Annotated in this window: 61 protein-coding genes and 1 riboswitch (2 of these 62 running past the window's edge); of the genes, 28 read left to right on the top strand and 33 right to left on the bottom strand. The window is 76.2% G+C overall.

Annotated elements, in window-relative coordinates; translation table 11 throughout:
* The 6 genes from LY71_RS20565 to LY71_RS20540 form a co-directional block, all read left to right on the top strand.
* A protein-coding gene (locus tag LY71_RS20565) for a sigma-54-dependent transcriptional regulator family protein (RefSeq protein WP_106281229.1) crosses the window boundary here: on the top strand, positions 1-11 show its 3' end. It extends 1,306 nt beyond the left edge of the window; the window shows 11 of its 1,317 coding nt (coding positions 1,307-1,317); its start codon lies off the left edge, out of view; it ends in the stop codon at positions 9-11.
* 54 nt (positions 12-65) lie between these two features.
* The gene (locus LY71_RS20560; protein WP_211297457.1) at positions 66-1,286 is read left to right on the top strand and encodes an MFS transporter; all 1,221 of its coding nucleotides are present in this window, start codon (positions 66-68) and stop codon (positions 1,284-1,286) included.
* Between the two features lie 236 nt (positions 1,287-1,522).
* Positions 1,523-2,029 carry a (2Fe-2S)-binding protein gene (locus LY71_RS20555; RefSeq protein WP_106281227.1) on the top strand — a complete coding sequence of 169 codons (507 nt, stop codon included), beginning with the start codon at positions 1,523-1,525 and terminating at the stop codon, positions 2,027-2,029.
* Entirely contained in the window at positions 2,026-4,527 is a 2,502-nt protein-coding gene (locus LY71_RS20550; RefSeq protein ID WP_106281225.1) for a xanthine dehydrogenase family protein molybdopterin-binding subunit, read from the top strand. Before LY71_RS20555 ends, LY71_RS20550 begins: the two co-directional genes overlap by 4 nt.
* Positions 4,524-5,381 carry an FAD binding domain-containing protein gene (locus LY71_RS20545; protein ID WP_106281223.1) on the top strand — a complete coding sequence of 286 codons (858 nt, stop codon included), beginning with the start codon at positions 4,524-4,526 and terminating at the stop codon, positions 5,379-5,381. The genes LY71_RS20550 and LY71_RS20545 overlap by 4 nt, the downstream gene beginning before the upstream one ends.
* 96 nt (positions 5,382-5,477) lie before the next feature.
* Positions 5,478-6,482 (top strand): SRPBCC family protein, encoded by a 1,005-nt coding sequence (locus tag LY71_RS20540; RefSeq protein WP_106281221.1) that lies wholly within the window; start codon positions 5,478-5,480, stop codon positions 6,480-6,482.
* 45 nt (positions 6,483-6,527) lie between these two features.
* Here LY71_RS20540 and LY71_RS20535 read toward each other — a convergent pair whose 3' ends face one another.
* Genes LY71_RS20535 through LY71_RS20525 form a run of 3 tightly spaced genes read right to left on the bottom strand, consistent with a single transcriptional unit; the run spans position 6,528 to position 8,496 of the window.
* Positions 6,528-7,163, bottom strand: coding sequence for an alpha/beta hydrolase family protein (locus LY71_RS20535; RefSeq protein ID WP_106281219.1), 636 nt, complete (start codon positions 7,161-7,163; stop codon positions 6,528-6,530).
* Positions 7,160-7,828: an HAD-IA family hydrolase gene (locus LY71_RS20530; protein WP_106281217.1), complete on the bottom strand. Its 669-nt coding sequence runs from the start codon at positions 7,826-7,828 to the stop codon at positions 7,160-7,162. The genes LY71_RS20535 and LY71_RS20530 overlap by 4 nt, the downstream gene beginning before the upstream one ends.
* On the bottom strand, positions 7,825-8,496 hold the full coding sequence (locus LY71_RS20525; RefSeq protein ID WP_106281215.1) for a DedA family protein: 672 nt from the start codon (positions 8,494-8,496) through the stop codon (positions 7,825-7,827). Before LY71_RS20525 ends, LY71_RS20530 begins: the two co-directional genes overlap by 4 nt.
* Before the next feature lie 90 nt (positions 8,497-8,586).
* On the opposite strand from LY71_RS20525, the gene LY71_RS20520 reads away from it, so the two are divergent.
* From LY71_RS20520 to LY71_RS20510, 3 genes are all read left to right on the top strand, one after another.
* Complete coding sequence (locus LY71_RS20520) at positions 8,587-9,882, top strand: amidohydrolase family protein (RefSeq protein ID WP_106281213.1); 1,296 nt, start codon at positions 8,587-8,589, stop codon at positions 9,880-9,882.
* 185 nt (positions 9,883-10,067) lie between these two features.
* Positions 10,068-10,442 (top strand): ArsR/SmtB family transcription factor, encoded by a 375-nt coding sequence (locus LY71_RS20515; protein ID WP_106281211.1) that lies wholly within the window; start codon positions 10,068-10,070, stop codon positions 10,440-10,442.
* Positions 10,439-10,918, top strand: a complete 480-nt coding sequence (locus LY71_RS20510; RefSeq protein WP_106281209.1) for an SRPBCC family protein — start codon at positions 10,439-10,441, stop codon at positions 10,916-10,918. The genes LY71_RS20515 and LY71_RS20510 overlap by 4 nt, the downstream gene beginning before the upstream one ends.
* A 1-nt stretch (position 10,919) precedes the next feature.
* On the opposite strand, the gene LY71_RS20505 is transcribed toward LY71_RS20510, so the two are convergent.
* Positions 10,920-11,720, bottom strand: coding sequence for an MBL fold metallo-hydrolase (locus LY71_RS20505; RefSeq protein WP_106281207.1), 801 nt, complete (start codon positions 11,718-11,720; stop codon positions 10,920-10,922).
* 184 nt (positions 11,721-11,904) lie between these two features.
* On the opposite strand from LY71_RS20505, the gene LY71_RS20500 reads away from it, so the two are divergent.
* Positions 11,905-13,416, top strand: coding sequence for a TldD/PmbA family protein (locus LY71_RS20500; RefSeq protein WP_106281205.1), 1,512 nt, complete (start codon positions 11,905-11,907; stop codon positions 13,414-13,416).
* Positions 13,413-14,801 carry a metallopeptidase TldD-related protein gene (locus LY71_RS20495; protein WP_106281203.1) on the top strand — a complete coding sequence of 463 codons (1,389 nt, stop codon included), beginning with the start codon at positions 13,413-13,415 and terminating at the stop codon, positions 14,799-14,801. Before LY71_RS20500 ends, LY71_RS20495 begins: the two co-directional genes overlap by 4 nt.
* A 12-nt stretch (positions 14,802-14,813) precedes the next feature.
* On the opposite strand, the gene LY71_RS20490 is transcribed toward LY71_RS20495, so the two are convergent.
* Positions 14,814-16,169 carry a phosphotransferase family protein gene (locus LY71_RS20490; RefSeq protein ID WP_106281201.1) on the bottom strand — a complete coding sequence of 452 codons (1,356 nt, stop codon included), beginning with the start codon at positions 16,167-16,169 and terminating at the stop codon, positions 14,814-14,816.
* Positions 16,166-17,467, bottom strand: a complete 1,302-nt coding sequence (locus tag LY71_RS20485) for an acyl-CoA dehydrogenase family protein (RefSeq protein ID WP_106281199.1) — start codon at positions 17,465-17,467, stop codon at positions 16,166-16,168. The genes LY71_RS20490 and LY71_RS20485 overlap by 4 nt, the downstream gene beginning before the upstream one ends.
* Positions 17,468-17,707: 240 nt before the next feature.
* Between LY71_RS20485 and npdG the strand changes: the two genes are divergently transcribed.
* From npdG to LY71_RS20465, 4 genes are all read left to right on the top strand, one after another.
* Entirely contained in the window at positions 17,708-18,391 is a 684-nt protein-coding gene (gene npdG, locus LY71_RS20480) for an NADPH-dependent F420 reductase (RefSeq protein WP_106281197.1), read from the top strand.
* 147 nt (positions 18,392-18,538) lie between these two features.
* Positions 18,539-18,841 (top strand): hypothetical protein, encoded by a 303-nt coding sequence (locus LY71_RS20475; protein WP_106281195.1) that lies wholly within the window; start codon positions 18,539-18,541, stop codon positions 18,839-18,841.
* 74 nt (positions 18,842-18,915) lie between these two features.
* The gene (locus tag LY71_RS20470) at positions 18,916-19,389 is read left to right on the top strand and encodes a hypothetical protein (protein WP_106281279.1); all 474 of its coding nucleotides are present in this window, start codon (positions 18,916-18,918) and stop codon (positions 19,387-19,389) included.
* Between the two features lie 169 nt (positions 19,390-19,558).
* A complete protein-coding gene (locus LY71_RS20465) occupies positions 19,559-20,575 on the top strand; it encodes a C40 family peptidase (RefSeq protein ID WP_106281193.1) in 1,017 nt (338 codons plus the stop codon).
* A gap of 31 nt (positions 20,576-20,606) precedes the next feature.
* Here LY71_RS20465 and LY71_RS20460 read toward each other — a convergent pair whose 3' ends face one another.
* Positions 20,607-21,185: a YdeI/OmpD-associated family protein gene (locus tag LY71_RS20460; RefSeq protein WP_211297456.1), complete on the bottom strand. Its 579-nt coding sequence runs from the start codon at positions 21,183-21,185 to the stop codon at positions 20,607-20,609.
* A 28-nt stretch (positions 21,186-21,213) separates the two neighbouring features.
* Positions 21,214-22,254 carry a uroporphyrinogen decarboxylase family protein gene (locus tag LY71_RS20455; protein WP_106281191.1) on the bottom strand — a complete coding sequence of 347 codons (1,041 nt, stop codon included), beginning with the start codon at positions 22,252-22,254 and terminating at the stop codon, positions 21,214-21,216.
* A gap of 51 nt (positions 22,255-22,305) precedes the next feature.
* On the opposite strand from LY71_RS20455, the gene LY71_RS20450 reads away from it, so the two are divergent.
* The gene (locus LY71_RS20450; protein WP_245888139.1) at positions 22,306-22,845 is read left to right on the top strand and encodes a gamma carbonic anhydrase family protein; all 540 of its coding nucleotides are present in this window, start codon (positions 22,306-22,308) and stop codon (positions 22,843-22,845) included.
* A 70-nt stretch (positions 22,846-22,915) separates the two neighbouring features.
* On the opposite strand, the gene LY71_RS20445 is transcribed toward LY71_RS20450, so the two are convergent.
* From LY71_RS20445 to LY71_RS20415, 7 genes are all read right to left on the bottom strand, one after another.
* Entirely contained in the window at positions 22,916-23,983 is a 1,068-nt protein-coding gene (locus tag LY71_RS20445; RefSeq protein ID WP_106281189.1) for a threonine aldolase family protein, read from the bottom strand.
* Positions 23,980-25,062, bottom strand: a complete 1,083-nt coding sequence (gene metX / locus LY71_RS20440) for a homoserine O-acetyltransferase MetX (RefSeq protein ID WP_106281273.1) — start codon at positions 25,060-25,062, stop codon at positions 23,980-23,982. Before metX ends, LY71_RS20445 begins: the two co-directional genes overlap by 4 nt.
* Positions 25,062-26,354, bottom strand: a complete 1,293-nt coding sequence (locus LY71_RS20435) for a bifunctional o-acetylhomoserine/o-acetylserine sulfhydrylase (protein ID WP_106281187.1) — start codon at positions 26,352-26,354, stop codon at positions 25,062-25,064. Before LY71_RS20435 ends, metX begins: the two co-directional genes overlap by 1 nt.
* A gap of 43 nt (positions 26,355-26,397) precedes the next feature.
* A riboswitch (SAM riboswitch) is annotated at positions 26,398-26,515 on the bottom strand.
* 43 nt (positions 26,516-26,558) lie between these two features.
* Positions 26,559-27,077, bottom strand: coding sequence for an Rv3103c transmembrane domain-containing protein (locus tag LY71_RS20430; RefSeq protein WP_106281185.1), 519 nt, complete (start codon positions 27,075-27,077; stop codon positions 26,559-26,561).
* Entirely contained in the window at positions 27,074-27,964 is an 891-nt protein-coding gene (locus LY71_RS20425; protein ID WP_106281183.1) for a mechanosensitive ion channel family protein, read from the bottom strand. Before LY71_RS20425 ends, LY71_RS20430 begins: the two co-directional genes overlap by 4 nt.
* A gap of 64 nt (positions 27,965-28,028) precedes the next feature.
* A complete protein-coding gene (locus LY71_RS20420; RefSeq protein ID WP_106281180.1) occupies positions 28,029-28,811 on the bottom strand; it encodes a thioesterase family protein in 783 nt (260 codons plus the stop codon).
* 45 nt (positions 28,812-28,856) lie between these two features.
* Positions 28,857-29,225 carry a hypothetical protein gene (locus tag LY71_RS20415; protein WP_106281178.1) on the bottom strand — a complete coding sequence of 123 codons (369 nt, stop codon included), beginning with the start codon at positions 29,223-29,225 and terminating at the stop codon, positions 28,857-28,859.
* Between the two features lie 144 nt (positions 29,226-29,369).
* Here LY71_RS20415 and LY71_RS20410 point away from each other — a divergent pair, with 144 nt between their 5' ends.
* Positions 29,370-29,768, top strand: coding sequence for a VOC family protein (locus LY71_RS20410; protein WP_106281271.1), 399 nt, complete (start codon positions 29,370-29,372; stop codon positions 29,766-29,768).
* Between the two features lie 47 nt (positions 29,769-29,815).
* The gene (locus tag LY71_RS20405; RefSeq protein WP_106281176.1) at positions 29,816-30,793 is read left to right on the top strand and encodes an EamA family transporter; all 978 of its coding nucleotides are present in this window, start codon (positions 29,816-29,818) and stop codon (positions 30,791-30,793) included.
* Here the strand turns inward: LY71_RS20405 and LY71_RS20400 are convergent.
* Complete coding sequence (locus tag LY71_RS20400; protein ID WP_106281174.1) at positions 30,790-31,791, bottom strand: ABC transporter substrate-binding protein; 1,002 nt, start codon at positions 31,789-31,791, stop codon at positions 30,790-30,792. The genes LY71_RS20405 and LY71_RS20400 overlap by 4 nt on opposite strands.
* A gap of 109 nt (positions 31,792-31,900) precedes the next feature.
* Between LY71_RS20400 and LY71_RS20395 the strand changes: the two genes are divergently transcribed.
* Positions 31,901-32,842, top strand: a complete 942-nt coding sequence (locus tag LY71_RS20395) for a siderophore-interacting protein (RefSeq protein ID WP_211297454.1) — start codon at positions 31,901-31,903, stop codon at positions 32,840-32,842.
* A gap of 53 nt (positions 32,843-32,895) precedes the next feature.
* On the opposite strand, the gene LY71_RS20390 is transcribed toward LY71_RS20395, so the two are convergent.
* The 8 genes from LY71_RS20390 to LY71_RS20355 all read right to left on the bottom strand — a co-directional run bounded on the left by LY71_RS20390 (position 32,896) and on the right by LY71_RS20355 (position 39,803).
* On the bottom strand, positions 32,896-33,753 hold the full coding sequence (locus LY71_RS20390) for an ABC transporter ATP-binding protein (RefSeq protein ID WP_106281172.1): 858 nt from the start codon (positions 33,751-33,753) through the stop codon (positions 32,896-32,898).
* Positions 33,750-34,859, bottom strand: coding sequence for a FecCD family ABC transporter permease (locus LY71_RS20385; protein WP_106281170.1), 1,110 nt, complete (start codon positions 34,857-34,859; stop codon positions 33,750-33,752). Before LY71_RS20385 ends, LY71_RS20390 begins: the two co-directional genes overlap by 4 nt.
* Positions 34,856-35,947, bottom strand: a complete 1,092-nt coding sequence (locus LY71_RS20380; protein ID WP_106281267.1) for a FecCD family ABC transporter permease — start codon at positions 35,945-35,947, stop codon at positions 34,856-34,858. Before LY71_RS20380 ends, LY71_RS20385 begins: the two co-directional genes overlap by 4 nt.
* A 127-nt stretch (positions 35,948-36,074) precedes the next feature.
* Positions 36,075-36,788, bottom strand: a complete 714-nt coding sequence (locus LY71_RS20375; protein WP_106281168.1) for a mycothiol-dependent nitroreductase Rv2466c family protein — start codon at positions 36,786-36,788, stop codon at positions 36,075-36,077.
* 106 nt (positions 36,789-36,894) lie between these two features.
* A complete protein-coding gene (locus LY71_RS20370) occupies positions 36,895-37,389 on the bottom strand; it encodes a glutathione peroxidase (RefSeq protein ID WP_106281166.1) in 495 nt (164 codons plus the stop codon).
* 13 nt (positions 37,390-37,402) lie between these two features.
* The gene (locus LY71_RS20365) at positions 37,403-37,798 is read right to left on the bottom strand and encodes a DUF2237 family protein (RefSeq protein WP_106281164.1); all 396 of its coding nucleotides are present in this window, start codon (positions 37,796-37,798) and stop codon (positions 37,403-37,405) included.
* Positions 37,799-37,867: 69 nt separating this feature from the next.
* Positions 37,868-38,827: a hypothetical protein gene (locus LY71_RS20360; protein WP_106281162.1), complete on the bottom strand. Its 960-nt coding sequence runs from the start codon at positions 38,825-38,827 to the stop codon at positions 37,868-37,870.
* A 94-nt stretch (positions 38,828-38,921) separates the two neighbouring features.
* Positions 38,922-39,803 (bottom strand): hypothetical protein, encoded by an 882-nt coding sequence (locus LY71_RS20355; RefSeq protein WP_106281160.1) that lies wholly within the window; start codon positions 39,801-39,803, stop codon positions 38,922-38,924.
* 162 nt (positions 39,804-39,965) lie between these two features.
* Here LY71_RS20355 and LY71_RS20350 point away from each other — a divergent pair, with 162 nt between their 5' ends.
* Complete coding sequence (locus LY71_RS20350; protein ID WP_211297453.1) at positions 39,966-41,945, top strand: acetoacetate--CoA ligase; 1,980 nt, start codon at positions 39,966-39,968, stop codon at positions 41,943-41,945.
* Here the strand turns inward: LY71_RS20350 and LY71_RS20345 are convergent.
* From LY71_RS20345 to LY71_RS20330, 4 genes are all read right to left on the bottom strand, one after another.
* Positions 41,895-42,614, bottom strand: coding sequence for an NUDIX domain-containing protein (locus tag LY71_RS20345; protein ID WP_106281156.1), 720 nt, complete (start codon positions 42,612-42,614; stop codon positions 41,895-41,897). The two genes, LY71_RS20350 and LY71_RS20345, sit on opposite strands and share 51 nt — an antisense overlap.
* On the bottom strand, positions 42,611-42,985 hold the full coding sequence (locus LY71_RS20340) for a DUF4406 domain-containing protein (RefSeq protein ID WP_106281154.1): 375 nt from the start codon (positions 42,983-42,985) through the stop codon (positions 42,611-42,613). Before LY71_RS20340 ends, LY71_RS20345 begins: the two co-directional genes overlap by 4 nt.
* On the bottom strand, positions 42,982-43,782 hold the full coding sequence (locus LY71_RS20335) for a DeoR/GlpR family DNA-binding transcription regulator (RefSeq protein WP_106281152.1): 801 nt from the start codon (positions 43,780-43,782) through the stop codon (positions 42,982-42,984). Before LY71_RS20335 ends, LY71_RS20340 begins: the two co-directional genes overlap by 4 nt.
* A gap of 143 nt (positions 43,783-43,925) precedes the next feature.
* Entirely contained in the window at positions 43,926-45,167 is a 1,242-nt protein-coding gene (locus LY71_RS20330; RefSeq protein WP_211297452.1) for an MFS transporter, read from the bottom strand.
* 126 nt (positions 45,168-45,293) lie between these two features.
* On the opposite strand from LY71_RS20330, the gene LY71_RS20325 reads away from it, so the two are divergent.
* Entirely contained in the window at positions 45,294-46,574 is a 1,281-nt protein-coding gene (locus LY71_RS20325) for an MFS transporter (protein WP_106281149.1), read from the top strand.
* On the opposite strand, the gene LY71_RS20320 is transcribed toward LY71_RS20325, so the two are convergent.
* Positions 46,558-48,267 (bottom strand): glycoside hydrolase family 13 protein, encoded by a 1,710-nt coding sequence (locus LY71_RS20320; RefSeq protein ID WP_106281147.1) that lies wholly within the window; start codon positions 48,265-48,267, stop codon positions 46,558-46,560. The genes LY71_RS20325 and LY71_RS20320 overlap by 17 nt on opposite strands.
* Positions 48,268-48,336: 69 nt before the next feature.
* On the opposite strand from LY71_RS20320, the gene LY71_RS20315 reads away from it, so the two are divergent.
* The 4 genes from LY71_RS20315 (at position 48,337) to LY71_RS20300 (ending at position 51,359) form a co-directional block, all read left to right on the top strand.
* A complete protein-coding gene (locus tag LY71_RS20315) occupies positions 48,337-49,071 on the top strand; it encodes an SDR family oxidoreductase (protein WP_106281145.1) in 735 nt (244 codons plus the stop codon).
* A 74-nt stretch (positions 49,072-49,145) separates the two neighbouring features.
* Entirely contained in the window at positions 49,146-49,523 is a 378-nt protein-coding gene (locus LY71_RS20310; RefSeq protein WP_106281142.1) for an FKBP-type peptidyl-prolyl cis-trans isomerase, read from the top strand.
* A gap of 148 nt (positions 49,524-49,671) precedes the next feature.
* Positions 49,672-50,697, top strand: coding sequence for a cation diffusion facilitator family transporter (locus LY71_RS20305; protein WP_106281139.1), 1,026 nt, complete (start codon positions 49,672-49,674; stop codon positions 50,695-50,697).
* An 8-nt stretch (positions 50,698-50,705) separates the two neighbouring features.
* Positions 50,706-51,359 carry a DsbA family oxidoreductase gene (locus LY71_RS20300; protein ID WP_106281137.1) on the top strand — a complete coding sequence of 218 codons (654 nt, stop codon included), beginning with the start codon at positions 50,706-50,708 and terminating at the stop codon, positions 51,357-51,359.
* A 160-nt stretch (positions 51,360-51,519) separates the two neighbouring features.
* Here the strand turns inward: LY71_RS20300 and LY71_RS20295 are convergent, their stop codons facing one another.
* Together LY71_RS20295 and LY71_RS20290 are read right to left on the bottom strand one after the other, a co-directional pair.
* Complete coding sequence (locus tag LY71_RS20295; protein WP_106281135.1) at positions 51,520-51,762, bottom strand: acyl carrier protein; 243 nt, start codon at positions 51,760-51,762, stop codon at positions 51,520-51,522.
* 75 nt (positions 51,763-51,837) lie between these two features.
* Positions 51,838-52,080, bottom strand: a complete 243-nt coding sequence (locus tag LY71_RS20290) for a hypothetical protein (protein WP_106281133.1) — start codon at positions 52,078-52,080, stop codon at positions 51,838-51,840.
* A 73-nt stretch (positions 52,081-52,153) separates the two neighbouring features.
* Between LY71_RS20290 and LY71_RS20285 the strand changes: the two genes are divergently transcribed.
* Both LY71_RS20285 and LY71_RS20280 read left to right on the top strand, forming a co-directional pair.
* Complete coding sequence (locus LY71_RS20285; protein WP_106281131.1) at positions 52,154-52,495, top strand: ArsR/SmtB family transcription factor; 342 nt, start codon at positions 52,154-52,156, stop codon at positions 52,493-52,495.
* Positions 52,492-53,025, top strand: a complete 534-nt coding sequence (locus LY71_RS20280; RefSeq protein WP_106281129.1) for an SRPBCC domain-containing protein — start codon at positions 52,492-52,494, stop codon at positions 53,023-53,025. The genes LY71_RS20285 and LY71_RS20280 overlap by 4 nt, the downstream gene beginning before the upstream one ends.
* On the opposite strand, the gene LY71_RS20275 is transcribed toward LY71_RS20280, so the two are convergent.
* Both LY71_RS20275 and LY71_RS20270 read right to left on the bottom strand, forming a co-directional pair.
* A complete protein-coding gene (locus LY71_RS20275; RefSeq protein WP_106281127.1) occupies positions 53,001-53,423 on the bottom strand; it encodes a hypothetical protein in 423 nt (140 codons plus the stop codon). The genes LY71_RS20280 and LY71_RS20275 overlap by 25 nt on opposite strands.
* A complete protein-coding gene (locus LY71_RS20270; protein WP_106281124.1) occupies positions 53,420-54,595 on the bottom strand; it encodes an NADH:flavin oxidoreductase/NADH oxidase in 1,176 nt (391 codons plus the stop codon). The genes LY71_RS20275 and LY71_RS20270 overlap by 4 nt, the downstream gene beginning before the upstream one ends.
* 218 nt (positions 54,596-54,813) lie before the next feature.
* On the opposite strand from LY71_RS20270, the gene LY71_RS20265 reads away from it, so the two are divergent.
* A protein-coding gene (locus LY71_RS20265; protein WP_106281122.1) for a phosphoenolpyruvate carboxykinase (GTP) crosses the window boundary here: on the top strand, positions 54,814-55,657 show its start. Its footprint extends 971 nt past the window's final position; only the first 844 of its 1,815 coding nucleotides appear in the window; its start codon is at positions 54,814-54,816; its stop codon lies beyond the right edge, outside the window.

Below are 55,657 nucleotides of genomic sequence, written 5' to 3'. Positions count from 1 at the left end.
CGCGCGGCTGACCCGACACGCCGGTCGGGGAATGCGCCCCGCGCCGGCGTCCTTGGGACGGCTACGTGACTGCCCGCACCGCCGCCCCGCCCGCCCCCGCGCCGACCTCGCTGGGCACCCCGCGCGTGGCGGTGGCCCTCGCCGCGCTGGCGCTGGGCGGGTTCGCGATCGGCACCACCGAGTTCGTGACGATGGGGCTGCTGCCCGACATCGCCACCGGGGTCGGCGTCGACATCCCCACCGCGGGCCACGTCATCTCCTCCTACGCCCTCGGCGTGGTCGTGGGCGCCCCGGTCATCGCCGCGCTGGGGTCGCGGCTGCCGCGCCGCGGCCTGCTGGTCGGGCTCATGGCGGCGTTCCTGGCCGGCAACGTGCTCAGCGCGCTCGCCTCCGGGTCGACGACGCTGCTGCTGGCGCGGTTCGTCAGCGGCCTGCCGCACGGCGCCTACTTCGGCGTCGCCTCGCTGGTCGCCGCCGCGCTCGTGCCGCCGGCGCTGCGCGGGCGGGCGGTCAGCACGGTCATGCTCGGCCTGGCCGCCGCGACCCTCGCCGGGGTCCCCGCGGCCACCTGGCTGGGCCAGACGCTGGGCTGGCGCGCGGCGTACTGGGCCGTGGTCGTGCTGGCCGCGCTGACCGTCGCCGCGGTGCTCGCCGTCGTCCCGCCGACGCGGCAGGACGGCGGCACCGGCATCCGCACCGAGCTGGGCGCCCTGCGCCGGCCGCAGGTGCTGCTCACGCTGGTCGTGGCCACGGTCGGGTTCGGCGGCATGTTCGCCGTCTACAGCTACATCGCCCCGATCACCACCGACGTCGCCGGGCTCCCCCGGGGCGCCGTCCCGTGGGTGCTGCTGGCCTTCGGCGTCGGCGGCTTCCTCGGCACCGCGCTGGGCGGGCGGCTGGCCGACCTCGCGCTGTTCCGCTCGCTGGTGGGCGCGATGGTCACCGTCCTGGCGCTGCTGCTGGTCGTGGGCCCCGCGGCGGCCACCGGCCCCACCCTGTTCGCCGTCGTCTTCCTGCTCGCGCTGAGCGCCTCGACGCTGGTCGTCTGCCTGCAGCTGCGGCTCATGGAGGTCGCCGGCGAGGCGCAGATGCTCGGCGCCGCGCTCAACCACTCCGCGCTCAACGCCGCCAACGCGCTGGGCGCCTGGCTGGGCGGCGTGGTCATCGCGGCCGGCCACGGCTACACCGCGCCGAGCCTGGTCGGCGCCGCGCTCGCGGCGGCCGGCCTGGTCGCGCTGGCCGCCTCGGCGCAGCTGCGCCGCCGGGAGCTGCGCGCGGCCGCCTGAGCGCGGCCGTCACCGTGCTGCTGCAACACCGCTGCAACCTCCGCTGTGCGCCCGACACGCCACGGTGGCGTCCGCACCTGCGGACGCGCGGCGGGCCTCCGTTCCGCTGACGCGGACCGAGGGCACCTGGTCGCCCAGGTAAGCGTGGCCTAAGTCACTCCCCCGTTGACACACTCCGCCGCAGAGCGCCCGCGGAGTCGGGCGCGTTCGCCCCCTGCAACGACAGCGGAGGATCCATGACACGGGTGAGCATGCGGGTCGACGGCGTGACCTACACCGACGAGGTCGAACCCCGGACGCTGCTGGTCCACCACCTGCGCGAGGCGCTGGGCAAGGTCGGCACGGTCGTCGGCTGCGACACCAGCAACTGCGGTGCGTGCACCGTGCACCTCGACGGGCAGGCCGTGAAGTCCTGCACCGTCCTGGCCGTGCAGGCCGACGGTGCCGAGGTCACCACCATCGAGGGCGTCGCCGCGCCCGACGGCAGCCTGCACCCGGTGCAGAAGGCCTTCCACGAGATGCACGGTCTCCAGTGCGGCTACTGCACGCCCGGGATGATCATGGCCTCGATCGACCTGCTCAAGGAGAACCCGAACCCCAGCGACACCGAGGTGCGCGAGGGCATCGAGGGCAACCTCTGCCGGTGCACCGGCTACCAGAACATCGTCCGCGCGGTGCAGCAGGCAGCCGGTGAGCTGTCCGGCTCGGCCGCCACCCCGGAGACGACGGGAGCGCAGGCATGACGGTCACCGAGGACGCCGCCACCACCCAGGTGCCGGGCCCCGAGAAGGAGGTCGGCAAGGCCCGCAAGCGCAAGGAGGACGCGCGCCTGATCACCGGGCGCACCACCTGGACCGACAACATGGTGCTGCCCGGCATGCTGCACCTGTCGGTCGTGCGCAGCCCGGTCGCCCACGCCCGCATCACCGGCATCGACGTGTCCGCGGCGAAGGAGTCCCCGGGCGTCGTCACCGTCCTCACCGGCCGCGATCTCGCCGACGAGCAGGGCTCGATCCCCTGCGCCTGGCCGGTCACGCCGGACATGAAGAACCCCGGCCACCCGTCGATCGCCGTCGACCGGGTCAACCACGTGGGCGAGGCGGTGGCGGTCATCGTCGCCCGCTCGCGGACCGCGGCCGCCGACGCCGTCGAGCTCGTCGACGTCGACTACGACCTGCTCCCGCCGGTGCTCGACATGGAGGAGGCCGTCCGGGAGGGCGCCGACCTCGTCCACGACGACCTCGGCACCAACACCAGCTACCACTTCGTCTTCGACGCGGGCGAGGCCGGCACCGGCGGCGACACCGAGCAGGCGTTCGCCGACGCCGACGTCGTCGTCAGCCGGCGGTTCGTCAACCAGCGGCTGATCCCGGCGTTCATGGAGCCGCGCTCGGTCGTCGTCCAGCCGCAGGGCGACAACTTCACGATGTGGTCGGCCACCCAGATCCCGCACGTGCTGCGCGTGATGCTGGCGATGGTGACCGGCATCCCCGAGCACAAGCTGCGCGTGGTCGCCCCCGACGTCGGCGGCGGCTTCGGCGGCAAGCTGCAGGTCAACCCCGAGGAGGTCCTCGCGCTGCTGATCGCGCGCCGCCTCGGCAAGCCGGTCAAGTGGACCGAGACCCGCAGCGAGTCGCTGATGACCGCCCACCACGGCCGCGACCAGGTCCAGTTCATCGACGTCGCCGCCGACCGCGAGGGCAACGTCAAGGGCCTGCGCGTGCGGCTGCTCGCCGACATGGGCGCCTACCTGCGGCTGATCACCCCCGGCGTCCCGGCGCTGGGCGCGTTCATGTTCCCGGGCATCTACAAGTTCCCGGCCTACCGCTTCGAGTGCGACGGCGTGTTCACCAACAAGGTGCCCACCGACGCCTACCGCGGCGCCGGCCGGCCCGAGGCGACCTTCGCCGTCGAGCGGATCATGGACGAGCTCGCCGTCGAGCTCGGCATGGACCCGCTCGAGCTGCGCCGCAAGAACTGGATCCAGTCGCAGGAGTTCCCGTTCACCACGGTGGCCGGCCTGGAGTACGACAGCGGCGACTACGACGCGGCCACCCAGCAGGCGCTCGACCTGCTCGGCTACTCCGAGCTGCGCGAGGAGCAGCGCCGCCGCCGCGAGTCGAACGACCCGGTGCAGCTGGGCATCGGCTTCTCCACCTTCACCGAGATGTGCGGCCTGGCCCCGTCGCGGGTGCTCGGCTCGCTGTCCTACGGCGCGGGCGGCTGGGAGTCGGCGTCCATCCGGATGCTGCCCACCGGCAAGGTCGAGGTGGTCACCGGCTCGACGCCGCACGGCCAGGGCCACGAGACGGCGTGGAGCCAGCTGGTCGCCGACCAGCTCGGCGTCCCCTTCGAGGACGTCGAGGTGCTGCACGGTGACACCGCCGTCGCGCCCCGGGGCATGGACACCTACGGCTCGCGCTCGCTGGTCGTGGGCGGCACCGCCGTCGTCAAGGCCGCCGACAAGGTGATCGCGAAGGCCCGCAAGGTCGCCGCGCACCTGCTCGAGGCCAGCGAGGACGACCTGGAGTTCTCCGGCGGGAAGTTCTCCGTCCGCGGGACGCCGGGGTCGGGCCTGTCCATCCAGGAGATCGCGCTCGCCGTCTTCGCCGCGCACGACTACCCCGACGACGTCGAGCCCACGATCGACGCGGACGCTACCTTCGACCCGGTGAACTTCTCCTTCCCCCACGGCACGCACGTCTGCGCCATGGAGGTCGACACCGACACCGGGTTCGTCAAGATCCGCAAGTACGCCTGCGTCGACGACGTCGGCACGATCGTCAACCCGCTCATCGTCGAGGGGCAGGTGCACGGCGGCCTGGCGCAGGGCATCGCCCAGGCGCTGTACGAGGAGGCCGTGTACGACGCCGACGGCAACCTCACCACCGGTACCTTCGTCGACTACCTGGTCCCCTCGGCCGCCGACCTGCCGCACTTCGACACGGGCAACACCGTGCACGTGGCCCCCGGCAACCCGATCGGCGCCAAGGGCGTGGGCGAGGCCGGCTGCATCGCCAGCACGCCGGCGGTGGTCAACGCCGCGCTCGACGCCGTCCGGCACCTGGGCGTGTCCGACATCCGCATGCCGCTGACCCCCGAGCGGGTCTGGCGGGCGATCCACCAGGGCGGCGACGGCGGGGACCGGGCCACGGCCGGGTCCAACGCCTACGGCGGCGCCCAGACCGAGACCACCGCCGGTGTCTCGACCCCGCGGTCCGCTCTCGGAGGTGACCGGTGATCCCCGCCCCGTTCGAGTACGTCCGGCCGACGACGGTCGAGGAGGCCGTCCAGGCGGTCGCCGAGGGCGGCGAGGACGTCAAGATCATGGCCGGCGGGCAGTCGCTGATCCCGGTCATGCGGCTGCGCCTGGCCGCGCCGGAGACGATCGTCGACCTCGGCCGGGTCGCCGAGATGCGCGGCGTCCGCGACGAGGGCGACGTGCTGGTCATCGGCGCGATGACGACGCACGCCGAGGTGATCACCGACCCGCTGATCGCCCAGCACGCGCGGCTCATCGCGGAGGCGACCGAGACGGTGGCCGACCGGCAGACCCGCCGTCGGGGCACCTTCGGCGGGGCGCTCGCCCACGCCGACCCGGCCGGCGACCTGGCGGCCGTGGCCCTGGCGCTCGACGCGGAGATGGTGATCGCCGGACCCGGCGGGCGGCGCACGGTGCCGGCGTCGGAGTTCTTCGTCGACTACCTCACGACCTCCCTCGACGAGGGCGAGATCCTGGTCGAGATCCGGGTGCCGAAGCTGTCCGGCGACTGGGGGGTGCGCTACGAGAAGTTCAACCGCGTGGCGCAGGCCTGGTCGATCGTCGCGGTCGCGGCCGCCGTGCGGCGGGAGGACGGGCACATCGCCGAGGCGCGGATCGGGCTGACCAACATGGGCCCGACGCCGCTGCGCGCATCGGCCACGGAGGCGGCCCTCGCCGGGGCTCCGGCGACGGCCGACGCGGTCGCCGCGGCAGCGCGGTCGGCCGCCGAGGGCACCAGCCCGAGCAGCGACCTCAACGCCCAGGCCGACTACCGCGAGCACCTCGTGCAGGTGTTGACCCGCCGGGCGGTCACCGCCGCCGCCGGGCTGTAACGTCCGGCACAACCCCGGCTCCCGCCCGTCCCCTCGGCCGGCCCGCCCTCCCGGGCGGACCGGCCGAGGTCCGTTCCCCACCCCGGAGGTCGCACCGTGCAGCTGGAGAACTCGTTCACCGTCCCCGTGCCCGTCGACGAGGCCTGGCGGGTCCTGCTCGACATCGAGCGCATCGCCCCGTGCATGCCCGGTGCCGCGCTGGACTCCGTCGAGGGCGACTCGTTCACCGGCCGGGTCAAGGTCAAGCTCGGCCCGATCAACCTGACCTACCAGGGCAAGGCGTCCTTCATCGAGAAGGACGAGGCCGCGCACAAGGCGGTCATCGACGGCCGCGGCAAGGACCAGCGCGGCAACGGCACCGCGGCCGCCCTCATCACCGCCCAGCTGAAGGACGAGGGCAGCAGCACGCGGGTCGACGTCCTCACCGACCTCAACATCACCGGCCGGCCCGCCCAGTTCGGCCGCGGCGTGATGACCGACGTCGGCAACAAGCTGCTCGGCCAGTTCGCCGACAAGCTCGCCGCCCAGCTGGGCGAGGGCGACGCGCAGGGTGACGCGGCGCGCGCCGAGGCGGCGCGGGTCGACGCCCCCGGCCCGGTCACCGCCACCGCCACCGGCGTCGTCGAGGAGGTCGCCGCCTCCGTGGAGCAGACGCCGGGCGACAACGCCGTGGCGCAGAAGGTGCGCGACGCCGGGACGGCGACCCGGGAGGCCGCGGCCGCCGCCACCGACAGCAGCGCCGGCCGGCACGCCGCCGAGGCCAACCCGCCCACCGCGCCGATCACCGCGGTCGGCTCCACCGACACCGCGCCGGTGAGCGCGGTGGCCGCCGGCGGGGACAGCGTGCCCGCGGGCACCGGCGCGGTCCCCAGCGGCCCGTCGTCCGGCACGACGGCGCCGCCGACGCGCCCGGCCACCGGCGCCCCGCCGCGCAGCACCCCCGCGGCCGCCCCGCGGCAGCCGGCGGCGGAGCCGGAGCCGATCGACCTGCTCGAGGTCGCCGGTGGCGCGGCGGCGGCCCGGTTCGCCCTCCCGGCCGCGGGGGTGGCCGCGGTGCTGCTGCTCGTCACGCTGGCCGTCCGGCGGCGCCGCCGCCGCTGAGCCCACGGGCCGTCCGACCACCGCCCGCGCACCCGCGGGCGGTGGTCAGGTCCGGACGGCGGCCAGGTGCGCCAGCCAGGCCAGCGCCGCCGTGGCCACGGCCCCGGGGTCGCGGCCGAGCGAGTGGTCGCCCGGGACGGCGGTGACCGACGCGCCGGGCACCCCGGCCAGCGCCGCCTCGACCTCCGCCGGGCCGCCGAACGCGTCGGTGGCCCCCTGCACCACTCCCAGCGGCACCCCGGCGGCGGCCAGCTCGGCGGCGCGGCTGCGCTCCGGCCGGCCCGGCGGGTGCAGCGGGAACGCCAGCGCCAGGACGCCGTCGGCACGGAGGGCCGTCGCCGTCCGGCAGGCCACCCGGGCGCCGGCGCTGCGGCCGCCGAGCACCAGCGGCCCGGCCAGCTCGGGGCGCAGGGCGTCGAGGACCGCGGTCCAGGCGGTGTCCAGGCGCGGCGGGGCCGGGGCGATCCGCCGGCCGGCCACCTGCCAGGGCTGGGCCACCCGCAGCACCCGCCAGCCCGCGCCGGCCGCCGCCGCGGTGACGGCGGTCAGGTCGGCCGAGCCCACCCCGCCGCCGGCGCCGTGACCGAGCACGAGCGTGCCGCGCGGGCGCCCGTCCGGCCCGTCGTCCGGCCCGTCGCGGTGCACGCCGGCCGGGCCGAGCGGGGTCTCGACGAGCCTCACCCCGGGAGGGCGAGCAGCGCCTCGACCGCGCCGGCGAGGTCCGGCGCGAGGACGGCCGGGGCCGGGTAGGCCGCCGGGTAGACCCGCTCGCCGCGCGGGAACCAGGCCCCGGTCAGCCCGGCCTGCTCCGCGCCGAGGACGTCCCAGCCGTGCGCGGCCACCAGCGCCATCCGCCCGGGCTCCACCCGGCACGTGCCCGCGGCCCACAGGTAGGCCGCGCGGGAGGGCTTCCAGGCGCGCACCGTCTCGCTGCTGATCGACCGCTCGACCAGCGGCGCGATGCCGCCGCGCTCGAGGCCGGCCTCGGCCACGCCGGGGGAGCCGTGGGTGAACGTCACCGCCCGCACGCCGGCCTCGGTCAGCCGGCGCAGCGCGGGCTCGACGTCGGGGTGCGGGGACAGCTCGAGGAAGGCGTCGGCCACCTGCGAGCGGTCGTCGTCGGCGAGGTCGGTGAGCTGGGCCAGCGCGGCGTCGAACGCGGCGCGGAAGGGCAGCCAGGTGCCGGCCACGGTGGCGGCGAACCCGGTCTGCAGCGTGCGGCCGAAGACGGTGGCCAGCAGGTGCCCGGGCAGGCCGAGCTCGACGAGCGCGGCCTGCACCGGCGCCAGGTCGAGCAGCGTCTCGTTGACGTCGAAGGCGACGACGTGCGGGCGCCGGGCGCTCACGCGTTCTCCTCGCCCCGCCCGGCGGTGGTGCGCCGGCGCCGGTGGTGGCGCACGTCCTTGGCCCGCTTCCAGACCAGGTAGCCGATGCCGAGGGCGAACGCCGCGACCACCGCGTAGTCGAGGTAGTGCAGGTTCTCCTGCAGGAAGTCGCCGGCCAGGACACCGAGGGTGACCAGCACGGTGTTCCAGATCAGGCTGCCGGCCGCGGAGTAGAGGACGAACTGCAGGATCGGCATCCGCACCACCCCGGCGGGCACGGAGATGAAGCTGCGCACGATCGGCACCATGCGGCCGAAGAACACCGCCGAGCGGCCGTGCCGCTCGAACCAGGCGAAGGTCCTGTCGACGTCGGCGGTCTCCACCAGCGGCAGCCGGTCGAGGAAGGCGTGCGACCGCCGGGGGCCCAGCGCCCGGCCCACGTAGTAGAAGAACAGCGCGCCGAGGATCGAGCCGAGCGTGGCGAAGGCGATGACCGCGACCATGTTCATCTGGCCGGCGTTGATCAGGATGCCGGCGAGACCGAGCACCGCCTCGCTGGGGATCGGCGGGATGACCGTCTCGAGCAGGATGCTGAACCCCACGCCGACGGGCCCCAGCCTCTCGACGAGGTCGAGCAGGAAGCCGGTGATCCCGCCCTGGTCTGAGGCGGCGGCGGCGAGGAGGGACATGGGTCCACGGTAGAGGCGCCCCCTGGGGACCGCCTGGACGCCGCCGGGACACGGGGGGCCGCCGGAGGCCGCTGGGGCTAGCGTGCCGCCATGCGCCAGCGCCTGACCGCCCGGGCCGTGGTCGTGGGGGACCGGGCGGGCACCGTCGTCCCCGACGCCGTCGTCGACGTCGACGACGGCCGGATCGCCTGGGTGGGGCCGGCCGCCGACGCCCCGCCCGCGGGCGACGCGGAGGTCGTGGCGCTGCCGGGCCTGCTCGTGCCGGGGCTGGTGAACACCCACTCGCACGCGCCGATGGTGCTCTTCCGCGGCCAGGGCGAGGGGCTGCCGCTGGAGCGCTGGCTGCGCGAGGTGATGTGGCCGCGGGAGGCGCGGCTGACCCCCGACGACGTCGAGGTCGCGATGACCGCGGCGTCGGCGGAGATGCTGCGCGGCGGGGTGACCACCAGCGTGGAGATGTACTTCTCGCCCGAGCGGATCGCCGCCGCGGTCACCGCGACCGGCGCCCGCGCGGTGATCCCCGCGCCCATGGTGCCGCTGCGGGGGATGCCGCCGCTGGAGGAGCAGATGGCCGCCGCCGTCGACCTGGCCTCCCGCGTGCCCGACGACGGCAGCGTCGAGTACGGCCTGGGCCCGCACGCGGCCTACACCGTGCCGCTGCCCCTGCTGCGCCGGGCCGCGGAGCTGTGCCGGGAGCACGGGATGCTGCTGCACCTGCACGTGGCCGAGACCGCCGGCGAGGGCGCCGACCTGCTGGCCGCCCACGGGCTGTCGGTGCCGGCGCTGCTGGCCGCGCACGACGTCCTGGGCGGGCGGGTGCTGGCCGCGCACTGCGTGCACATGGACGACGGCGACCTGGAGCTGTGGGCGGAGTACGACGTCGCTGTCGCGCACTGCCCGGCGAGCAACGCCAAGCTCGCCAGCGGCCTGGCGCGGGTGCGCGACATGCTCGACCGCGGCATCCGGGTGGGCCTGGGCACCGACGGTCCGGCGTCCAACGACGGGCTGGACCTGCTCGCCGACGTCCGGCTGGCCGCCCAGCTGGCCCGGCTGCGCGAGGCGTCGGCCACCGCGCTGACCGCCGCCGAGGCGTTCTGGCTGGCCACCGGCGGGGCCGCCGACGCGATCGGCCGACCCGACCTGGGCCAGCTGGCGGCCGGGCGGCGGGCCGACCTGGTGCACGTCGACACCCGCGACCTCGGCTTCGAGCCGGTGGGCGACGACGCCGACTGGCTCACCCACCTGGTCTGGTCCGGGGTGTCCCGGCTGGTGCGCGACGTGTGGGTGGGCGGCCGGCCGGTGGTCGCCGACGGCGCGGTCACCGGTGTGGACGCCGAGGCGCTGCGGGCCGAGGTGGCGCAGCGCGCTGCCCGCCTCGCCGGCTGACGACGGGCCCCGCCGGGATCAGGTGACCTGGTCGTCGCGTGTCCTCCCTGGCGGCGCACGGTCGGGGAGGACGCGCTGCGGTGCGGTGGGACGACCGCCGGCATTCCTCAACCAGACGGTTGACAACGGTGTGGCCGCGGCCCTAACCTCCTACTCAACCAACTGGTTGATGAAGGAGGTCGCAGGTGGCGGCGGACGCGCTCTCCCGGGTGTTCGCGGCACTGGCCGACCCGACCCGGCGCGACATCGTCGCCCGGCTCGCGGTCGGTGACGCGACGGTCGGCGAGCTGGCCGCCCCCTACGACGTGACCGTGCAGGCGGTCTCCAAGCACCTGCGGGTGCTCGAGGACGCCGGCCTGGTCAGCCGCAGCCGGGAGGCCCAGCGCCGCCCGGTGCACCTCGAGGCGGAGGTGTTCGACCTGATGACGAAGTGGATCGAGCGCTACCGGCGCCAGGCCGAGGAGCGCTACCGCCGCCTCGACGACGTCCTCCGGTCCCTGCCGGACGACGTCCCCCCCACCCGCCCCGCCGACCCACCCCAGGAGAGGAACCCGTCATGACCACCAGCACGCGCGAGACCCGGATCGTCGCCGACCCCGACGTCCCGCTGGTCCGCATCACCCGCGAGTTCGACGCCCCGCCGAGCAAGGTGTTCCGCGCGCACACCGACCCGGAGCTGCTCGTGCAGTGGCTGGGCCCGCGCGGCCTGCAGATGCGGATCGACTCCTTCGACTGCCGGCCGGGCGGCTCCTACCGCTACGTGCACAGCGACGCGAACGGCGAGTACGCCTTCCGCGGCTGCTTCCACGACGTCCGGCCCGACGAGCTGATCGTGCAGACGTTCACCTTCGAGGGCTGGCCCGAGGGGGTCGCGCTGGAGAAGCTCGTCCTCGAGGACCTCGGCAACGGCCGCACCCGGCTCACCGCCACCTCGCTGGTCGACTCCTTCGAGGGCCGCGACGCCTTCCTGGCCAGCGGCATGGAGACCGGCGTCGTCGAGGGCTACGAGCGCCTCGACGAGGTGCTGGCCCGCTGACTCACGGGCGCAGCGAGATCGTCTCCCCGCGCGCGACGGTCCGCAGCTCACCCGGTACCCGCCGCTCGGCGACCTCCCGCACGAAGTCGCCGAGCGGCGAGGCGAACCGGTCGTAGTCGTCGAAGTGCACCGGCACGGTCACCGGCGGCTTGAGCAGCTCCACCAGGTCGGCGCCCTGCCGGCCGTCCATGGTCACCGTGATGCCGAGCGCCTTCGTCCCGCCCAGGTGCGGGACGACGACGTCGAGCGGGCCGCAGCGCTCGAGCACCTCGCCCAGCCACGGGCGGAACAGCGTGTCGCCGGTGACGTACCCGCGCCAGGACACCTCGCCGCCGCGCAGCAGCTCCAGCACGCTGCCCATCACCGGCGGCAGCACCCGCGCCAGCGGCCCGGGGCCGTGCACGCCGGGCACCGAGGTGATCCGCAGCGTCTCCCCGTCCCCGCCGATCTCGTGCACCTGCCAGGGCCGCAGGTCGGCCGTGGCCGAGAAGCCGCGGGAGGACAGCGCGCGGGCCGCCGCCTGGGTGGTGACGACCGGCGTGGCCTTGTCGATGGTGGCGTAGGCGATCCGGTCCCAGTGGTCGCCGTGCAGGTGGGAGAGCAGGACGGCGTCGAGGTCGGGCAGGTCGTCCGGCAGCAGCGCCGGGTCGGTCAGCCGCTTGGCGAACAGCCCCTTGCCCAGGTACACCCGCTCCCCGCGGCGGACGAAGTTCGGATCGGTGAGCAGGGTGAACCCGCCCAGCCGGAGCAGCGTCGTCGCGTTGCCGCCGAAGGTGAGGGTGACGTCGTCCGGGCCGCTCATGCGCGCCCCCTACCCCGCGCGGCGGGTGGTCAGCCGCGCCGGCGCCCGCACGGCGACCGGCGGGCCAGGCACCGGTCGCCGTGCGACCCCGCGGACGTGCACGGGGCGACTCCGCGCAAGTGCACGGGGCGACTCCGCGGACGTGCACGGAGGGGCGGCGCGCGGCGGCTGGTAGACAGAGGCGATGGTGCAGCCCCGGGACGTCGACGAGTCCTTCCTCGCCCTGCCCCTGTCCGCGCTCACCGAGGCGGCGCTCACCCGCGCGGTCGACCTCGGCTGCGAGCACGCCGACCTGCGGGTGGAGCGGATCCGCACCCAGTCGATCAACCTGCGCGACGCGCGCCTGGAGGCGCTGGCCGACGGCGAGGACCTCGGCCTGGCCGTCCGGGTGGTGCACGAGGGCACGTGGGGCTTCGCCGCCGGCGTCGTCCTCACCGCCGCGGAGGCCGTCCGGCTGGCCGAGCAGGCGGTCGCCGTCGCGAAGGTGTCGGCCGCGGTCGCCAGCGACCGGGTGGAGCTGGCGCCCGAGCCGCCGCACGAGGGCAGCTGGGTGTCGGCCTACGACGTCGACCCCTTCGAGGTCCCCGACGCGGAGAAGACGGCGTTGCTCACCGAGTGGTCGGAGCGGCTGCTGGCCGCCGACGGCGTGGAGCACGTGCAGTCGGGCTGCACCCACGTCAAGGAGCAGAAGTACTACGCCGACACCGCCGGCACCCGCACCCGCCAGCAGCGCGTGCGCATCCACCCGGTGTTCGACGCGCTGACCGTCGACCGCACCACCGGCGCGTTCGAGAGCATGCGCACCCTCGCCCCGCCGGTCGGCCGGGGCTGGGAGTTCGTCACCGGCGGGCACTGGGACTGGGACGGCGAGCTGGCCGAGCTCCCCGAGCTGCTGCGCGAGAAGACCAAGGCGCCGTCGGTCGACCCGGGCCGCTACGACCTCGTCGTCGACCCGTCCAACCTGTGGCTGACCATCCACGAGTCGGTCGGCCACGCCACCGAGCTCGACCGCGCGCTGGGCTACGAGGCGGCCTACGCCGGGACGTCGTTCGCCACCGTCGACAAGCTCGGCAGCCTGCAGTACGGCTCGCCGCTGATGCACGTGACCGGCGACCGCACCGTCGAGCACGGCCTGTCGACCATCGGCTGGGACGACGAGGGCGTCGAGGCGCAGCGGTGGGACATCGTCCGCGACGGCGTGCTGGTCGGCTACCAGGTCGACCGCAACACCGCGCGACTCGGCGGGATGGCGCGCTCCAACGGCTGCGCCTTCGCCGACTCGCCGCGGCACGTGCCGGTGCAGCGGATGGCCAACGTCTCGCTGCAGCCGGCCGCTGACGGTCCCGACCTCGCCGGCCTGATCGGCGGGGTGGAGCGCGGCATCTACGTGGTCGGCGACAAGAGCTGGTCGATCGACATGCAGCGCTACAACTTCCAGTTCACCGGCCAGCGCTTCTACCGGATCGAGGGCGGCCGGCTGGCCGGCCAGCTGCGCGACGTGGCCTACCAGGCGACGACGACGGACTTCTGGGGCTCGATGCGCGCCGTCGGGGGGCCGTCCACCTACCGCCTGGGCGGGGCGTTCAACTGCGGCAAGGCCCAGCCCGGCCAGGTCGCCCCGGTCAGCCACGGCTGCCCGGCCGCGCTGTTCGAGGGCGTGACCATCCTCAACACGGTCCAGGAGGGCGGGCGATGAGCCGGCTGACCGCGCAGCAGCTGGTCGAGCAGGTCCTGGCCGCCTCGACGGCGGACGGCTGCGTCGCCTACGTCGTGGAGAGCACCGAGGCCAACCTGCGGTGGGCCTCGAACAGCCTGACCACCAACGGCGCGATGCGCTCGCGGCAGGTCGTCGTCGTCTCCTTCGTCGACGGCGGCGGCGGCATGGCGGCCGGCACGGTCGCGCGGACCGGCACGCCGGACGTCGCCGCGCTGGTGGCCGCCAGCGAGCAGGCCGCCCGCGACGCCGGCCCGGCCGAGGACGCCGTGCCGCTGCTGAGCGAGCCGCCGCCGGGGGCGGGGGACTGGGACGCCGACCCGGCGGAGACCTCCATCGAGGTGTTCGCCGAGTTCGCGCCGGCGCTGGGGGAGGCCTTCGGCGGCGCCCGCGACCGCGGCGACCTGCTGTTCGGCTACGCCGAGCACTCGCTGACCACCACCTACCTGGGCACCTCCACCGGCCTGCGGCTGCGGCACGACCAGCCCAGCGGCCGGGTGGAGCTCAACGGCAAGAGCACCGACTTCTCCCGGTCGGTGTGGGCCGGCGTGGGCACCCGCGACTTCCGCGACGTCTCGGTGCCCGACCTCGCCGCCGACGTCGAGCGCAAGCTCGGCTGGTCGCAGCGCCGGGTCGACCTGCCCGCGGGCCGGTACGAGACGCTGCTGCCGCCGTCGGCGGTCAGCGACCTGATGCTCTACGCCTACTGGACGATGGAGGCCCGCGACGCCGACGAGGGCCGCAACGTCTTCGCCCGCACGGGCGGCGGCAACCGGATCGGCGACCGGCTGGCGCAGCTGCCGCTGACGCTGCGCAGCGACCCGGCCGAGCCGGGCCTGGAGACCGCGGCGTTCCAGGTGGTGGGCAGCTCCTCGGGCGCCGCCTCGGTGTTCGACAACGGCATGGCCACCCCGGCGGTGGACTGGATCCGCGACGGCGTGCTGACCAACCTGGTGCGGCCGCGGGCCTGGGCGCTCAGGACCACGGCACCGGCCGTGGCCGCCGTCGACAACCTGGTCCTGGAGGCGCCGGACGCCACCGCCACCCAGGACGAGATGGTCGCCGCCACCGACCGCGGGCTGCTGCTCACCACGCTCTGGTACATCCGCGAGGTCGACCCGCAGACGCTGCTGCTCACCGGCCTGACCCGCGACGGCGTCTTCCTCGTCGAGGGCGGCGAGGTGACCGGCGCGGTGAACAACTTCCGCTGGAACGAGTCGCCGGTGGACCTGCTGGGCCGCATCTCGCAGGCCGGCCGCACCGAGCGCACCCTGCCGCGCGAGTGGAACGACTGGTTCACCCGCGCCGCGATGCCGCCGGTGCGGGTGCCCGACTTCAACATGAGCTCGGTGTCGCCGGCGAGCTGAGGGACCCCGCGCTCAGGCGTCGGGGACGGCGAGGTGGCGGGGGTTGGCCACCCTCAGCCGGTCGCGCACGCCCTCGCGGACGGCGTCGACGACCGCGTCCCAGCGGTCGTCGAGGGTGCCCTCGTCGATCGCCCGGGACAGCGCGGCGTCGTCGGCCGTCCCCAGGCCGGCCAGCCGGGCCCGCCGCCGCGCCCGGGCGCCGCCGCCGAGCAGCAGCTCGCGGCGCACGGTGGCGACCACGTTCGCCGCCACCTGGGCGTGGAACGACGTCCGGCCCTGGGTGGCCGCCCGGACCTCGCCGGCCAGGAAGTCCCCGACCGCGGCGGCCAGCTCGGCCGCGGTGGGCCGGCCGAACAGCAGCTCGTCCCCGTCCGGCTCCTCGCCGGGCGCGGCCGCGGCCGGGGTGTCGAGGCCGAGGGCGAGCAGGACGTCGAACTCCTGCTCGGCCGCGCGCCGGCCGATCGCGGCCAGCTCCACCGACGGCTCGGCGCCCGAGAGGTGGCGCTCGGTCATCGCCCGGCACATCAGGCCCCACTGGACGGTGCCGTAGAGCTCCCACCAGCGCAGCTCCGCCGCCGTCGGCCGCCACCCGGCGACCGCGGCGTAGCCGTCGAGCAGGTCCTCGCGCGTGCCGACCCCGGCGGCGGGCAGCCGGGAGCCGAAGCGCCACACCTTGGCGCAGCACCAGCCGAGGTCCTCCAGCGGGTCGCCGCGGTGCACCAGCTCCCAGTCCAGGACGGCGCGGAGCCCGTCGGGACCCACCATGAGGTTGCCCAGCCGGAAGTCGCCGTGCACGAGCACCGGACCGTGCGCCGGCGGGCGGTGCTCCCGCAGCCGGCGCAGGCCCAGCGCCAGCCCGGGCGGGGGCGGGCCGCCGGTGAGGAAGGCCGTCGTCAGCCGGTCGAGCGGGTCGCCGACGGCGGGGATCCCGGTGGACCCGTCGAGGGGGGCGGCGTGCAGCCGGGCGAGGACGGCGCCGAGCTCGCGGGCCAGCCCTGCCCGCGCCGCCGCGTAGGCCTCGTCCCGCAGCAGCCGGCGCGGGACGGTCTCGCCGTCCACGCGGCCCATGAGCAGGTACTCCGCCGGCAGGCCGTCCTCCCCGCCGCCGACGTCGACCAGCTCGGGCACCGGCACCCCCGCGCGGGCGGCCGCGGTGATCGCCTCGGCCTCCACCGCCAGCGGGACGCCGCCGGTGCCGGCACCGCTGCGCAGCACCAGGCCCCGGCGCCCCGAGGGGTCCACCGCGGTGAGCGCCCACGTCTCGCGGTTGGCCCCACCGGTGAGCCGGGTCAGGCCCTCGACGGTCACCGGCCGGCCGGTGAGCCGGGTCAGCCGCCGGGCGAGCGCGCTCGCCGGCCCCTCGGTCACCGCAGGAAGCCGAACAGCTGCCCGGCCACGCGCCGCATCTGGATCTCCTCGCTGCCCTCGGTGATCCGGTAGCGGCGGTGGTGGCGGTAGATGTGCTCGAAGGGCAGGTGGCGGGAGTAGCCCATGCCGCCGTGCACCTGCATCGCGCGGTCGGCGGCGTCGCAGACCAGCCGGTTGCCGCGGTAGTTGCACATGGACACGCGGTGGCCGATGGTCACTGCCGGTTCGCCGCGGGCGGTCAGCTCGTCGAGGTCGGCCGCGGTGGCGCGGATGAGCGTGCGGACCAGCTCGGCCTCGGTGTGCAGCTCGACCAGCGGCCACTGGATCGCCTGCCGCTCGGCCAGCGGTCGGCCGAAGGTGGACCGCTGCCGGGCGTGCTCGACCGAGCGGTCGATGCAGAACTGCGCCGCTCCCACGCCGGAGGCCGCCTGGCGGATCCGGTTCTCGTGCACGAAGGTCTGCGCGACGGCCAGCCCCTCGCCCTCGGCGCCGAGCACCGCCGAGCCCGGCACCCGGACGGCGTCGAGGACCACCTCGCCGTGGTCGGTGGGCATGTTGAGCGTCCACCAGAAGTGCGGCACCGACAGGCCCGGCGCGTCGATCGGCACCAGCAGGGCGCTGATCCCGCGCGCCTCGCCCGGCCGGCCCGAGGTGCGCGCGAAGACCAGCAGGTGGGTGCCGGTGTGCACGCCGGTGATCCACCGCTTGCGGCCGGTGACGACCCAGTCGCCGCCGTCGCGCTCCGCGCGGGTCTCCATCCAGGTCGCGTCGCTGCCGTGGTCGGGCTCGGTGAGCGCGAAGGACATCCGGCGCTCGCCGGTGACCAGCGCCTCGACGAACTCCTCGCGCTGCTCCGCGGTGCCGAACAGGTGCAGCAGGTGCGGCACCACGAGGTTGCCGACGACGCTGTGCTCGTTCTGCAGGTCGTTGTGCAGGCCCAGCCCGCGGTGGGCGAGGTGCTCGCGGACGACGGCCATGTCCACGTTGCCGCCGTCCCGCCCGCCCAGCTCGGCCGGCAGCGAGTACCGCAGCCAGCCGGCGGCATCGGCGCGGCGGCGCACCTCGGCCAGCAGCTCCTCCCACTCCGCGCGGGGCACGCCGCCGGCCTCGACGTCGGTGCGGGCGAACTCGCGGCGGTGGTCGAAGAAGCGGACGTTGTCGTCCTGCTGCTCGAGCGGGTCGATCTCCGCCGCGACGAAGGCGTCGAGGTCGGCGAGCAGCGCGGTGAGCCGGGCGGGCAGCGCGGAGCCGGGGACCTCCCCGCGGGGAGGCGGGGCGGGGGCGTCCAGCGCGGGCATGCGGACCTCCTGTCCGGCGGCGGTGCCGGGCGCCCCGACCCTGGCAGCGGCCGTTCCTCGACGTCAACGTCGGCCTCCGGCGGTGCTGTCCCGGCGGCGACACCCAGCGCGGACCGGAGCTCGACTGCCCGACGCCGACGTCTCCCGAGGACAGCTCCGGGAGCCGGCCGACGGTCTCCGGGCTCCGGCTAGCGTGCGGTCCCGGGTGCTCCGCCGGGGAGCGCCGGGAGGAGACCTGCCGTGACCGACCCCCAGACGACCACCCTGCCCGAGGGCCTGACCGTGGCGGTGCTCGGCGGCACCGGGCCCCAGGGGCGCGGGCTGGCCCGCCGGTTCGCCGGGGCCGGCGTGCGCGTCGTCCTGGGCAGCCGGGACGCCGGCCGCGCGCAGGCCACCGCGGCCGACCTCGCCGCGGCCACCAGCGGGGACGTGACCGGCGAGGACAACGCCGCGGCGGCCCGCGCCGGGGACGTCGTCGTGGTCGCGGTGCCGTGGGAGGGCCACGCAGAGCTGCTCGCCGGCCTGCGCGGGGAGCTCGCCGGCAAGGTCGTCGTCGACTGCGTCAACCCGCTGGGCTTCGACAAGCGGGGCGCCTTCGCGCTCGCCGTCCCCGAGGGGTCGGCCGCCGAGCAGGCCGCGGGCCTGCTGCCCGACAGCCGCGTCGTCGCCGCCTTCCACCACGTCAGCGCCGTGGTGCTCGAGGACCCCGGGGTCGCCGAGGTGGACACCGACGTGATGGTCCTCGGCGAGGACCGCGAGGCCACCGACCTGGTGCAGGCCCTCGCGAGCGCCGTCCCGGGCATGCGCGGGGTCTACGCGGGGCGGCTGCGCAACGCCCACCAGGTCGAGGCGCTCACCGCGAACCTGATCAGCGTCAACCGCCGGTACAAGGCACACGCGGGGCTGAGGGTCACCGACGTCTGAGCGCGTCGCTCCTGGGGCGGGTGTGACGACAGCGGCGAAACCGACCTCTCGTACCGCACGGCGATCCCGCTCAAACACGGACCGCGCACTATCTTCTGCGCAACCGCACCAGCCCCCCAGGGACGGGGGTGTCGAGGGGAGCCCGACATGACCCGCACGCAGAAGCCCTCCGTCTTCCAGGTCGGCCGGATCTGGGACGACGGCCGCACCATCGTCGTGTCCGGCTGGGGGATCGGGCTGTGCGCCTCGGGGTGCGACTGCCACCGCCACCCGATCTCGGGCACCCTCGCCATCGACGAGGACCAGGCCGGCGGCACGCTGGGGCTGTCCAGCTACCGCCCCGCCGGCTGCCACTGCTGCGAGCCGTGGACCGCCGACGAGCTGTCCGCCGTCCTGCGCGACCTGCAGAGCGTGAGCGGCCTCGACGCCGAGGAGCCCCTCGCCGGTTAGGCGTCCGCGCCGATCGAACGACCGACCGGGGCCGGTGCCGTATGGCACCGGCCCCGCTGGGTACCGGGCCGACCATGCTGGGACGAGCGGCGCTGCGCGGCGCCCTGGCCGGTCTGGCCGGCACCGCGGCGATGACGCTGGCGACGAAGGCCGAGCAGCAGGTGACCGGCCGGCCGGACTCCTACGTGCCGGCGCGCACGCTCACCGCCCTGGCCACCCGCCGCCGGCCCCCGGGGTCGGAGCGGCCGTTCGTGCGCAACCACCTCATGCACTGGGGCACCGGCGCGGCCGTGGGCGCCCTGCGCGGGATCTGGTCGGCCAGCGGGCTGCGCGGCTGGCGCGGCTCGGCCTGGTTCACGTCGGTACGGCTGGCCACCGACCAGACGCTGGAGAACGCCACCGGGGTCGGTGACCCGCCGTGGACGTGGTCGCGTCGTGACCAGGTCGTCGACGTCGCCGGCAAGGCCGTCTACTCGTTCGTCACCGGCGCGGTCGCCGACGCGCTCGTCCCCCTCGCCCCCGACCGCAGCCACCGCACCCGCTCCTGACGCCGACCGGCCCCTGTGAGGCGGGTGGGGTCCCCGTGCCGGGTGGGGCCGGTGGGACACCGCCGGCCGACGGGGTCCGCGCGCCGTGGTCACCCTGGGGTGTCCGTCTCCCTACCGTCCGTGCAGGACGTGAGGGAGCCGCCACCCGGCGGCAGGGGGGACGGCGACAGTGCAGCGCAACCGGACGACGGGCCGCCGCTGGTCGGGTGCGGCCGTCGCCGCCGCGGGCCTGCTCGTCCTCGTGCTGGCCCCCACCGCCGCCTCGGCCGCGCCGGCGACCGCCGAGGAGGCCGCCGCCCTCGTCGAGGAGACCGGCCGCCGGCTCACCGCCCTCGACGAGCAGGTGCACCAGGCCGAGCTCACCGTGCAGACCCGGCAGCAGGCCGCCGCCGACGCCGAGCGCGCCGCCGTCGAGGCCGAGGCGACCCTGGCCCGCTACGCGCCGCAGATCCGCGCCATCGCCCAGACCGGTTACACCGGCGGCACCCGGTCGCGGGTGGCCGCCTTCCTGGGCAGCGACTCCGCCGACGACCTGGTCGCCCAGATGACCACCCTCGAGCTCATCGCCGACCACACCGAGGGCGTGCTGACCGAGGTCGCCGCCGCCCAGGCGCGCGCCGAGGAGGCCCGCACCGCCGCCGACACCGCCGGCGCCGAGGCCACCGCCGCGCTGGCCGCGCTGCACGACCAGCAGGCCGAGGTGCAGGCGCAGGTCGACGCGTACGAGGCCGACTTCGCCCGGCTGTCGGCCGCCGAGCAGACCGCCGTCACCACCGCGCTGGCCGGTCCCACGCTGGCCGCGCCCGCCGCCGAGACCGCCGCGGCCGCCGCGCCCGGCCCGGCCGCCGCCGTCGCCGTGCAGACCGCGCTGGCCCAGATCGGCGACCCCTACGTCTGGGGTGCCTCCGGCCCGGACGGCTTCGACTGCTCGGGGCTGACGCAGTACGCCTTCGCGGCGGCCGGCATCTCGCTGCCGCACTCCAGCGGGGCGCAGGCGTCGATGGGCACGCCGGTGTCCCGCGCCGACCTGATGCCCGGCGACATCGTCTACTTCTACTCGCCGGTCAGCCACGTCGGCCTCTACGTCGGCGACGGCAAGATGGTGCACGCCCGCACGTTCGGGTCGCCGGTCGCGGTGACCAGCGTGGACATGTCCGGCTACCGGGGCGCCGTCCGCGTCGCCTGACCGCCCTGCCGCCCGCCCGCCCCCGCCGGCGTCAGTGCGGGGTACGGCCCTCGGCGAGCATCGTGACCAGCGCGGCGACCCGCCTCGCGCGCGTGGCCGGGGTCGCCGCGGTGTGCACGCGGTGCAGGACGGCGTAGCGGTTGCGCCCGTCGAGGCCGGCGAAGGCCTCCTGCGCCGCGGGCTCGGCGGCCAGCGCGGCGGCGAGGTCGTCGGGGACGGTGATCGTGGCCGGGCCCGCGTAGGCGCGCTCCCAGCGGCCGTCGGCCCGCGCCGCCTCGACCTGGGCCAGGCCCGCCGGGCGCATCCGGCCGGCCGCGGTGAGCTCCTCGACGGCGGCGACGTTCTTCTGCGACCAGACGCTGCGCGGCCGCCGCGGGGTGACCCGCATCAGGTAGGAGCGCTCGTCGAGCCGGTTGCTGCGCCCGTCGATCCAGCCGAAGCACAGCAGCGACTCGACCATCTCGGCGTGCGTCAGCGACGGCACCCCGGCCCCCTTCTTGGCCAGGCGCACGTAGCAGCCGGGGGCGGTGGCGTGCTCGGCCTCCAGCCACGCCTCGAACGCGTCCTGGTCGGGGAAGGCCAGCACCGGCAGGTCGGTCGGCAGGGTCACGACGGCGATCCTGGCCCGGTCGGGGCGCTCAGGACAGCTCCGCGCGCAGCACCTCCGCGGCCAGCGCCAGGGAGCGCATCTTGCCCTCGGCGGCGGCCCGCGGCAGGTACTTCAGGCCGCAGTCGCTGGAGAGCACCAGCCGCTCGACGTCGACGTCGCCCAGGGCCCGCCGCACGCGGCCGGCCACGACCTCCGGCGTCTCCACCTCCGGCGTCGAGAGGTCCAGCACGCCGAGGGCGATGCCCTTGCCGCGCAGCGGCCGCAGCTGCGCGGGGTCCAGGTGCGACTGCGCGGTCTCCACCGAGACGGTGTCCACCGGGGTGTCGGCGAGCTCGGGCAGGAACGAGTACCCCTCCGGGCGCTCGGCGACCATCGCCGCGTAGCCGAAGCACAGGTGCAGGTGCACCGGCCCGGGTGCGCCCTCGACCGCGCGGGTCACGGCCTCGGCGCCGTGGCGCCGGGCCACCTCCGGCCTCGCCTGCAGCCACGGCTCGTCGATCTGGACGATATCGGCACCGGCGGCGAACAGGTCGGCGATCTCCTCGCGGACGACGTCGGCGTAGGCCAGCGCCAGCGCGCGGTCGTCGCCGTAGTGCTCGTCGGCGGCCTGCTGCGCCATGGTGAACGGCCCCGGCAGGGTGATCTTCACCGGCCGGTCGGTGGCGGCGCGGAGGAAGGCCACGTCGCGGGCCTGGATGGGGTCGCGCCGGCGGATCTCGCCGACCACCCGCGGCACCGGGATCGGCTGCCCCGACCGGTTGAGCACCGTGCCCGGTGTGTCGACGTCGACGCCGTCGAGCGCGGTGGCGAAGTGGTTGGAGTAGGACTCGCGGCGCTGCTCGCCGTCGCCCACGAGGTCCAGCCCGGCCCGCTCCTGGGCGCGCACGACCAGCAGCGTCGCGTCGTCCTGGGCCTCCTCGAGCAGCTCGGGCGCCGGCCGCCACAGCTCGCGGGCGCGCACCCGCGGCGGGAACTGGTGGGCCAGGCGGTCATGGTCGATCAGCCAGCCCGGCTGCGGGAGGCTCCCGACGACGGTGGTGGGCAGCAGCGGCGGCAGCGGGACGGGCACGCAGGGAGTCTGCCCGCGCGGGCTGGGCCCCGCGTGTGCTGGGGTGGAGCCGTGGCGGACAACTACATCGCGGAGCACGCGTTCGGCGCCCCGGCCATCGACCCGGAGGCCTTCGTCGCCCCGACGGCGGTGGTCGTCGGCGCGGTGACCATGGGGCCGCGCTCGAGCATCTGGTACGGCGCGGTCGCGCGGGCCGACGCCGAGGTCATCGAGATCGGCGAGGGCTCCAACGTGCAGGACGGCTCGACGCTGCACTCCGACCCGGGCTTCCCGCTCGTCGTCGGCAGGGGCGTCACCGTCGGGCACCGGGTGGTGCTGCACGGCGCGCGGGTAGACGACGACGTGCTGGTCGGCATGGGCAGCGTGGTGATGAACGGCGCGCACATCGGGTCGGGCTCGATCGTGGCCGCCGGCGCCGTCGTCACCCAGGGGACGCAGGTGCCGCCGGGGTCCCTGGTCGCCGGCGTCCCGGCGAAGGTGGTCCGGCCGGCCACCGAGGACGACCTCACCCACATCCGGCTCAACGCGCTCAGCTACACCGAGCGGCTGCCCACGGCCCGCGAGGTCCGCCCCCTCGTGCGCGACGGCTGACCACCGCAGCGAGATCGGCGCTCTCGTGGCGATCAGCAGCGGACGGCCACGAGAGCGCCGATCTCGTGGCTCAGGCGGCCCCGGCGAGGCGGGCGACCGCGGCGCAGACCTCCTCGACCGACAGCGCCATCGTCGCGTCCCCCACACCGAGCTCCACCCGCAGCACCGAGGGGTCGCCGGTGGTCGCGGGCTCGGCCCAGGTCCACAGCCCGTCGGCGGCCAGCCCGCGGACGGCCGCGCGGAAGGCGTCGGGCGTCGTCGCGAGCAGGAGGTGCAGCATCGGCGTCTGCGGCGGGTCGGGGACCACCCGCACGCCGGGCAGGTCGCGGACGGCGCCGGCGATCTCCCGGGCCCGCTGCAGGTACTCCGGCATCCGCGGCAGCCGCTCGCGCAGGCAGGTCAGCGCCGAGGCCGCGCCGGGCCACAGGCCGAACAGGGTGCCGCCCAGCCGGTGCCGCCACTCGCGCACCTCGGCGACGTGGTCGGCCGGCCCGGCCAGGCAGCACCCGGCCAGCGCGCCGATGCCCTTGTAGAAGCTGACGTAGACGGTGTCGAAGGGCGCGGCGAGGTCCGCCGGCGGCAGGTCGTAACCGGCCGAGGCCTCCCACAGGCGGGCGCCGTCGAGGTGGGCCACCGAGTGCACGTCGTGCGCCCAGGCCACCTGCTCGACGACGTCGTCCCACGGCGGCAGCTGCCCGCCGAGGTCGCGCTGCGGCAGCTCCACCACCAGCGCGGCCGGCGGCTCGGCGACGGCGTCGAGGTCGGTGCGCAGCAGCAGCCGGTTGCCGTCGCCGACCGGGCGCGGGACCAGGCCGTGCAGCCGCTCCAGCGCGCCGCCCTCGTGCCGGAACAGGTGGCACTCGGGGTGCGCGACGACGGTGCGCCGCAGGGTGCGCCCGGCGTGCACCCGCAGCGCGGCCTGCTGGGCCATCGTCCCGCTGGGCAGGTACACCGCCGCGGGCTTGTCCAGCAGCGCCGCGACCTCCGCCTCCAGCTCGGCCACCACGCCGCCGGCGCCGTAGCGGTCCACCGCCGTGCCGGCCGGGATCGTGGCCAGCAGGGCGTCGGCGCGCACCGGCCCGTGGCCGGACAGCGCGCGGTCACAGGACAGCCGCAGGGCGTCGAGGTCGTCGCTCACGTGCCCAGCAGACCACGCACCAGCGCGCCGACGGCGTCGGCCTCGATGAGGAAGCCGTCGTGCCCGTACGGAGAGGACACCACCTGCAGCGGGACGCCGAGCGCGTCGGCCACCTGCTGCTGCAGCGCCAGCGGGTAGAGCCGGTCACTGTCGACGCCGGCGACCACGGCCCGCGCCGTCACCCGGGCCAGCGCCGCCGCCACCCCGCCGCGCCCGCGGCCGACGTCCCAGGTGTTCATCGCCTCGGTGAGCACCACGTAGCTGCCCGGGTCGAAGCGGCGGACGAGCTTGTCGGCGTGGTGCTCCAGGTAGGAGGCGACGGCGAAGCGGCCGTCGGCCTGCACGGTCGTGCCGAACCGCTCGTCGAGCTCGAGCGCGCTGCGGTAGGTGAGGTGGGCGATCCGCCGGGCGATGCCGAGCCCGGCCACCGGGTCGGCGCGGACGGCGGCCTGCTGGGTGGTCTGGGTGCCGAGCTGGTCGGCGGTGACCGCGGCACCCGAGGCGAGGAAGAACAGCCCGGCCACCCGGTCGGGCAGCGCCACCGCCCACTCCAGCGCCCGCATCCCGCCCATCGACCCGCCGACGACCGCGGCCCACCGGCGCACGCCCAGCGCGTCGGCCAGCGCGGCCTCGACCAGCACCTGGTCGGCCACCGTCACCTCGGGGAACCGCGCGCCCCACGGCCGGCCGTCGGGCGCGGTCGACGACGGCCCCGTCGTCCCCTGGCAGCCGCCGAGCACGTTCGCGCAGACGACGAAGAGCCGGTCGGTGTCCAGCGGCGCGCCCGGGCCGACCAGGGACGCCCACCAGCCCGGCGTCGGGTGGCCGGGGCCCGCGGGGCCGGTGACGTGGCTGTCGCCGGTGAGCGCGTGCTCGACGAGCACCGCGTTGCCGCCGTCGGGGGCGAGCTCGCCCCAGGTCTCGTAGGCGACCCGGATGCCGGGCAGCACCCCGCCGCGCTCGAGGTGGACCGGTCCGTCCAGGTCGAGGAAGAGCCGGTCCCCGACGGGGTCGCCGTCGCGCCACCCGCCGGTGCGCGGCGGGGTGCGGGACGCCGGGACGTCCCGCACCCCCGTCATCACGCCCCCTTGGCGGCGCGGAACCCCGCCTCGAGGTCGGCCAGGATGTCCTCGATCCCCTCCAGGCCCACGGCCAGGCGGACCAGTCCCGGGGTGACGCCGGTGGTCAGCTGCTCGTCCTCGGTGAGCTGCGAGTGGGTCGTCGACGCCGGGTGGATGACCAGGCTGCGCACGTCGCCGATGTTGGCCACGTGGCTGTGCAGCTCCAGGGCCTCGACGAACCGCTGCCCCGCCGCGCGGCCGCCGTGCAGCTCGAAGGTGAGCACCGCGCCGGCGCCCCGCGGGGCGTAGCGCTGCTGCGCGGCATGCCACGGCGAGGAGGGCAGGCCCGGGTAGTTCACCCGGTCCACCTCGTCGTGCGCCTCGAGGAACTCGGCGACGCGGAGGGTGTTCTGCACGTGCCGCTCCATCCGCAGCGACAGCGTCTCGATGCCCTGCACGACGAGGAAGGCGTTGAACGGCGAGATCGCCGGGCCCAGGTCGCGCAGCAGCTGGACGCGGGCCTTGAGCGCGTAGGCCGGCGCACCGAGGTCGGCGTAGACGACGCCGTGGTAGGTCGGGTCGGGCGTGGTGAAGCCGGGGAACCGCCCGCTGCGCCAGTCGAACCCGCCGCCGTCGACGATGATCCCCGCGATCGCGGTGCCGTGACCGCCGAGGTACTTGGTCGCCGAGTGGACGACGACGTCGGCGCCGTGCTCCAGCGGCCGCTCGAGGAACGGGGTGGCGATCGTGTTGTCCACGATCAGCGGGACGCCGTTGCGGTGGGCCACCTCCGCCACCGCGGCGATGTCGAGGACGTCGCCCTTCGGGTTGCCGATGCTCTCGCCGAAGAACGCCTTCGTGTCGTCGCGGACCAGGGCCTGCCAGGCCTCCGGGTCGTCGGGGTCCTCGACGAAGGACACCTCGACGCCGAGCTTGGGCATCGAGTGGTGCAGCAGGTTGTAGGTGCCGCCGTACAGCGACGCGGAGGCGACGACGTGGTCGCCGGCCTCGGCGACGTTGAGGATCGACAGCGTCGTCGCCGACTGCCCGCTCGCCACGGCCAGGGCCGCGACGCCGCCCTCGAGGGAGGCCACCCGCTGCTCGAGGGCGTCCTGCGTCGGGTTCATGATCCGCGTGTAGATGTTGCCCATCTCCGCCAGCGCGAACAGGTCCGCGGCGTGCTGGCTGTCGCGGAACTGGTAGGCGGTCGTGGCGTAGATGGGCAGCGCCCGGGCACCGGTGGTCGGGTCGGGGCTGGTGCCGGCGTGGATCTGCCGGGTCTCGAAGCTCCAGCTCTGGGGGTCGGTCAACGCGCCGTCTCCTCTCGTTCCGGAGGACCTGCGGCGCACAGGTGCTCCGTCCTTGCCGCGCGGCGGTCGCCGCACGGCCGGCTCTTCCCCTGGGAGCACCTCAGACGGAGGAGGAGGTTGCCGGACAGCCAGCCAGGTACTTCACGCTGTCGCTCAGGAGCCTGCGGCGACCCTAGCGGGCCGCCGGGCCCGTCCGGCAGGGGGTCAGGTCGGCGGGGAGGGGGCCCCGGTCGTCGCCGGGACCTCCGGGGTGCCGGCCGGCGGCCCGCTCGTCGTCGGCGCGGTCGTCGGCGCGCCGGTCTGCGGGGTGTCGGTCGTCGTCGGGCTGTCCCCGGACGGCGGCGCGCCGGGCGTCGGGTCGCCGGTGGTCGGCTCCGTCGTCGTCGGCTCCGTCGTCGTCGGCTCCGTCGTCGGCTCCGGGGACGGCTCCGCCGGTACCTCCGTCGTGGGTGGCACCGTCGTCGCCGGTGCCGGGGCGGGCGCCGGCGTGGTCACGGGGGTCCCGCCGGTCGGCACGGTGCCGGTCGGCTCCGGGCGGACGTAGAGGTGCAGCAGGCCCAGGCCGAGGAACAGCACCACCAGGACGACGGTCGAGGTGCGCAGCCGGCCGATGTGCCCGGGCACCCGCCCGCGCAGCAGCCCGGTGAGGCCGAAGCGCCCGCGTGCGGCCGGGTCGCCGCCGGCGCGCTCCTCGCCGGGCCGCGGGGCGCCGGGGACGGTCACTGCTGCGCTCCCTGGCGGACCGGCGGCGCGGCCGGGTCCGGCGGCGGCGCGGGGCTCAGGGTGAGTCCGGCGCGGCGGAAGGCCAGCACGATGCGCTCGCGCAGGTCGCGGCCCACCTCGAACTGCCGGCCCGGCAGCGTGCGGGCCACCACCCGCACGTTGACCTGCTCGAGGTCGATGCTCTCCACGCCCATGACGCTGGGCTCGTCGAGCAGCAGACGGCGCAGCCCCGGGTGGGCGAAGGCCTGCCGGCCCACCTCGCGGAGGATCTCGTTGACCCGGCTGACGTCGGCCGTCGTCGGCACCGGGACGTCGACCACCGCCCGCGCCCAGTCGCGGGAGAGGTTGACCACCTTGACGATCTGCCCGTTCGGGATGGTGACCACCTCGCCGTCGGCCGAGCGCAGCCGGGTGATCCGCAGCGTGACGTCCTCGACCGTGCCGTCGGCCGGGTCGCCGCCGCCGACCACCTGGATCGAGACGACGTCGCCGAAGCCGTACTGCCGCTCGGTGATGAGGAAGAACCCGGCCAGGACGTCGCCCACGATGCGCTGGGCGCCGAAGCCGAGCCCGACGCCGAGCACGGTGGCCGGCGCGACCAGCCCGGTGACCGGGACGCCGAGGCGGTCGAGCACGTAGAAGACCGCCACCGTGTAGATGAGCACGATGAGCGCCCAGGTGATGACCTGGGTGAGCGAGTGGCGGTGCTTGGCGGCCTCGGAGCGCACCAGCACGTCCCCGCCGGTGGAGCGGGCGTCGATGCGGTCGGTGATCCGCCGGCCCACCCAGGTGACGAAGCGGGCCAGCAGCACCGAGCCCAGGACGATCAGCACGATCTGCAGGCCGCGGTCGGCGAGCCAGTCGAGCAGGTCGGTCAGCGGGCCCATGGCAGGTCGGGACCTCCCCTCCGTCGGGTCGGGCCCCATCCAACCCGGTCGGTCCGCGGCGGGCTCACCGCGGCTCGACGAACAGCGAGGCCACCGACCGGCCGATGCGCCCGCGGGTGTCGTAGAGGTCGGCCGCGCACTGCCCGACCCCGGTCGGGCCGAGGGTGGTGGCGGCGTCCATGGCCAGCCACTCGCCGGCCGGCTGGCGGAACAGCGCGACGACGAGGTCGACGTTGGCGAAGGTGGCCCGCGACCAGTCCAGCTCGGCGGAGATGCCGCTGGCCGCGTCGGTCATCACCAGCAGGTGCTGCAGCGGCGTGATCGGCTCGCCCTCGACCAGGGCGCACAGCGGCCGGGTCCAGGCCGCCGCGGGGCCCGACGCGGTCAGCGAGCCCGAGGCCGCCCGCCACTCCAGCGACCGGTGGTAGGCCACCTCCTCGCGGAAGACGGCGAACTGCGCCGGCGCGCTCTCCTGCGGGCCGACCGGGTGCGGGGCGGCCGGGCTCGCGGTGTCCGCGCTGTCCGCCGTCCGCACCCGCCACGCCGACAGCCGCATGGCCGTCCGGCCGCCGGCCTCCAGCGTCGCCTCGACCAGCTCGATCCGCCGGCCCGGCCGCACCACGCGGGCGGCGACCCGCACCGGGCCCACCGGCACCGGCCCGAGGACGTCGTAGGCCAGGCGCACCGTCTGCCCGCCGGGGATCCCGCTCACCCGCTCGGCCTCCCGCGCCAGCAGCGCGGCCGGCGGTCCGGCGTGCTGCAGGCCCGGGTCCCACGGGCCGATGGTGAGCGCGGTGGCGACCAGGCCGTCGCCGTCGGGCAGGTAGAACGCGGCGGGCAGCTGCACGCCCGGCAGTCTGCCGACGAGCCGCCCGGGCCCCGGTCCCCGGGGTCAGCCCCGCCGGGTGAGCCACAGCGCCGTGCCCACCCAGGCCAGCCCGCCGACGGCGGCCGCCGCCCAGACCCAGCGCAGCTGCTGACCGGCCGTGGACAGCCACAGCAGCACGGCGACGACGGTGACCGCGCCGGCCAGCGGGGAGGAACGCAGCAGCGTGTCGACCGTGTCCGGTCCGGGGACGGCGAAGAACAGCACCAGCGCGGCCACGAACAGGAACCCGCACAGCGCGGCCAGGAACGCCGCGGGGACGCCGATCTGCGCGGGCAGCAGCAGCCCCGCGATGCCGAGCACGACGGCACCGCCGGCCAGCCAGGTCAGCGTGCGGCGGCGGCGCGGGGACCACGGCGGACGGAGCTCGGTCACGCTCCCGAGGGTGCCCGCCGTCCCTGGACGCCACCCGCACGCGGGCTGTGGTGTCGGCCGCGATGAGTTCCGCGCGACCGCGCCGTCCCCCTCCCGACGGGCCCGGACGACGGGCCCGCGGACGACGGGAGCACCACCGTGCGCATGATCTTCCTCAACCTGCCGGTGCGCGACGTGGCGGCCGGCCGCGCCTTCTACAGCGCGCTCGGCTTCTCGATCGACGAGCAGTTCTCGGACGACTCGTCGGCCTCGGTCGTGGTCAGCGACGCCATCCACCTGCAGCTGCTCTCGCGCGAGAAGTTCGCCGGCTTCCTGCCCGAGGGCACCACGACCGCCGACCCGCGCTCGGCGACGGCGGCCCTCTACGCGCTGTCCTGCGACAGCCGGGAGGAGGTCGACGCGATGGTGGACAAGGCGGTCGGCGCCGGCGGCGGCACGTGGATGCCCGCGCAGGACCACGGCTTCCTGTACGGCTCCAGCTCCACCGACCCCGACGGGCACGTCTGGGAGGTCCTGTGGATGGACCCCGGCGCCACCTCGTGACCCGCTGGTAGGTGGTGTCGACACCTACGCCCGCTACAGTCGGACGGGTGCCGCACACCCGCCGTCCCGCCGTCGGCTACCTGACCACCGTGGCGGCGGCCGGGCTGTTCGCCGTCAACGGCACCGTCTCCACGCTCGCCCTGCAGGCCGGCATCCCGCCGACCTGGCTGACGGCGCTGCGCTGCGGCGGCGCCGCGGTCGGGCTGCTCGCCGCGCTGGCGCTGGTCTCCCCGCAGCGGCTGCGGCTGACCTGGCGGGAGGTGCCCTTCCTCGCCGTCTTCGGCGTGGTGGGGGTGGCCCTCACCCAGTTCCTCTACTTCGTCGCCATCGGCCGGCTCCCGGTGGGCATCGCCCTGGTGTTCGAGATGACCGCGCCGGTGGGCATCGCACTGTGGGTGCGCCTGGTGCGCCGGGAGCCGGTGCGGCCGCGCATCTGGCTGGCGCTCGGGCTGTCGCTGTCGGGGCTGGTCCTGGTGGCGCAGGTGTGGCAGGGCGGCGGGTCGCTGGACCCGGTCGGTGTCGGCGCGGGCCTGGCCGCGGCGGTCTGCCTGGCCACCTACTACCTGATGGGGGAGCGGGGGACGGCCACCCGCGACCCGGTCGCGCTGACCACCTGGACGTTCGTGGCCGCGGGGCTGTTCTGGGCCGTCGTCGCCCCGTTCACCGCACGCTTCGACGCCGGCGTGCTCGGTGAGCGGGTGCCGGTCTCGCTCGGCTCGCTGACCCTGCCGCTGTGGCTGCTGGTGCTCTGGATCGTCGTGCTCGGCGCGATCACGCCGTTCTGGCTGTCGATCGCGGCGCTGCGCCACCTGCCGCCCACCACCGCGGGCCTGGTGGCCACCGTCGAGCCGGTGTTCGCCTCGGTCGTCGCGTGGCTGTGGCTCGAGCAGGTGCTCAGCGGCTGGCAGGTGGCCGGCGGCCTGGTGGTCCTCGCCGGGATCGCGCTGGCCCAGACCGCGCGGACCCGTGCCGCCGGCCCGGCGCCGGCGCCCGTCCCCGAGACGCCGGCACCGCTGTCCCGTTAGGTGACCTTCCGCGCCTCGGCCAGCCAGCCGGCCAGCCGCTGCATGTAGCGGGCCTGGGCGGCCCAGTCCATGCCGACGTACTCCCACGGGTGCACCTGCCCCGCCTGCGCCGCGGGCAGCAGCCCGTAGGTGGGCTGGCCGGCCATCTCCTCGGGCGTCATCGCCCCGCGCAGGGAGTAGAGGACGACGTCGCTGCGGTACTGCGGCACCTGCTCCCAGCTGGCCGTCTGCCAGAAGAAGCCGTCGCCGCCCGGGTCGAGGAACGGCACGCCGAGGTCGGCGTAGAGGCGCAGCGACGGGTCGTCGGGGGCCTTGGCCAGGTAGAAGCCCTCGTCGGGGTAGGCGGCCACCGGCAGCACGGTGACGCCGGAGGACGCCGCCTCAGTGAGCGCCGCCGACGCCGCCTCGTAGTCCGCGCGGGCGGCGGACGCCTGCGCGCCGTCCAGGTCGGCGCCGAGGGACTCCGCGAGCGCGGCGGTGCGCTCGATGACCTCGGCGGCCGAGCCGCGCCAGGCGATCGCCACGACGGGGGCGATCCGCGCGACCTGCTCCTGCTGCTCGAGCGACTCGAAGCCGTAGAGGGGCTGGGTGTCGTCCAGGGTCCCCTCGGCGTCGACCGGGTAGACGCTGGTGACGATCAGGTCGGGGTCGGCCGCGGCCAGCGCCTCGAGGTCGATCTGGCCGTAGCTCTCCCCGACGACCTCCACGCCGGAGAGGTCGCGGCCCGCGAACTGGACGTCGTCGGCGGCGGAGGTCTGGCCGAAGGTGGCCACCGGCTCGACGCCGAGGTTCCACAGGGACGACGCGACGTCGTTGAGGCCGGCCACCCGCTCGGGCCGCGCGTCGAGCTCGACGGTGGTGCCGACGTCGTCGGTGAACGACCAGCCCGGTCCGCCGGACGCGGCCGCCGCCTCGCTGCCGCCGCCGGAGCAGGCGCTCGCGGCGAGCACGGCCGCCAGTCCGAGGGAGGCGCCGATCAGGCGCGGGGGTCGGGACACGGGGTCTCCTCGCAGGTCGGGGCAGGGGGTTCCCCGCCGGTGCGGTGCAGGTTAGCCTTGCCTTACCTGCGGTCCGCACGGGCCGTCCGCCGCTGGAACGGAGACCCGAGTGACGACGAGCGTGGCGCCCCCGGTGGTGGCCGAGCTGCCGCAGTGGCTGTTCTTCGACACCGTCGTCGCCCGGGTGCGGCCGCTGGGCCCGAGCACGGTCCGGATCACGCTGACCGGCCGGCAGCTGGACCGCTTCGGCGTCGCCGGTGACGACCAGCGGGTCAAGCTCGTGCTCGCCCCCGACCCGGCGGCGGTCACCGAGCTCCAGGCCGCCGGTGGGCAGTGGTACCCGGCCTGGTGCGGGCTGCCCGACGAGCGGCGTCCGGTGCTGCGCACGTACACCGTGCGCGCGGCCCGCCCCGAGCGCGCGGAGGTCGACCTCGACGTCGTCCTGCACGGGGTCGGCGACGGGCACGCCGGCCCGGCCGCCACCTGGGCGGCCGCGGCCCGGCCCGGCGACCCGGTGGTGCTCATGGGCCCCGACCGGCCCGGCCGCGGCCGTGCGTGGGGCGTCGAGTGGGCGCCGCCGGCCACCGCGACCTGCCTGCTGCTGGTCGGCGACGAGACGGCGGTGCCCGCGGTCTCCGCCGTCCTGGAGTCCCTGCCCTCGGTGCCCGGGCGCCGCGCCGTCGCCGTCCTCGAGGTCCCCGAGCCCGGCGACGCGCAGAACCTGGCGCTGCCCGAGGGGGTCACCGTGCACTGGCTGTTCCGCCAGGGCCGGCCCCGCGGCGAGCTGACGGTGCCCGCGGTGCACGCCGCGCTGGTCGACCTGGGCGTCGCCGCCGCGCCCGCCCCGGCGCCGGAGGACGTCGACCTCGACGCCGGGCTGCTGTGGGAGGTCCCCGAGGACCCCGCGGCCGGGGCCGGCTGCTACGCCTGGCTGGCCGGTGAGGCGGGGGTGGTCAAGCGGCTGCGCCGGCACCTGGTCGGCGACCTCGGCGTCGACCGCCGCGCGGTGGCCTTCATGGGCTACTGGCGCGAGGGCTGCGCGGAGAGTTGAGGCACAGGAGGCTCTCCCCACGTCCCCGGGTCCCCGGACGTGGGGGGAGCCTCCTATGCCTGCCGCAGGCGGCGGACGGGGACGACCATCGGGGTGCCGGCCACCGGGTCGGGCACGACGCGGGCCTCGAGGTCGAACACGTCGGCCAGCAGCTGCTCGGTGAGCACCTCGTGCGGCGTCCCCGAGGCCACCAGGACGCCGTCGCGCATCGCCACCAGCCGCTGCGCGTACCGGGCGGCGAGGTTGAGGTCGTGCAGCACGACGACGACGGTGCGCCCGCGCTCGGCGTGCAGCCGCGACACCAGCTCCAGGACGTCGATCTGGTGGGAGAGGTCCAGGTAGGTCGTCGGCTCGTCGAGCAGCAGCAGGTCGGTCCCCTGCGCCAGCGCCATCGAGATCCAGGCCCGCTGCCGCTGCCCGCCGGAGAGCTCGTCGACGGGGCGGTCGGCCAGGTCGCCCAGGTCGGTCCAGGCCATCGCCTCGGTCACGACCGCCTCGTCCTCGGCCGACCACTGGCGCAGCCAGCTCTGGTGCGGGTGCCGGCCGCGGGCCACCAGGTCGGCCACGGTCAGGCCGGCCGGCGCCACCGGCGTCTGCGGCAGCAGGCCCAGGACGCGGGCCACCTCGCGGGTCGGCGTCCGCGCGATGGAGCGGCCGTCGAGCAGGACCTGCCCCGCCTGCGGGCGGAGCAGCCGGCCCAGGGCGCGCAGCAGCGTGGACTTGCCGCAGCCGTTGGGGCCGACGATCGCGGTGAACGAGCCGTCGGTCAGCCGCAGGTCCAGCCCGTCGACGACGACGCGGTCGTCGTAGGCCAGCCGCACCCCCTCGGCGGCGAGGCGGACCGGTCCGTCCGGGCGGGGTGCGGACGCCGGGTGGGGGTGGGTGCGGGCGCGGGTGGCGGCAGTGGTCATGCGGTGGTCCGCCTCCCGCGGACGAGCAGCCAGAGCAGGTAGGGCGCACCCAGAGCGGCGGTGAGGATGCCGACGGGCAGCGCCTGGGGCAGGACGGTGCGGGTGAGCAGGTCGGCGCCGACGACCAGCGCCGCGCCGAGCAGGCCCGAGGCCAGCAGCGGCGGCCGGGAGCCGCCGGTCAGCCGGACGGCGATCTGCGGGACGACGAGCGCGACGAAGGCGATCGGCCCGGCCGCGGCCACCGCCGTCGCCACCAGCAGGACGGCGACGACGACCACGGCACCCTGGGCGCGGGCCAGCCGGACCCCCAGCCCGCGGGCGGTGTCGTCGCCGAACTGCAGCACGCCGAGCACCCGGCCGGCCGCGAGGGCGAGCGGGACGAGCACCAGCAGCGACAGCGCCAGCGGCGTCGCCTGGTCCCAGGTGCGGGCGTTGAGCGAGCCGGTGATCCACACGTAGGCCGACGCGGCGTCGTAGATCTCGGCGCGGGTGAGCAGCCAGTCGGTGAGCGCCTGCGCCACCGACCACAGCGCGATGCCGATGAGCACGAGCCGGTAGCCGTCGATGCCCGAGCGCCAGGCCAGCACGAACAGCAGCGCGCCGACCAGCAGCGCGCCCAGCAGCGCGGCCAGGGGGACGCCGAGCCCCCCGAGCAGGGCGCCGGTGGACGTGCCGCCGCCCAGCACGATCGCCGCGACCGCGCCCACCGAGGCGCCCTGGGTGATGCCCAGGACGTCGGGCGAGGCCAGCGGGTTGCGGGCGAAGGTCTGGAACAGCGCGCCGGCCAGGCCCAGCGCCAGCCCGACCAGCGCGCCGACGACCGTCCGCGGGGCGCGCAGCTCCAGGACGACGAACGCCTGGCCCTCGGTGCCCGCGCCGGCCAGGGTGCGCAGCACGTCGCCGAGGGCGATGGGGTAGTCGCCGCGGCCCAGGCTCGCCGCGCCGAGCAGCGCGACCGCGACCGCCGCCACCAGCGGGACGACGACCGCGCGCCACCGGAACCGCGCCGAGGCCGGCCCCACCCGCACGGTGACCGCCCGCCCGCGCGGGCGCCCGCCGGGGTCGGGCGGCGTCGTCCGCGCGACGGTGTCGGCGGTCGCGGTCACAGGCCGGCCGCCGTCCGCCGGCGGCGCACCAGCGCCACGAAGACCGGCCCGCCGACGAGCGCGAGCACGATGCCGACCTGCAGCTCGCCGGGCCGGGCGACCACCCGGCCGAGGACGTCGGCGGCGAGCAGCACGACGGCCCCGAGCAGGCCGGCGCAGGGCACCAGCCAGCGGTGCGCCGGCCCGGTGAACGCCCGGACGGCGTGCGGCACGACTAGGCCGACGAAGGCGATCGGCCCGCAGGCGGCGGTGGCCGCCCCGGCCAGCAGCGTGGTGGCGCCCAGGCCGACGAGCCGGGCCAGCCAGACGCGCTGGCCGAGGCCCCGGGCGACGTCCTCGCCCATGCCGAGCAGGTCCAGCGCCGGCGCGTTGAGCAGGGCGAGGACCAGCCCGGCGGCGATGAACGGCGCCACCTGCCAGGCGACGTCGGCGCCGCGGCCGGCGAGCGCGCCGACGACCCAGAAGCGGAAGGCGTCGAGGGAGTCGGAGTCGCTGACCAGCACCGCGCGCACCAGCGCGAACAGCAGCGCGCTCAGCGCGGAGCCGGCGAGCGCGAGGGTGACCGGGGTGGGGCCGCCCCGGCCGGCCGAGCCGAGGACGTAGACCGCGACCGTGCCGGCCAGCGCCCCGGCGAAGGCGAACCACACGTACCCGGCGGGGGTGCCGACGCCGAGCAGCACGATCGCCAGGACGACGGCGAACGACGCGCCGGCGGTGATGCCGAGCAGCCCCGGGTCGCCGAGCGGGTTGCGGGTGTGGCCCTGGATGAGCGCGCCGGAGACGCCGAGGGCCGCGCCGACCATCAGGCCGAGCACCGTGCGCGGGACCCGCAGGTCCCACACGATCACCGCCTCCTCGGTGCGCAGCGAGCGGTCGGTCAGCGCCGTCCACACCGTGCCCAGGCCGAGCGGGCGGCTGCCCACGGCGATGCTCGCCGCGCAGGCGGCGACCAGCAGGACGACGAGGGCGAGCAGGCCGAGCAGCCGGCGGCGGGTGCGCGCGGCCCGCCCGGGTGCGGCGGCCAGGTCGTCCCGGGCGGTGACCGGCGGGGTCGCCGCGGACGCACGGGTCGCGCTGGGGACGGACACCGGCGGCTCCGGACGGTCGGCTTCGGTGAGGCTCACCTTACCGGGCGGTCCGGCCGCCGGTCTCCGGTCAGTGCTCGAGCCGGCGGCTGCCGTCCGGTCAGTGCTCCAGCCGGCGGCTGCCGTCCGGTCAGTGCTTCAGCCTGCGGCTGCCCTGGTGCCAGTCCTCCTGGACCCCGACCTCGTCACCGGTGACACCGAACGCGGGCAGCTGCGGCAGCTCGCGCAGGCTGCGCTTGAGCTCGGCGAAACCCGGGAAGCGGGCCAGCCCGACGACGTGGTCCCACAGCTGCACGGCCTGCTCCTCGGTCGGCGTCCGGCTGATGACCGGGCCGAAGAAGGCCACGCCCTCCGGCGGCTCGAAGTGCAGGATCGGCGTCCCCACGTCGCGGCCGGTCAGGCCGAGCGCCTCGTCGGTCTCGGCCTGGATGCCGGCGTCCCACGCGTCGTCGTCCACGGCGGCGGCCAGGTCGGTGGGCAGGCCGGCCTCGGTGAGCACCTCGCCCAGGAACTCCCGGCTGGTGGCCCGCTCGGGCGGCGGCTGTCCGGCCGGGTCCTCGAAGACGTGCCGGCCCGTCGCCTCGTAGAGCCGGCCGACCGCCGGGCGCCCGTGCTCCTCCCGGGCGCGGGCGGCGACCCGCAGCAGGTGCAGCCCGGCGGTGTGCCCGGCCTCGTACTCCGGCGGGAAGTGGCTGTCGTAGTCGACGTGCGCGTTGAGCAGCCGCAGCGAGACGAACCGCCAGTCGACGTCGTACTCGCGCTGCGCGGCGACCGTGCGCACCCACCTGCTGGTCATCCACGCGAACGGGCAGACGGGGTCGAAGTAGAAGTGCAGGTCGGCCATGTCCCCATGCTCCCGCCGCCCGCCGCGGACTGCTCCGCGGGCCGGTTCCGCGCCGCCCGGGTCCGATCCGGCCGGCGGAGGACGGAACCGACCCGGGCAACAGGGGTCAGCGGGGGAGGAGGGCCTCGATCGCCGTCCGGACCTCGGGGGCACCGGGGTCGGTGGTCGGGCGGAACCGCGCCACGACCGCGCCGTCGCCGTCGACGAGGAACTTCTCGAAGTTCCACCGGACGTCGCCGGCCTCGCCGGAGGCGTCGGGTGCCGCGGTCAGCCGCCGGAACACCGGGTGCGCGCCCTCGCCGTTGACCTCGAGCTTCTCGGTCATCGGGAAGCTGACGCCGTAGGTGGCCGAGCAGAACCCGGCGATTTCCTCGGCGGTGCCCGGCTCCTGCCCGGCGAACTGGTTGCACGGCACGCCGACCACGGTGAACCCGCGCGGCCCGTACTCCTGCTGCAACTGCTCGAGCTGGGTGTACTGCGGTGTCAGGCCGCACCGGCTGGCCACGTTGACCACCAGCGCGGGCCCGCCGCCGGTGAGCGCGCGGAAGGTGGTCGCCTCGCCCTGCAGGGTCGCGAGGGGCTGGTCGAGCAGGCCGGTCACGGGGTCCTCTCTCTCACTCCAGGCTGCTGACGTCGTCGGGCACGTCGACGGCGTGCTGGCGCAGCGCGGCCAACGGGACGACGTCGAGCGCCCGCGCGTTGGTGGCGGCGAGGACGACGCCGGCCGCCGCCCCCGCCCGGTAGGCCTGCAGCCACCGCGCGGCCACCACGCACCAGCGGTCACCGGGCCGCAGGCCGGGGAAGCCGTACTCCGGCCGCGGGGTGCTGAGGTCGTTGCCCAGCTCCCGCTGCACCTCGAGGAACTCCTGCGAGACGACGGTGCACACGGTGTGGCTGCCCAGGTCGTCCGGGCCCGTGCTGCAGGAACCGTCGCGGTAGAACCCGGTCAGCGGCTCGGTGCCGCACGGCTGCAGCTCCCCGCCCAGCACGTTGCGCTCCGGCTCGGTCACGGGTCGATGGTGGCAGAGGAGGCGGTCCCGGGCCCGGCCGCCCGTGCGGCGACCGGGCCCGGGGAGCGGTCAGCCCGTCGCCGCCCGGCGGCGGGCCCGTGCGAGCGCCGCCCCGGTGAGCAGGGCCAGCAGCCCCGCGCCGAGGACGGCCGCCGGCTCGACGCCCGTGTAGGCCAGCGCGTCGCCGGTGGCGCCGGCCGGGGTGGCGACCCCACCGGTCGACCGGGCCGCCACCGGGTGCCCGGACGGCGTGCCGGCGAGCTGCCGCGGCGCGACCGGGTGACCGGCCGGCTGCGGGTGCACCCCGTCGCCCGGCTGCCCCGCGTGCGTGGAGCCGTCCGGCTGCGCAGAGCCGGCCGGCTGTGCCGCGCCGACCGGCTGCGCCGCGCCGACCGGCCGCGCCGAGCCGCCCGGCTGGCCCTGGCCCGGCGTGGCACAGCCACCGGCCGCGTCCCCAAGCACGGCGACGCCGGTGCCGCAGACGGTGATCGGCAGGTCGACGCCGGCCGGGTCGCCGCCGGTGTCGCCGGTCCGGCCGGCGACCGGGGTGCAGTCGCCGGCGGCGTCGCCGAGCACGCCGACGGCGGTGCCGCAGACGGTCACCGGGACGCTGACCGCCGCGGGCGGGGCAGCGGGAGCGCTGCCCGACGCCGTGGCGTCGCCGAGGACGCCGACCGCGTTGCCCGCCACGGTGACCGGCACCGCGACGTCGGCCGGGGCGGGAGGAGCGGGCGGCGCGGGGTCCTGCGAGACGGGCACCCCGCCGATCGCGGCGTCGTTGCCGCCGACGGTGACGGGCACCGCCACGGCCACCGGGCCGAGGTCGACGGAGGGGTCCTGCGAGACCGCCGGCAGCTCGAGGCCGCCGCCGGCCGGGGCGTCGCCGAGGACGCCCAGCGCGTTGTCGGTGACGGTGACCGGGACGGTCACGTCGAGGTCGTCGGATGCTGCGGCGACACCGGTGCCGACGGCCAGCAGGCCGCCGGTCAGCAGTGCCACGCGCAGGGTGCGGGTGACCCAGGTGGTCATCGAGAGCTCCTGACTGAGGGTGCGAGGGACCCCGGTCCCGGACGGGACGGCGGGGGCGGTGCGCTCGGCCGGCGTGGTGCCGGCGGCGCGGTCCTCAGTCGGGTGAGGTGGCGGGGTCGAGGACGGCGTCGGCCGTGGCCTCCGCGGCGTCGGCGGCCGTGGCGGCGGCGGACGCGGACCGCGCGGCGCGCACGGCGGCCGCGAGGTCGGGAGCGGGCTGGTCGGCACCGCCGGGCGCCCCGGCGGCGGTGTGGGCCGGCGCAGGGACGGCGGGTGCGCCGGGGACGTGCGGCAGGGCCGGGGCGGGCGCCGGCGGGGCGGAGGGCACCGCGGAGGGCGTCGCGGAGGGCACAGCGGAGGGCACCTCGGGTGGCACGCCGGCGACCGGGTCCGCGCCCTCGGCGGTCACCGCGGTGCGGGCGGCCGGCTCGCCGTCCGCCGCGGCGACGACGGGGGCGGCCGTGGCCGGGGGCTCGGCAGCGGCCGGGGCGTCCGCCACCGCGGGCAGGACACCGCTTCCGGCGGCCGGGGCGGCGGGTCCGGGCTGCACCGCGGCGGCGGGGACCGGGACGGCGGACGGCGTCGGCCGCACCACGGGGACCGGCGGCAGGGCGCCGGGGACCGGCGCGGGCACGGCGGTGACCGGGGCCAGCGCGCCGGTCACCGGGGCCAGCGCCGACGTGACCGGGGTCAGGGCCTCGGTCACGGGCCCGAGCGCCTCGCCGACGGGCGGAAGCACCTCGGCCACCGGCGCCAGGACCGGCTCGGCGACCGGAGCGGTGAGCTCCGCGACCGGGGCGGTGGCCACCTCGACGACCCCGCCGACCGTGCCGAGCAGGCCGCCGTCGTCGGCGCCGGCCGGGGCGGTGGCCGAGCCGGCCAGCCAGGCCCCGGCGCCGATGCCGGCGACCACGAGCACCCGGCCGCCCCACCGGCGCAGGCGGGCGCGACGCCCCGGCAGTCGCTGCTCGGCCATCGCACCTCCCCCGTCGATCGGTGACGCAGTGCCTACCCATGACAGCGGTACGTCACCGTCCGGTCGAGTCACCCGATGGGAGGGGAGTCGGTCGCCGCTCGTCACGGTGCGTCGTGGCGCCCCGCGCTGCCGGACCTGCCGGAGCGGTGGCAGGGTGCGGCCGTGACCGCTGATCCGTCCGCCGTCCCGGTGCTGTGGCAGCCCACCCCGGAGTCGAGGGAGGCCACCCGGCTGGCCGGCTTCGCCCGCGAGGCGGCCGCCCGCCGTGGCCTCGACCTCGACGCCGGCGACTACGACGCGATCTGGCGCTGGTCGGTCGAGCACGTCGACCAGTTCTGGGCCGACGTGGCGGTGTGGTCGGGAGTGCTCCCGCGCGTCCCCGACGACCGGGTGCTCACCCGCCGCGAGATGCCCGGCGCCGAGTGGTTCCCCGGCACGACGGTCAACTTCGCCGAGCAGGCGCTGCGCCACGCGACCGACGAGCACCCCGCACTGGTCGCCGTGGCCGAGGACGCCGAGCCGGTCGAGGTGTCCTGGGCGCAGCTGCGCGGGCAGGTCGGCGCGTTCGCCGCGACGCTGCGCCGGCTCGGCGTGCAGCGCGGGGACCGGGTCGCGGGCTACCTGCCCAACGTGCCCGAGGCGGTCGTGGCCTTCCTGGGGGCGGCGAGCATCGGCGCGGTCTGGTCGTCGTGCGCCCCCGACTTCGGCACCCGCGCCGTCCTCGACCGGTTCGCCCAGATCGAGCCGACCGTGCTCGTCGCCGTGGACGGGTACCGGTTCAACGGCCGCGAGTACGACCGGCGCGACGTCGTCGCGGAGCTGCGGGCGGCGCTGCCGAGCGTGCGGACGACGGTCGCCGTCCCCCGGCTGTACCCGGACGAGGTGCCCGACGGCGCGCTGCGCTGGGCGGAGGCGGTCGCCGACGCGCAGGAGCCGCGGTTCGAGGCGCTGCCCTTCGACCACCCGCTGTGGATCGTCTACTCCTCGGGCACCACCGGGCTGCCCAAGGGGATCGTGCACGGCCACGGCGGCGTCGTCCTCGAGCAGCACAAGCAGCTGGGCCTGCACGGCGACGTCGGCCCGGGCGACCGGTTCTACTGGTACGCCTCCACCGCCTGGATCATGTGGAACATCGCGACCTCGGCGCTGCTGCGCGGCGCGACCGTGGTGGTCCACGACGGCGCCCCGGCCTACCCGTCGGTCGACGCGCAGTTCGCCCTCGCCGCGCGCACCGGCATCACCTACCTCGGCACCAGCGCCGGCTACCTCACCGCGTGCGAGCGCGCCGGGATCCGGCCGGGGGAGACCCACGACCTCTCGACGCTGCGGACGATCGGGTCCACCGGGTCGCCGCTGCCGGCCTCGGCGTTCCACTGGGTCTACGACGCGGTGGGGTCCGACGTCTTCCTCGCCTCGGTCTCCGGCGGCACCGACGTCGCCACCGGGTTCATCGGGAGCACGCTGCTGCTGCCGGTGACCGCCGGGGAGCTGCAGCGGCCGATGCTCGGCGTCGCGGCGGCCGCCTGGGACGAGGAGGGCCGGCCGGTCACCGGGGAGCTCGGCGAGCTGGTGATCACCGAGCCGATGCCCTCGATGCCGCTGTACTTCTGGAACGACCCCGAGGGAACCCGCTACCGCGAGGCCTACTTCGAGACGTGGCCGGGGGTGTGGCGGCACGGCGACTGGATGGAGGTCACCGAGCGGGGCACCTGCCTGATCACCGGCCGGTCGGACTCCACGCTCAACCGCGGCGGCGTGCGCATGGGGACCGCCGACATCTACGCCGCCGTCGAGTCGGTGCCCGAGGTGCTCGACTGCGTCGTCCTCGGCGTCGAGCAGCGCGACGGCGGCTACTGGATGCCGCTGTTCGTGCAGCTCGCGCCCGGAGCCGAGCTCACCGACGAGCTGCGCGACCGGATCCGCGCCGCCATCCGCAGCCAGGCCAGCCCGCGGCACGTGCCCGACGAGGTGCTCGTCGTCCCCGGCGTCCCGCACACCCGCACCGGCAAGCGGCTGGAGGTGCCGCTCAAGCGGCTGTTCCAGGGCGTGGCGCCGGAGAAGGCGGTCAACCCCGGGGCGGTGGACGACGCGTCACTCGTCGAGCACTACGCCGCCCTCGCCCGCGAGCGCGGCGCCCGCTGAGGAACGGCGCGCTGAGAACGGGCCGCGCAGCGCCGCCCACTGCAGCAGCAGGATCGTCTTCGCGTCGGCGATCCGGCCGTCGTCGACCCAGGCCAGGGCCTCGTCGAAGGGCAGCTCGAGCACCTCGATGTCCTCGCCCTCCTCGGCCAGCCCGCCGCCGGCCGACACCCGGTCGGCCGGGGTGTAGGGCCCGGCGAAGAAGGCCAGCCGCTCGGTCACCGACCCCGGGCTCATGAACACGTCGGGCAGCCGGGTCAGCGCCCCGACGGTGACGCCGAGCTCCTCCTCGGCCTCCCGGCGGACGGCGGACTCGGCGTCCTGCTCGTCGAGCAGCCCCGCGGCGGTCTCGACCAGCAGCCCGTCGGGGGAGCCGTTGACGTAGGCGGGCAGGCGGAACTGCCGGGTGAGCAGCACCGTGCGCCGCTCGGTGTCGTGGAGCAGCACCGTCGCGCCGTTGCCGCGGTCGTGCGTCTCGCGCTGCTCGGTGTGCCACGCGCCGTCCCGGCCGCGCCGCTCGAACGTCGTCCGCCGGTTGACGTACCAGGAGCTGGACAGCACCTCGACGTCGCGGACGACGACGTCGGGGTTGCCGGTCAGGTCGCGGCCCGCGCGGTCCAGCCCGGTGCGCCCCCGCGCGTCGGGGACGTCGACCCCCGGGACGCCGGTCACCGGGCCACCGCCGGGACCTCGTCGACGCTGGTGTAGACCGCCGCGCCGCGGGCCCGGGCCAGCGCCACCATCTCGTCGGACCCCGCCGAGGCGCCCGGCAGCCGCAGCACCGCGTCGACGCGGGCCACCAGCCGGCGGCCCATCGGGTGGAAGACCTCGTCGAACGCGGCGTCGCCCACCCGGGTGGACCCGGCCAGCCCGGCCAGCGGCAGCGCGAGGTCCTCCCCGTTGACGGCGAGGTGGCCGGCGCGGAAGAGCTCCAGGCAGGCCTGCCGGATGGCGCGGTGGTTGGCGGCGATCCTCCCGGGGTCGTCGCCGGTGCCGCCGCGGTAGGGGCCGGCGACCAGGATCATCAGGGGCTGCTGGGTCATGCGAGGTCGACCTCCACGCCGGCGTCGTCGAGCGCGGCCAGGGTGTCCTGGGCCGCGGGGGTGAGCTGGGGGTCGCGGGCGCTGGCGTCGGTGACCAGGCGGCCGACGGCGGACAGCGGCGCGACCGAGGCGAACGCGCGGACGCCGAGCTTCGAGGCGTCGGCGACGACGAGGCTGGCGCGCGCCTGCTGCAGGCCGACCTGCTTGACGGCGGCGTCCTCGAGGGTGAACTCCGACCAGCCGGCCCGGGCGTCCACCGCGCCGATCGACATGACGAACAGGTCGACGGTGAGCTGGCGGAGCACCGCGGCGGTCAGCGGCCCGGACAGGCTGCGCTCGCCCGGCCGGGACTCCCCGCCGACGACGAGCAGCCGGATGCCGGGCCGGTCGGCCAGCGCGTCGGCCACCGGGAGGCTCACCGCCGCGCAGGTGAAGGGCCCGTCGCCGGCGCCCGCGCGGTCGGCGAGCGCGCGGGCGACGTGCACGGTCGTCGTCCCGGCGTCGAGCAGCACGGTGGCGCCCGGGGCGACGCCTGCGGCGGCGGCGCGGCCGATGCGCTCCTTGACCCCGGCCTGCCAGCCGGCCCGGGCGGTGAACCCCGCGGCGCTCTCGGGTTCGGCGACCGCGACCGCGCCCCCGCGGACCCGCTCCACCAGCCCGCGGGCCTGCAGCGCGTCGAGGTCGCGGCGCACCGTCATCTCCGAGACGCCCAGCCGCGCGGCCAGGTCGGCGAGCGACGCCCGGCCGGCGTTGCGCACCAGCCGCAGGGTCACGTCGAGTCGGTCGGGGACGGCCACGGGACATTGCTACCACGTCCCTGTGAGAGTTGTGAAGTGTTCGTGAGATCGGAGGGCGCCGTGGGGCACCACCTGGTACTCCCGCGGACAGTCGTGCTCTGCCCCCCAGTCGTGGGCAGAGCACGACCGAGCGGGAGAGGACCTCAGGTGGCCGCCAGGGCCGCGTCGTCGGCGTGGGCCACGTGCCCGAGCGCGCGCCACATGACCGCCACCAGCAGCGCGGAGCCGGCGAAGGCGAACCAGAACGGGCCGGTCACGCCCCAGACGCGCGCGATGACCCCGCCGAGGGCCTGGCCGACCAGGATGCCGCCGAACACGCCCATCGCGTAGAGGCTGCCCACCCGCCCCTGCAGGCCGGCCGGGACAGCGCGCATCCGCACCGTGCGCGACGTCGTCCCCCACACGAACGCGTGCGCGCCGAAGGCGGCCAGCACCGCCATCGCCACCCCCGGCGTGCGGGTGAGTGCCAGGACGAGGTGGGTCAGCGTCTCGATCACCAGCCCGACCCGCATCAGGTGCGCCAGCCCGACGTGCCGCTCCAGCCAGTCGTAGGACGCCGTCCCCACCATCCCGCCGACGGCGACCACGGTGGTCAGCAGGCCGAACCCCGCCGCACCCAGCCCCAGCCGCTGGTCGGCGTAGAGCACCAGCACCGACCACGCCGCCCCGTAGGTGACGTTGAACAGCACGATGGTGAGCGTCAGCGTGCGGACGGCGGGGTGGCCCCACGTCCAGCGCAGCCCCTCGGCGACGTCGCGGCGCACCGTGGCGCGCTCGACCGGCCGCTCGACCGCGGGCAGCCGCACGCGCGAGACCAGCACCGCCCCGAGCGCCACCAGCACCGCCTGCGCGAGGAAGGGCCACGCGGCTCCGGCCACGAACAGCACGCCGCCGACGGCCGGACCGGCCAGCTGGTTCATCGTCAGCGTGCCGGCGGTCAGGCGCGCGTTGCCGATGCCCAGGTCGGCGCGCGGCACGACCATCGGCAGCAGGGTCCCGGCCGCGGTGTCGGCGAACACCTCGGCAGCGCCGAGCACGAACAGCGCGGCCAGGACGGCGGGGATGCCGACGTCGCCGGTGGCCAGCGCGAGCACGAGGACGGCGAGCACGCCGGCGCGGGCGAGGTCGACGGCGACGACCAGCGCCCGGCGGTCCACGCGGTCGGCGAGCACCCCGGCGTGCAGGCCGAGCAGCAGCCACGGCAGCTGCTGCAGCAGCGCCGCCAGCGCCACCACCAGCGGGTCACGGGTCAGGCTCGCCACGAGCAGGGGCCCGGCCGCGATCGCCACGCCGTCGCCGAGGTTGCTCACCCACGAGGAGGCGACCAGCCAGCGGAACGGCGTCCCCATCCGCGCCGGCAGCACGGTCTCGACCAGTCCCCCCACGGGTGCCGGACCCTAGCCGCCGACCGTCCTTGCTCTCCTCCGGATAACCAGGTGCCTCCTGTCGGTGCCCTCCGCGAGCATGGGGACCCGGGCGCGACGGTGCGCCCGCCGACGACGGAGGGGGAGATGGCCAGGCTGCCGCGCGCACTCGCGCCCCTGCGTTCCCGCGACTACCGCCTGCTGGCCTCGTCCATGGGCCTGTCGCTGTTCGCGCAGGGACTGTGGACCGTGGCGCTGGTCTGGCAGGTCGTCGACCTCGGCGGCGGGCCGGGCGCGCTGTCGCTGGCCACCGCCCTGCAGGCCGCCGGGATGCTCGCCAGCACGCTGCTCGGCGGCGCGCTGGCCGACCGGGTGCCGCAGCGGCGGATCCTGCTCGGCGTCGCGCTGCTGCAGACGACGGCGGTCGGCGCGGTCGCGCTGCTGTCGCTGGCCGGTGCACTCGCGCTCGGGCCGCTGGCGGTCGCGTCGCTGGCCGGCGGGGTCGCGATGGGGCTGTACTACCCGGCCTACTCGGCGCTGGTGCCCGGCGTCGTCCCGCCCGGCGAGCTGCTGGCGGCCAACGGCCTCGAGGGTGTCGTCCGCCCGGCGCTGGCGATGGCCGCGGGCCCGGCGGCCGGCGGCCTGCTGGTGGCGGTCCTCTCGCCGGGGGCCGCGCTGGCGGCGACGGCGCTGACCTCGGCGGCCGCGGCCGCCTGCGTGGCGGCGCTGCCGACGCTGCCGGTCCGCCGCGAGGGGGAGCACCCGGGGCTGCTCACCGACGTCCGCGAGGGCGTGGCGTACATGGTCCGGACGCCGTGGCTGCTGGCCACGCTGCTGTTCGCCTCGCTGATGGTGTTGATGATCATGGGCCCGTTCGAGGTCCTGGTGCCCTTCGCGGTGCGCGACCGCGCCGGCGGCGGCCCCGCCGAGCACGCCTGGGTGCTGGCCGCCTTCGGCATCGGCGGTGCGGTCGGCTCGGCCGTCGTCGCCTCGCTGCGGCTGCCGCGCCGCTACCTGACGGTGATGAACCTGCTCTGGGGCGCCGGCTGCGTGCCGCTGGTCGTGTTCGGGGCGACGTCACAGCTGTGGCTGATGATCGCGGCGGCCGCGCTGCTCGGGGCGGCGTTCGAGGCGGGCACCGTCATCTGGGGCACGCTGCTGCAGCGGCGGGTGCCGCCGGCGCTGCTGGGGCGGGTGTCCAGCCTCGACTTCTTCGTCTCGCTGGCGTTCATGCCGCTGTCGATGGCGCTGGCCGGCCCGGTCAGCCAGTCGGTCGGCCTGACCGGCACCTTCCTGCTCGCCGGCCTGGTGCCGCCGGTGCTCGCGGTGCTCGCCGTCCTGGCCTGGCGGCTGCCGGCCGACGAGCTCGCCCACCCGCTCGACGTCCCCGCCGGGGAACCGGCCGAGCGGGTCAGCGAACCGGCCTGAGCACCCGCGCCTCCCACGGGCGCAGGACCGCGGGGTCGTCCTCGGGCAGGTTCCCGAGGACGACCTCCGCGGGCACCGCCTCGGGCAGCAGCTCGGCCAGCGGCTGCGGCGTCGCGCTGAGGTTGCACACGACGAGCAGCGTGTCGCCGTCGAGGGACCGGGTGAACGCGTACACGTCGTCGTGCTCGGCGAGCAGCATGGTGAAGTCGCCCAGCGCCACCACCGGGTCCGCGTGCCGCAGCGCGATCAGCCGCTTGTGGTGGGCGAACACCGAGTCGGGGTCCGAGCGCTGGACCTGGGCGTTCCACGCGGTGTGGTCGGGGTTGACCGCGATCCACGGCGTCCCGCTCGTGAAGCCGGCGTGCGGCGAGGCGTCCCACTGCACCGGGGTGCGGGCGTTGTCCCGGCTCATCCGGCGCATCGCGGCGAGCACGTCGGCGGGGTCGGCGCCGTGGGACACCGCCTGCTCGTGGTGGTTGAGCGACTCGACGTCCCGGAACTCCTCCAGGGAGGTGAACGGGTAGTTGGCCATCCCCAGCTCCTCGCCCTGGTAGACGTAGGGCGTCCCGCGGTGCAGGTGCAGCAGGGTGGCCAGGCAGGTCGCCGAGTCGCGGCGGTAGCGGGGCGAGTCGTTCCCGAAGCGGGACACCGCCCGCGGCTGGTCGTGGTTGTCCCAGTACAGGGAGTTCCAGCCGACGTCGGCCAGCCCGGCCTGCCAGCGGCCGAGCGAGGCCTTGAGGTCGCGCATCCGCAGCGGCCGCGGGCTCCACTTGTCGCCGTCGAAGTCCAGCTGGACGTGCTCGAACTGGAACACCATGTCCACCTCGGCCCGCGCCGGGTCGGTGTAGAGCCGCGCCTGCTCGATCGTCACGCCCGGCATCTCCCCGACGAGGAGCAGCGGTTCCGGGTGGCCTGCGAACACCTCGCGGTGCATCTCCTGCAGGTGGTCGTGGATGCGCGGGCCGTTGAGGAAGTGCGGTGTCCCGTCGCCGTAGGGCAGGCCCGGCAGCGGGGGGCCGTCGGGCAGCGAGCCGTCCGGGGCGACGTCCTTGCTGATCATGTTGATGACGTCCATGCGGAAGCCGTCGACCCCGCGGTCGAGCCACCAGCGCATCATCGCGTAGACCGCGTGCCGGACCTGCGGGTTCTCCCAGTTGAGGTCGGGCTGCTCGGCGGCGAACAGGTGCAGGTAGTACTCGCCGCTGGCCTCGTCGAGCTCCCACGTCGGGCCGGAGAAGAACGAGTGCCAGTTGGTCGGTTCCGCGCCCGGCTGCCCGGGCGCCATGCCCTCCCGCGGCGGCCGCCACCAGTACCAGTCCCGCTTCGGGCTCGTCGGCGAGGACCGGCTCTCGACGAACCACGGGTGCGCGTCGCTGGTGTGGTTGACCACCAGGTCCATCACCAGCCGGATCCCGCGCTCGTGCAGCGCCGCGAGGAGCTCGTCGAGCTGGGCCAGCGTGCCGAACAGCGGGTCGACGCCCTGGTAGTCGCTGATGTCGTAGCCGTTGTCGGCCTGCGGCGAGGGGTAGACCGGCGAGAGCCAGACGACGTCGACGCCGAGGTCGGCGAGGTGGTCGACCCGCTGCAGGATGCCGCCGAGGTCACCGATCCCGTCGCCGTCGGAGTCCTGGAACGAGCGCGGGTAGACCTGGTAGACGACGGCACGGGTCCACCACGGCGACGGGTCGGGCACGGGTCCAGCCCAGCACGTCGCACCCCCGCCCGCACCCGCGCGCTACGGTCGCCGACCGTGCCTCCCGGTGTGCTGCTCGTGACCGGCGGGAGCCGCGGCATCGGCGCGGCCACCGCGCGCGCCGCCGCGGCCGCGGGCTGGTCGGTCGCCCTCACCTACCGCGACGACGAGGCCGCGGCCGCCGCCGTCGTCGCCGACGTCGAGGCCGCCGGGCGCCCCGGGCTCGCCGTCCGGGCCGACGTCGCGGTGGAGGACGACGTCCTCGCCGCGTTCGCCGCCGCCGAGACGCTCGGCCCGCTGACCGGCCTGGTCGCCAACGCCGGCGTCGTCGCCCCGCGGGCGCGCGTCGACGAGCTCACCGCCGAGCGGGTGCAGCGCCTGCTGGCCGTCAACGTGCTCGGCGCCGTGCTGTGCTGCCGCGAGGCGGTGCGGCGGATGTCCACGCGGCACGGTGGGTCCGGCGGGTCCGTCGTGCTGGTCTCCTCGGCGGCCAGCCGGCTGGGCTCGCCGGGGGAGTACGTCGACTACGCGGCCAGCAAGGGCGCCGTCGACACCCTCGGGGTCGGCCTGGCCCGCGAGGTGGCCGGGGAGGGCGTGCGGGTCAACGTGGTGCGCCCCGGCATCGTCGAGACCGACATCCACGCCAGCGGCGGCCAGCCCGACCGGGTCGCCCGGATCGCGCCGACGGTGCCCATGGGCCGCGCCGGGCTGCCCGGGGAGGTGGCCGCCGCGGTGCTGTGGCTGCTCGGCGAGGAGTCCGGCTACTGCACCGGCAGCCTGCTCGACGTCTCCGGAGGCCGCTGAGCGACCCGGCCCGGGCGCTGTTTGGATGGGCGGGACCCGTCGCAGGCCACCCGGCACCGACCCGAGGAGAACCGATGTCCCAGCCCACCCGCCCCGACGTCGAGCCGCCGACCGGCCCCGCGCCCGCCGACCTGGTGATCGAGGACATCACCGTCGGCGAGGGCCAGGAGGCGAAGGCCGGCGACCTGGTCAGCGCCCACTACGTCGGCGTCACCCACGACGGCGGCGAGCAGTTCGACGCCTCCTGGGACCGCGGCGACCCGCTGGAGTTCCGCCTCGGCGTCGGCATGGTCATCCAGGGCTGGGACGAGGGCATCCAGGGGATGCGGGTCGGCGGCCGCCGGCGGCTGACCATCCCCGCGCACAAGGCCTACGGCGACCGCGGTGCCGGCGGCGTCATCAAGCCCGGCGCCACCCTCGTCTTCGTGGTGGACCTCGTCGGCGTCCGCTGACCCGCGGGTGCGGTGATGATCAGGTGACCTGATCGTGCAGCGTCCTACCCGACCGTGGGACGTCGGGTAGGACGCCCGGGGATCAGGTCACCTGATCATCGCGGGTCCCGGTGGTTGTGCCGGGCAACCGCTGGGCACGGGTGCGGCCATGACCGAGCCGGTGCCCACCCGCACGCACGCGCTGACCGAGGAGGCGGGCGCCGGCGAGTCGGGCGGTGAGTCCACCGGCACCGTCGTCGTCGCCGGGCTGGCCAACCTCGGCATCGCGATCGCCAAGCTCGTCGGCGGGCTGGTCAGCCACTCCTCGGCGATGCTGTCCGAGGCGGCGCACTCGCTGGCCGACACGATCACCGAGGTGCTGCTGTTCGTCGCGCTCAAGCGCGGCACCCGTGAACCGGACGCCCGCCACCCGGTCGGCTACGGGCGGGAGACCTACTTCTGGGCGCTGTTGGCCTGCCTGGCCACCTTCACCCTCGGCGCCGGCTTCTCCTTCTACCAGGGCGTCCAGACGATCATCGAGGGCGAGGAGCAGGGCGACCCGCTCATCGCCTACGTCGTCCTCGGCGTCTCCTTCCTCCTCGAGGGCGCGTCCTGGCTCAAGGCCGTGCGGCAGGTGCGCGGCTCGGCCCGCCGATGGGGGACGACGTGGCGTCGCTACCTCGCCGAGACCACCGACACCACGGTCAAGGCGGTGACCTTCGAGGACAGCGCCGCCCTGGTCGGCCTGGTGCTCGCCGCCCTGGGCCTGTTCCTCGAGCAGGTGACCGGCGACCCGGTGTGGGACGGCCTGGCGGCCGTCCTCATCGGCGTCCTGCTGCTGTTCGTCGCCGGCGCCCTGGCCCGCGCCAACGTCTCCCTGCTCATCGGCCGGTCGGTGCCGCGGGCCGTCGAGGACCAGCTGCGCGCCGAGATCACCGCGCTCGACCAGGTCGTCGACGTCCCGGTGCTCCTGACCTCGGTCATCGGCCCGGGCCAGCTCATCGTCTCGGCCAAGGTCGACTTCGCCGACGACGCGACGGTCGCCGATGTCGAGCGCGCCTCCGACGAGGCCGAGCGGCGGCTGGTGGCGCGGCACAGCGGCGTCCGCTACGTGTTCCTCGACCCGACGCCGGGAGACGGCCGGGCCCGCGCCGAGGTGCACCGGCCGGAAGAACGCCGACCGGACCGGGGTTGAGCCGTTCCGTGCGCATCGAGGTCTGGTCCGACGTCGTCTGTCCGTGGTGCTACATCGGCAAGCGCCGGCTGGAGACCGCGCTCGAGCGGTTCCCGCACCGCGACCGGGTCGAGGTGGTCTGGCGGTCCTACCAGCTCGACCCGTCGATCCCGGAGGGCGAGACGCACCCGACGCTGCCGGCGCTGGCCGCGAAGTACGGGCGCCCGGTCGAGGAGATGCGGGCGATGATGCGGCACGTGGAGGAGACCGCCGCCGGCGAGGGCCTGCGGTACTCCCTCGCGGACGGCGTCAGCGGCAACACCCTGCTCGCACACGAGCTCGTCCACCTGGCCGCCGAGCACGGCCTGCAGGGCGCGGTGGAGGAGCGGCTGTTGCACGCGTACTTCGAGGAGTCCCGCCCGGTGTTCGACGTCGACGCGCTGGTGCCGCTGGCCGTCGAGGTCGGCCTGGACGAGGCCGAGGTGCGCGCGGCGCTGGCCGACCACCGGTACCGCGCCGCCGTCCTCGACGACGCCCGCACCGCGCAGGCGCTCGGCGCCACCGGCGTCCCGTTCTTCGTCGTCGACCGCCGCTACGGCGCCGCGGGCGCCCAGCCCGCCGACCTGCTGCTCCAGCTGCTCGAGCGCGCCTGGGCCGAGCGCGACCCGGTCCCCAGCGCCTGAGACACCGGCGCCCGAGACACCAGCGCCCGAGACACCGGCGTCCGAGACACCAGAGGGCCCCCACCCGGAACGGGTGGGGGCCCCTGGCGACGTGCTGGAACGGTCACCCTTCAAGGGCCCGCGCCGAGCGTGCGAGGCGTGGGGGGAAGGGTGGTCCTCTCTACTGGGTGGCGGGGCCGCCCTGCTCGGTGCCGGAGAGGGTCCGCAGGAACTCGTGGCAGCGGCGGGCGCGCGCGGAGTCCTGCTCCATCACCTCGCGGAAGAAGGCGGCGATGTCGTCGAGGCCCGCGTTCTCGGCGTCCCGCACGTACTGGCCGTAGTCGTGCCCTGCCTTCAGCGAGTGGTACTGCACGGAGATGAGGTCGTAGGTGACGTCCTCGAAGCCGGTCTCACCGGTGGCCATGGGTACCTCCTGGTCGTCGGGGGTGGGCGAACCAGCAGGTTCCCCGCGACCGCCGTCCGAAACCGGACCGGTTCGTCACCGCCCGTCCGGGACCTCCGGGAACGCCCCGCCGGTGACGTCCCCGCCGCCGGCGTCGTCGGCGAGGGTCTGCCCGGCCGTGGTCTCCGCGTCGTCGGCGGCCAGCTCGTCCTCGCCGGTGGACGCCGGGTCGTCGCCGGCCGAGGCCAGGTCGGCGCCCTCGCCGTAGGCGCCGGGGTCGGCCTGCGTCGTCCGGGGGTCGTTGAGCGGGTCGGGGACGTCGGGGTCGGTGACGGTCATGCGCTCCCCGGTGCCCGCCCCGACCGGCGGCGAACCGCTGGCCCATGCGTAACCGGCGTGTTACGCATGCACCGTGGAGGCGCTCGCGGCCCTCGCCGACCCGACCCGCCGGGAGCTGCTCGGCCTGCTGGCGCAGGGCGAGCTCGCCGCCGGTGAGCTCGCCGGCCGGTTCCCGGTGAGCCGCCCGGCGGTCAGCCGGCACCTGCGCGTGCTGCGCGAGGCCGGACTGGTCCGCAGCCGGGTGGAGGGACGCCGGCGGCTCTACGCGCTCGACCCGCGGCCGCTGCGGGAGCTCGACGAGTGGCTCGAGCCCTACCGCGACCTGTGGGCGCAGCGGCTCGACGCGCTGGACACCGAGATCGCCCGCGGCCGCCGGGCCCGGGTGCACCCCCCGACGGACGGAGACGCCCCGTGACCGACCAGCAGACCCCCGCCGCGGCCCCGACCGACCGCCGCGGCGCCGTCAGCACGCTCCCCGACGGCCGGCAGCGCCTGGAGTTCCGCCGCTCCTGGCCCGACGGTCCCGACGAGGTCTGGGCCGCGCTCACCGGACCCGACCGGCTGCCCCGCTGGATCGGCACCTACGAGGGCGAGCGGGCCCCCGGCGGCCGCGGCTCGTTCACCATGACCCACGAGTCCGAGCCGGCGAGCGAGGAGGTGACGATCGTCGAGTGCGACCCGCCGTGCCGGCTGGTCGTCGAGTGGGTGCAGGCCGGGGCGGAGGCCTGGCGGGTCGAGCTGGACCTCACCGTGGAGAGCGGCCGCACCACCCTGCACTTCGTCCAGGTGTTCCCAGCCGGCACCGACGTCTCCGACTTCGCCCTCGGCTGGCACTGGTACCTCGACAAGTTCGACGCCGAGGTCGGCGGGCGACCGCCCCCCGCCGAATGGGACGCCTTCCTCGCCGCGACCGGCCCGGACTACGGCCGCGCGCCGGAGGCCTGAGCGCCCAGCACCGCCATCGCCGCCGCGGCCGCCAGCCCCACGGCGGCGACCGCGGCCTCCGCCGGTGCGTCGGCGGGGGAGGCCAGCCGCTGCCGCACCAGCCGCTCCTGCAGGTAGCCGGGCACCAGGGCGGCGCCTCCCCACCCGAGAACGGCGGCGGCGCGCGGGTCCGGGCGCGCGGCCAGCCGGGCCAGCGCCCCCGCGGAGACGGCGAGGGTCCACGCCGGCGGGCCGAGCGCCGTCCCGGCCCACCACGCGTCGCGGCCCACCCGCGCCGGGTCGCCGGCCAGCAGCGGCGTGTCGAAGGCCCGCCGCCGCCGCACCGACAGCACCTGCCCGGTCAGGCCGGCGGCGAGCTGCACGGCGGCGACGGCGAGGAGCCCCCGGCGGCGGGTCACCGGGCGCGCTCGGCGACCTGCACCGGCCCGGGCCCCGTCCACGGGCCCAGGGTGCCGAGGAACTCCCCCCGCCGGCCCAGCCGCGGCCCGGCCTGCACCGGGTAGGCGTCGTAGCGGCCGGTGAGCTCCCGGGCCGCGTGGACGGCGAAGTTCGGGTCGTCCTGCGCCTCCCGGGCCACCGCCACCAGGTCGGCCAGGCCCCCGGCGACGACGGCCTCGGCCTGGCGCGGGTCGACGATCAGCCCGACCGCCATCGTCGCGACGTCCGCCCCGGCGCGGAGCCGGGCGGCGAAGGGCACCTGGTAGCCGTAGCCCAGCGGGTGCTGCCAGCCGCCGAGGCCGCCGCCGGAGACGTCGACGACGTCGACCCCGCGGGCGCGCAGCTCGGCGGCCAGGGCCACGGTGTCCTCGAGCGTGATCCCGCCGTCGGAGCCGTCGACGGCCGAGACCCGCACGAACAGCGGCCGGTCCTCGGGCCACTCGGCGCGCACGGCCGCCACCACCTCGAGGGGGAAGCGCATGCGCGCCTCCCGCGAGCCGCCGTAGCCGTCGGTGCGCCGGTTGGACAGCGGCGAGAGGAACTGGTGCAGGAGGTAGCCGTGCGCGGCGTGCACCTCGACCACGTCGAAGCCGGCGGCCAGCGCCCGCCGGGTCGCGGCGACGAAGGCGTCGCGGACCTCGCCGAGCTCGGCGACGGTCAGCTCGTGCGGCACGGGCCAGCCGGGCCCGGCCGGCACCGCGCTGGCCGAGACCGTGGGCCAGGGCTGCTCGCCGGGCCGGGCGTTCCCCGCGGTCACCGCCGCGCCGCCCTCCCACGGCCGCTGGCTGCTGGCCTTGGCGCCGGCGTGGGCCAGCTGGATGCCCGCGACCGCGCCGTGGGCACGCAGGAAGTCGGCCACCCGGGCCAGGCCGGGCACGTGCCCGTCGGACCACAGGCCGACGTCGCCGTGGCTGATCCGGCCCTGCGGCGTCACGGCCGTCGCCTCGACCAGGACCAGGCCGAAGCCGCCGAGGGCGAAGCGGCCCAGGTGCACCAGGTGGTAGTCGCCGACCAGTCCGTCGGAGACGGAGTACTGGCACATCGGGGCGACCACCAACCGGTTGGGCAGGGTCACCCCGCGCACGGTCAGCGGGGTCAGCAGGGCGGGCGTCTCGGGTGTGGAACCGGTCACGTCAGGGGCCCAACACCGCGCCGGCCAGGCGTCTTCCGGGGAACGACGACGGGCGTGGCAAGACGTCTAGGACGTAACGTCTCTCACCGTTACAGGCGGGTGTCCCCGCTTGTACGCTGACCCGACCCGGACGGCGGGAACCCTCCGCCGTCGGGACAGAGCACGCCCCCGGCGCCGGTGTCGTCCGCACCCGGCGTGCCCCAGAGGATGGAGACGCCGTGACTTCCGTGGCCACCCCCGGTCTCGACAACGCCCCCACCACCCACGCCCGGCTGCTGGCGTGGGTGCGTGAGATGGCGGAGCTGACGCAGCCGGACCGGGTGGTGTGGGTGGACGGCACCGACGAGGAGTGGGAGCGGCTGACCCAGCAGCTGGTCGACGCCGGCACCTTCACCCGCCTGGCGAAGAAGCCCAACTCCTTCTGGTGCGCCTCCGACCCCAGCGACGTCGCGCGCGTCGAGGACCGCACGTTCATCTGCTCGGTCGACGAGGCCGACGCGGGGCCCACCAACAACTGGATGGCCCCCGACGAGATGAAGGCGGTCATGACCGAGCTGTACCGCGGCTCGATGCGCGGCCGGACGATGTACGTCATCCCGTTCTGCATGGGCCCGGTCGAGGCCGAGAACCCGATGTTCGGCGTCGAGCTCACCGACTCGGAGTACGTCGTCGTCTCGATGCGCGTCATGGCCCGCATCGGCAGCCGCATCCTCGAGGCGATGGGCACCGACCGGCCGTTCGTGCCGGCCATGCACTCCCTGGGCGCCCCGCTGGAGGAGGGCCAGGAGGACGTCCCCTGGCCCTGCAGCCAGACCAAGTACATCGTGCACTTCCCCGAGGAGCGGGCCATCTGGTCCTACGGCTCGGGCTACGGCGGCAACGCCCTGCTGGGCAAGAAGTGCTACTCGCTGCGGATCGCCTCGGCGATGGCCCGCGACGAGGGCTGGCTCGCCGAGCACATGCTGATCCTCAAGCTGACCAGCCCGCAGCAGAAGACCTACTACGTCGCCGGGGCCTTCCCCAGCGCCTGCGGCAAGACCAACCTGGCGATGCTCGAGCCCA

The organism is Geodermatophilus tzadiensis (assembly GCF_003002915.1).
Lineage (GTDB): Bacteria > Actinomycetota > Actinomycetes > Mycobacteriales > Geodermatophilaceae > Geodermatophilus > Geodermatophilus tzadiensis.
The sequence above is the reverse complement of the archived record's forward strand: the minus strand, read 5'-3'. Positions and strand labels throughout refer to the sequence as shown.

Coding starts and splice junctions, on each gene's coding strand:
- LY71_RS20325 (WP_106281149.1), top strand. CDS start 45,294: ATGGCCAGGCTGCCGCGCGCACTCGCGCCCCTGCGTTCCCGCGACTAC.
- LY71_RS20495 (WP_106281203.1), top strand. CDS start 13,413: ATGAGCCGGCTGACCGCGCAGCAGCTGGTCGAGCAGGTCCTGGCCGCC.
- LY71_RS20475 (WP_106281195.1), top strand. CDS start 18,539: ATGACCCGCACGCAGAAGCCCTCCGTCTTCCAGGTCGGCCGGATCTGG.
- LY71_RS20340 (WP_106281154.1), bottom strand. CDS start 42,985: ATGACCCAGCAGCCCCTGATGATCCTGGTCGCCGGCCCCTACCGCGGC.
- metX (WP_106281273.1), bottom strand. CDS start 25,062: ATGACGGGGGTGCGGGACGTCCCGGCGTCCCGCACCCCGCCGCGCACC.
- LY71_RS20290 (WP_106281133.1), bottom strand. CDS start 52,080: ATGACCGTCACCGACCCCGACGTCCCCGACCCGCTCAACGACCCCCGG.
- LY71_RS20505 (WP_106281207.1), bottom strand. CDS start 11,720: ATGAGCGGCCCGGACGACGTCACCCTCACCTTCGGCGGCAACGCGACG.
- LY71_RS20470 (WP_106281279.1), top strand. CDS start 18,916: ATGCTGGGACGAGCGGCGCTGCGCGGCGCCCTGGCCGGTCTGGCCGGC.
- LY71_RS20360 (WP_106281162.1), bottom strand. CDS start 38,827: ATGACCACCTGGGTCACCCGCACCCTGCGCGTGGCACTGCTGACCGGC.
- LY71_RS20525 (WP_106281215.1), bottom strand. CDS start 8,496: ATGTCCCTCCTCGCCGCCGCCGCCTCAGACCAGGGCGGGATCACCGGC.
- LY71_RS20390 (WP_106281172.1), bottom strand. CDS start 33,753: ATGACCACTGCCGCCACCCGCGCCCGCACCCACCCCCACCCGGCGTCC.
- LY71_RS20375 (WP_106281168.1), bottom strand. CDS start 36,788: ATGGCCGACCTGCACTTCTACTTCGACCCCGTCTGCCCGTTCGCGTGG.
- LY71_RS20555 (WP_106281227.1), top strand. CDS start 1,523: ATGACACGGGTGAGCATGCGGGTCGACGGCGTGACCTACACCGACGAG.
- LY71_RS20485 (WP_106281199.1), bottom strand. CDS start 17,467: ATGCCCGCGCTGGACGCCCCCGCCCCGCCTCCCCGCGGGGAGGTCCCC.
- LY71_RS20510 (WP_106281209.1), top strand. CDS start 10,439: ATGACCACCAGCACGCGCGAGACCCGGATCGTCGCCGACCCCGACGTC.
- LY71_RS20305 (WP_106281139.1), top strand. CDS start 49,672: ATGACCGAGCCGGTGCCCACCCGCACGCACGCGCTGACCGAGGAGGCG.
- LY71_RS20520 (WP_106281213.1), top strand. CDS start 8,587: ATGCGCCAGCGCCTGACCGCCCGGGCCGTGGTCGTGGGGGACCGGGCG.
- LY71_RS20295 (WP_106281135.1), bottom strand. CDS start 51,762: ATGGCCACCGGTGAGACCGGCTTCGAGGACGTCACCTACGACCTCATC.
- LY71_RS20550 (WP_106281225.1), top strand. CDS start 2,026: ATGACGGTCACCGAGGACGCCGCCACCACCCAGGTGCCGGGCCCCGAG.
- LY71_RS20310 (WP_106281142.1), top strand. CDS start 49,146: ATGTCCCAGCCCACCCGCCCCGACGTCGAGCCGCCGACCGGCCCCGCG.
- LY71_RS20410 (WP_106281271.1), top strand. CDS start 29,370: ATGATCTTCCTCAACCTGCCGGTGCGCGACGTGGCGGCCGGCCGCGCC.
- LY71_RS20425 (WP_106281183.1), bottom strand. CDS start 27,964: ATGGGCCCGCTGACCGACCTGCTCGACTGGCTCGCCGACCGCGGCCTG.
- LY71_RS20355 (WP_106281160.1), bottom strand. CDS start 39,803: ATGGCCGAGCAGCGACTGCCGGGGCGTCGCGCCCGCCTGCGCCGGTGG.
- LY71_RS20500 (WP_106281205.1), top strand. CDS start 11,905: ATGGTGCAGCCCCGGGACGTCGACGAGTCCTTCCTCGCCCTGCCCCTG.